The organism is Streptomyces sp. DT224 (genome assembly GCF_049844595.1).
In the GTDB taxonomy this organism is placed as follows: Bacteria; Actinomycetota; Actinomycetes; order Streptomycetales; family Streptomycetaceae; genus Streptomyces.
Window position 1 is genome coordinate 222,830 of sequence record NZ_JBNCLI010000001.1, and the last position, 56,383, is coordinate 279,212.

Consider the following 56,383-nt stretch of genomic DNA (forward strand, 5'->3'; position numbering starts at 1 on the left):
GTGGGCGACCTTGAGGGACTCCGGCTTCACCGTGAGGCCGGTCTCCTCGTAGAGCTCGCGGACTGCCGTCTCGGTGATGGGCTCGCCCGGTTCGCTCTTGCCGACGGGCAGGTCCCACAGCCCCTGGGCGAACTTCGCGTTCTCGCTGCGCTGGAGGAGCACGACGCGGTTGGTGGCATTGTCGTGGACGATGACGGCCGCGACCAGCAGGGTCATCGAGTCGAGTGCCGGCTTGAGGGCCGGGGGGCGGTTGTCGGTCTGCTGGGCCACGGGGTTCCCTTCGTCGGGCGGGTTGTTGGGCATGTTAGGCGAGGGCCTCGCGGGCGCGGCGGGCGAGATCTGCGGCCCCGGGGACGCGGCGGCGCTGGTAGATCGCGAGCGTGGATCGGATCGAGGTGATCGCCTTGCGGGTGCGGTTTGAGGTCATGCCTTCCATGAGGACCAGGGCCTGGGTCCAGGCGGCGACGGCTTCGTCGGCGCGGGCTTGGGCGGCGAGGCTGTCGCCGAGGTCGGCGTGGGTGAGGGCGTGGACGCGCTTGTACTTCTCCGGGTCCCAGCGGGTGAGCGCGTCGCGGTGCTGCTGTTCCGTGCCGATGTGGTCGGCGAGGTCGGTCAGCGTGCGGGCGGTGTGGCTGGCCACGGTGCCGGCGGCGGGGCCGCTGACGCGGGAGAAGCTGGGCTGGGGACCGTCCTCGCGCAGGAGTGCGTCTTCGGCGGCGAGGAGAGCGCGGGCGGCCAATGGGTTCTCGCCAACGGCTGCGTAGGCGCGGGCGTGCGTGATGTGGAGGAGGGCTTCGGTCTGGCTGTCTACGTGTCCGAGGCCGCGGGTGAGGGCTCCTTTGACGAGGTCGACGCAGTGGTGGGGTTGCTTGAGGCTGAGGGACTGGTGGGCGAGGGCGCGCATCATCCAGGCGGCGTGGCCGTGGGGGTCGGCTTCGCAGGCGAGTTGGTAGCCGACCTGGTAGTAGCGCTGGGCGGCGCCTTCGTGTCCCAGGTCGTGGTGCTTCCACCCTGCGAGGTAGGCGAGTTCGGCGACAGCTCCGAAGGCGGCCTGGCGTAAGGCTTCTGTGGGGAAGCGGCCGCGCAGCATGGGGGCTGCCGTGTCGGCGAGGTACGCAGTGACTGTGGTCAGGCCGTGGCCGCCGCCGAGCCGTTCGTCGGCGGCGCTGAAGGCTGCCGTGATCTGTCGTACGACGTCGATGTCGTCGCCGCCGACGAGGGAGCGGGCGGTGCGGGCACGGAGCATCCGCGAGGTGGCTTCGTGGTCGTGCAGGAGCGGCATGGCCACGCCGGCCGTGGTGAAGGCGGCGATGGCAAGAAAGCGGCGGCGCTCGACGTCCGCGCGACCGAGGTCGGTGACCGCGGTGACGGGGTCGGTATCCGGTGGCGACTCCGTGTCGGGTGAGTGGAGGCCGAGCTCGGTTCGGGTGACGACGCGGCCCAGGCGCCGGGAGAGGGCTTCGGCGAGGTACTGGCCTGCTTGGCCGGACGGCGTGCGGGCACCGCCCACCCAGTGGGAGATGGCCGACTTGTTCGTCTGGAGCAGTTCGCCGTTCTCGGCGGCGATGCGGCGTACGTCTTTGGCAAGCGCGTCGTACGTGCACCCGGCGGCGTTGATCGTTTCGCGCAGGCGGGAGTTGGCGCTGGTGGGCATAGACCTGCTCCAGGCCATCCGCTGGATCAACGACCCGGCCAAGGACCCCGCCTACATCCCCGTCGTCCGCCGCCACCTGGGCGACGTGGTCCAACTCCTGGAGGTCTAGGTGCTCACCCAGGTCTCCCCCTGGTACGCCCACGCAGCCCAGCGCACAGCCGCCGCCCCCGCGCACGCCCTGACCGCGCCGGCCCGGATGGAATGGAGCACCCACGCGGGCATCGGTCCCGGCGCCGAGATCCTGGGACGGGACCTGTGCGGCAAACGCGTCCTGGAGCTGGGCTGCGGCCCCGGCCACAACGTGGCCCACCTCGCGAAGCATCACCAGGCCCGCGTCACCGGCGTGGACCTGGTCGGCCTCCAGGTACGTCGGGCCCGCTCCCACTACGGCCACATCGACGGCGCCACGTTCGCCGGCGGCCACGCACTGCACCACCTGCAGGCCACCGGCCGGACCTTCGACGCGATCTACTCCGTCTTCGGCGCCGTCGGCCTTGTCGCCCCCGAGCTCCTCCTCGCCGCCATTTCCCGGCGCCTGGAACCGAGCGGTGTCTTGGCAAGCCCGTCGAGCTGCCGCACATGGTGACCCACGACCTGCGGCACTTTTACGCCTCCGCGCTCATCGCGGGCGGTGCGAGCGTCAAGCAGGTCCAGATGGTCCTCGGCCACGCGTCCGCCGTCATCACCCTGCGGATCTACGCGCATCTGTGGCCGGGCGAAGAAGACCGCACCCGGTCCGTGATGGACGCCGTGCTCGGCGGCCTGCGGACCGGGTGCGGACCGGTAGGCGACATGACCAGCGAAACCGCAGGTCAGACGGCCTAACCAGAGATCAAGCCTTCTTGGTCTCCCAGAAGATCTTGTCGATCTCCGCGATCAGGTCCAGCGCCTTCTGGCCGGTGGCCGGGTCGGTCGAGCCCTTGGCGGCCGAGAGGGCCTTCAGGGTGTCGTTGACCAGCTGGTGCAGCTGCGGGTACTTCTCGAAGTGCGGGGCCTTGAAGTAGTCGCTCCACAGCACCGAGACGTGGTGCTTCGCGAGCTCGGCGCGCTGCTCCTTGATGACCACGGCGCGAGCCCGGAAGTGCGGGTCCTCGTTGGCCTGGTACTTCTCCTGGACGGCCTTGACGGACTCCGCCTCGATGCGGGCCTGGGCCGGGTCGTACACGCCGCAGGGCAGGTCGCAGTGGGCGCTGACCTTCACCTTGGGGGCAAACAGGCGGGAAAGCATTGAGCTGTCCTTCCTCGTGATCGTCTTCTCAGGTGGGACATTACTCCGTGGGATGCCTGTTTTTGCGAGTGCCCCCAGGGGCTTAGGCCAAAAGTCCGGGGTGAGGATGGGGCCAGTGGCGGAATGTACGGAACCGGGGAGGTGCCGGAGGAGATGAGGGACGTGCCGGAGGTGCCGGAGCTGGCCGACGAGCAGCCCGCACGGGGGCTGGCGGGGCGGGTTCCGTTCCAGGTGGTGGAGGTGACGGGGCCCTCGATGGTGCCCACGCTTCATCACGGGGACTGGCTGCTCGTGCAGTACGGGGCGGAGGTGCGCCCCGGTGACGTGGTGATCCTGCGCCATCCGTTCCAGCAGGACCTGCTGGTCGTGAAGCGGGCCGTGGAGCGGCGGGCCGGGGGCTGGTGGGTGCTGGGGGACAACAGTTTCGCGGGCGGGGACAGCACGGACTACGGGACGGTGCCCGAGGAGCTGGTGGTGGCCCGGGTCCGGGCGCGGTACCGGCCGCTGACGAAAGATCAGCGCTCGGTGCGCGGGGTGGTGGCCTGGGCGGTCTCCGCCCTGCGGCCGGTCTCGGCGGCGCGCTCGGTCTCCAGGCGCTTGCGGGCCCGGTAGGCGGCCACGTTGGCACGGGTCGCGCAGCGGTCCGAGCAGTAGCGGCGGGAGCGGTTGGTCGAGGTGTCGAGGTAGGCGTTGCGGCACGGCGCGGCCTCGCACAGGCCGAGCCGGTCCACCCCGTACGAGGTGAGGTGGAAGGCCAGGCCCATGGAGGCGATCGCGGCGTAGCCCGCGGTGGCGTTGGACGGGTGGTCCGCCAGGTGCATGTGCCAGTCCGGCCTGCCGTCCGCGTCGCGCTCCTCGTGCCCGGAGACCTGCGGGCTGACCGGAAACTCCATCAGCAGCGAGTTCAGCCGGTCCACCGCGAGCCGCTCGTCCCCGGCGTCGGCCGCCTCGAACACCGCGCGCAGCCGGGCCCGTACGGAACGGAACCGGGTCACGTCCGCGTCGGTCGCCCGCCGGGCCGCCTGGCCGCTGGGGCCGAACAGGTCACGGACCGCCTCGACCGAGGTGAGGGCGTCCTTGTTCCGGGCCGGTTGCTCGGTGTTGACCAGGCGCACGGCATAGTCCGCGTAATAGGCCAGTTCCACGAGGTGTCCTTACGGCGTCGGTCCAGGGGCGGTGCGAAGCAGGCGTAATGGGTCGCTCAGCGTACAGGGTATTACGGGGGAGGGCGGGGGGTGAGGGGGAGGCCGACTTTTGAATTCCACCGGGCCTGCTGCAACCCGCCGTGCCGCCCACCGCACTGGAAGGGTGAGACGGTCCGCGCCCGCGGGCCGGGGGAGGGACAACCGGATGCGGAGCGATGACCACGCCGCGCTGCACGCCTTCGTCGAGGGCCGGCGTACCGCCCTGTTCCGCAGCGCGTTCCTGCTCTGCGGCGACCGGCACGAGGCCGAGGACCTGGTCCAGACGACCCTGGTCAAGGTCGTGCTGGGCGGGCGGCGGCACGGGCGGCTCGACAACATCGAGGCGTACGCGCGCAAGACCCTGGTCAACACCTTCATCGCGGGCCGCCGCCGCTTCTGGCGCCGCGAGCAGGCGTACGGGGAACTGCCCGAGCGGGCCGCCGAGGCACCCGACACGGACACCGGCCTGGCGGTACGGGCGGCGCTCGCCCGGCTCACGCCCAAGCAGCGGGCGGTCCTGGTGCTGCGCTACTGGGAGGACCTGAGCGTCGAGGCCACGGCCGCGATGCTCGGGATGCGGGAGAACACGGTCAAGAGCCACACGGCTCGGGGATTGGCGGCGCTGCGCGCCGAGATGGCGGAGGTAGGGGTATGAGCGACGACGTGCGTGAGCTGCTGGGGCGGGCTGCCGAGGACGCCGGGCGGCCGGTCATCAGCACGGAGGCCGTATACGCGAAGGCGGGCCGGGTCCGGTGGCGGCGCCGGGCCGCGGTGACGGCGACGGCGGTGTGCGCGGTGGCGGCGGGGGCGTTCGTCGTGCCCCAGCTCACCTCGGCGCCGGCCTCCCCGCAGACCTCCGTGGCGTCCCTGGCGCAGGAGCCCGGTGAGTCGCCGCGGGACGTGCGACTGCTCAAGCTGCTGCCGCATCTGACCGGCACGGTGGAGGAGGTGTCGTTCGCCGACATCATCAAGCACGCCTCGCCGCCGCCGCCCGAACCCTCCAGGACCGGGCCGATCGACGGGCAGTACGAGATCCGCCAGGACGGCGGCGTCGGGTATCTGACCATCGACGTCATGGACGCGGAGGCCGTACGGAAGAAGCTGGGCGGCGGGGCCGCGGTCGAGGACCTCTGCAAGCCGGAGAACGGGGTGCCGGCCCGTACCGACTGCGTCCGCGAGGAGCTGTCCGGCGGCCGGGTGCTCACCATCTGGAGCGACGACATGGACTACGGCGACGGGGGCACCCCGCAGTGGGGCCCGGAGCTGGTCGCCCGGCTCACCCTCGCCGACGGCAGCGTGCTCGGCGTGCGCGACAGCACCGGCTTTGAGGCCGATGTCGTCCAGGGCCCGATGCTGAAGACCCCGCCGCTCACCCGTGCCGAACTGCGCGAGCTGGTGCTGCGTCCGGAGCTGCTGCCGGCGAAGTGACGCCGGGAAGGCGGAAGGGCGGTACGGACCAGCGTGGTCCGTACCGCCCTTCGCCGTACCGCCTAGAGCACCTTCGACAGGAACGACTTCGTCCGGTCGTGGTGCGGGTTGGTCAGGACGTCGCGCGGGTGGCCCGACTCGACCACCACGCCGTCGTCCATGAAGACCAGCGCGTCGCCGACCTCGCGGGCGAAGCCCATCTCGTGCGTGACGACGATCATCGTCATGCCGTCCTCGGCGAGGCCCCGCATCACGTCGAGCACGTCGCCGACCAGTTCCGGGTCGAGCGCCGAGGTGGGCTCGTCGAAGAGCATCAGCTTCGGCTCCATGGCCAGCGCCCGGGCGATGGCCACCCGCTGCTGCTGCCCGCCGGAGAGCTGCGAGGGGTAGTTCCCGGCCTTGTCGCGGAGGCCGACCCGGTCGAGCAGCCGCTCGGCGCGGGCCCGGGCGACCGCCTTGGCCTCGCGGCGCACCTGGACGGGCGCCTCCATGACGTTCTCCAGCGCCGTCATGTGCGGGAACAGGTTGAAGCGCTGGAAGACCATGCCGATGTCCCGGCGCTTCAGGGCGACTTCGCTGTCCTTGAGCTCGTAGAGCTTGTCGCCCTTCTGGCGGTAGCCCACCAGCTCGCCGTCGACGTACAGCCGCCCGGCGCTGATCTGCTCCAGGTGGTTGATGCACCGCAGGAACGTCGACTTGCCGGAACCGGACGGGCCGATCAGGCAGAAGACCTCCCGCGGGGCGACCTCCAGGTCGATGCCCTTGAGGATGTGCGCGGCGCCGAAGGACTTGTGGACACCCTCGGCCTTCACCATCGCGGTCATGCGATGCCTCCCTTCGGGCGGCCCACCGAGAGCACGGTGGCCCTCACCTTCTGGAACGGGGTCGGCGGCAGGCTGCGGCTCGATCCACGCGCGTAGTACCGCTCCAGGTAGTACTGCCCGACGCTCAGCACCGAGGTCATGATCAGGTACCAGGCGGCGGCGAGGAAGTACATCTCCACCGGCGCCCCGGACGCCTGCCCGATGTCCTGGGCGTTCTTGAAGAGCTCGTAGAACTGCACCTGCGCAACCAGCGAGGTCGTCTTCAGCATGTTGATGACCTCGTTGCCCGTGGGCGGCACGATCACCCGCATGGCCTGCGGGATCACGACGCGCCTCAGGGTCTTGGCGTGGCTCATGCCCAGCGCGTGCGACGCCTCGGTCTGGCCCTCGTCCACCGAGAGCAGACCGGCCCGGCAGATCTCCGCCATGTACGCGGCCTCGTTGAGGCCTAGCCCGAGCAGCGCCGTCAGCAGCGGCGTCATGAAGCTGGACCAGTAGTCCTTGTAGATCGGCCCGAGGTTGATGTACTCGAAGACCAGACCCAGGTTGAACCACACGAACAGCTGCACCAGGACGGGTGTGCCCCGGAAGAACCAGATGTAGAACCACGCGATGGACGAGGTCACCGGGTTCTTCGACAGCCGCATGACGGCGAGCAGGATGCCGCCGACCACGCCGATCAGCATCGACAGGACGGTGAGCAGCATGGTCTGGCCCACACCGTCGATGATGCGGTCGTCGAAGAAGTAGTCCGGGATCGCGCCCCAGTTGATCCTGCCCTGGCTGAAGGCGTAGACGATCGCGACAAGGGCGGCGATGGCGACCAGCGCCGATACGTACCGGCCGTAGTGCCGGACCGGGATGGCCCGGATGGCCTCCGGTACGGGCGCCGCCGCCGTGGCGGAGGATGCGGGCGGCTCGCCGGCCGGTCCCGTCTTCTTGATGTCAGTCACGGCTGATGCCTTTCAGCGCGGGATCCGGTCAGGACCCGCCGTTCACCTTGGCCTCGGTGACCGCACCGGCCTCGACGCCCCACTTGGCGATGATCTTGTCGTACTCGCCGCTCTTGATGATCTCGTCCATGGCCGCCTTGATGGCCTGGGTGAGCTTGTCGTTGCCCTTGGCGATCGCGATGCCGTAGGGGGCCGCCTCGACCTGGTCGCCGACGATCTGGAAGTCCTTGCCGCCGCCCGAGGTCTTCACCGCGTACGCGGCGACCGGGAAGTCGGACGAGCCGGCGTCGGCGCCGCCCGAACGGATGCGGGTCTGGGCCTCCAGGTCGGTGTCGTACGCCTCGATGGCGATCTTCTTGCCGCCGGCGCACTTCTTGGACTCGTCCTTGGCCAGGTCGTGCGAGACGGTGTTGCGCTGGACCGCGATCTTCTTGCCGCAGAGGTCGGCCCAGGTCTTGATCCCCTGGTCGTCGCCCTTCTTGGTGTAGATCGAGACACCGGCGGTGAAGTAGTCGACGAAGTCGACGCCCTCGCCGACCTTCTTCTTCGTCTCCGGGTCGATGCCCTCCTGGCGCTCCTTGCTGTCCGTCATCGCCGACATCGCGATGTCGTAGCGCTTGGCGCGCAGGCCGGTGACCAGGGTGTCGAACGTGCCGTTCTCGAACTTGAACTCGACGCCCAGCACCTTGCCGAGCGCGGCGCCGAGGTCGGGGTCGATACCCGCGGTCTTGCCGGACTTGTCCTTGAACTCGACCGGCGGGTAGGCGATGTCGGAGCCGACCCGGATGACGCCCTTGGACTTGATGTCCGCGGGCAGCAGGTCGGCGGGGGAGGCGGTGCCGGCGGAGGCGCCGGTGCTCGCCTTGGTCGATCCGGAGTCGTTGTTCTTCGTCTGGTCGCCACAGGCGGTCAGCAGCATGGTGCCCGCGACCGCGAGGGCGCCGACCGCGGCGATGCGGGTGGTCGCGGTCGTACGACGGATGGAGCGTGCGGTCATGTTCGGGTTCCTCCGGCAGGTGGGGACGGGTCGCCAGGCGGTAATGGCACACGGCGTCGGGTGTCGCCGCCTTGTGTGATTACGGCATGTTGCCATGCGGATTAGCCCGAACAGGGGGCCCGGCATGTCAAAATCGGGTAACGGGCGATCCCCGAACCTCTTGAGGCCGGTACACCAAGGCCGGACCTTTTATGGGGTTTCCCTCTCACGGCCGGAGGATCTGCGGCGCGTCTCGCGTGCCGGACTCAGGTCCGGCACGAGGCTGACCTGTTGAAATGGCAGCCCACTATGAGTCATGTCACGGAGCGCATATGGACTCGTCCGTGACCAGGTCCGTCCGGTAAGAAAGACCTTTACACCCCTCATCCGGGGCTCAGGGCGCGTGTGCGGCGCGCCCGCGCGTACGTAACACCCCCTGCCGGGGCGGGCCAACCGCCAGGCGCAGGGCACGTACGCGGGTCCGCCCACCCCTCCTCAACCAGGAGTGGCCACCCTCAAACGATGAACACTTAAGGGGTCAACACCATGGCAGCGGAGATCGTCAATCCTCGCAGCGACAGCAGTACCGACAGCACCACCGACGAGCCGTTCGATCCGGCCTTCGCTCTCCACCGGGGCGGGAAGATGGCCGTGCGGGCCACCGTCCCGATCCGGGACCGGGACGACCTGTCCCTCGCGTACACGCCGGGCGTGGCGAAGGTGTGCAGCGCGATCGCGGAGCAGCCGGAGCTCGTCCACGACTACACCTGGAAGTCGCAGGTCGTCGCCGTCGTCACGGACGGCACGGCGGTGCTCGGCCTCGGCGACATCGGTCCCGAGGCGTCCCTCCCCGTGATGGAGGGCAAGGCCATCCTCTTCAAGCAGTTCGGTGGTGTGGACGCGGTGCCGATCGCGCTCGCGACCACCGACGCGGACGAGATCGTGGAGACCGTCGTCCGGCTCGCCCCCTCCTTCGGCGGGGTGAACCTGGAGGACATCTCGGCGCCGCGCTGCTTCGAGATCGAGCGCAAGCTCCAGGAGCGGCTCGACATTCCGGTCTTCCACGACGACCAGCACGGCACGGCCGTCGTCACGCTGGCCGCCCTGCGCAACGCCGCGAAGCTGTCCGGGCGCGGCCTGGGCGATCTGCGCGCCGTCATCTCGGGCGCGGGCGCGGCGGGCGTGGCCATCGCCAAGTTCCTGCTGGAGGCGGGCCTCGGCGACGTGGCCGTCGCGGACCGCAAGGGCATCGTCAGCCGGGACCGCGAGGACCTGACCGACGTCAAGCGGGAGCTGGCGGAGCTCACCAACCGGGCGGGCATCTCGGGCCCCCTGGAGGTGGCGCTCGCCGGCGCGGACGTCTTCATCGGCGTCTCCGGCGGTACGGTGCCGGAGGCGGCGGTCGCCTCGATGGCACCGGGGGCCTTCGTCTTCGCGATGGCCAACCCGGACCCCGAGGTCCACCCGGACATCGCCCACAAGTACGCGTCCGTCGTGGCGACGGGCCGGTCCGACTACCCGAACCAGATCAACAACGTGCTGGCGTTCCCGGGGATCTTCGCCGGGGCGCTCCAGGTGCGGGCGTCCCGGATCACGGAGGGCATGAAGATCGCGGCGGCCAACGCGCTGGCCGACGTCGTCGGCGAGGAGCTGGCCGCGGATTACGTGATTCCGTCGCCGTTCGACGAGCGGGTCGCCCCGGCGGTCACGGCCGCGGTGGCGGCGGCGGCGCGGGCGGAGGGCGTGGCCCGGCGCTGAGGCGGTGCGGGGCGGCACCCCGTACCCCTTGCGGGGGCGCTGCCCCCGCGCCCCGCTCCTCAATCGCCGGAGGGGCTTGATTTTCGCTCCTGTCGCCGCACAACTGCGGCGACAGGAGCGCCATGCGGTCCCGTCGGCCGCAGGCGCCCCCGGTGCGCGGCGCGTCACACTCGCAGCCGGTTACGCGGCAGTACGCCGCCCCCTATCGTCGGCGGCATGTTCGCCGCCTACGCAGCCAGCCTGGACCCCGCCCACCCCCTCAACGGTCTGGAGCTGGGCGACCGCCCGGCTCCGCGGGACCGGCCCGGGTGGACCACCGTCGACGTCCGGGCCGCTTCCCTCAACCACCACGACCTCTGGTCCCTGCGCGGCGTCGGCCTCGCGGAGGACAAGCTGCCGATGATCCTCGGGTGCGACGCCGCCGGGGTCGACCAGGACGGCAACGAGGTCGTCCTGCACTCCGTCATCGGCCAGACCGGGCACGGGGTCGGGCCCGACGAGCCCCGGTCCATCCTCACCGAGCGCTACCAGGGCACCTTCGCGGAGCGGGTCACCGTGCCCACGTACAACGTGCTGCCGAAGCCCAGGGAGCTGAGCTTCGAGCAGGCGGCCTGCCTGCCGACCGCCTGGCTGACCGCGTACCGGATGCTGTTCACCAACGCCGGGGTGCGGCCCGGGGACTCCGTGCTCGTGCAGGGTGCCGGCGGCGGGGTCGCGACTGCCGCCATCGTGCTCGGCCGGGCCGCCGGGCTGCGGGTCTACGCCACCAGCCGCGACGAGGCCAGGCGCAGGAGGGCCGTGGAGCTGGGCGCCGTCGAGGCGTTCGAGGCGGGCGCGCGGCTGCCGCACCGGGTGGACGCCGTCATCGAGACGGTCGGCGCCGCCACCTGGTCCCACTCCGTCAAGTCGCTGCGCCCCGGCGGCACCCTGGTCATCTCCGGCGCCACCAGCGGAGACCGCCCCTCGCACGCCGAGCTGACCCGGATCTTCTTCCTGGAGCTGAAGGTCGTCGGCTCCACCATGGGCTCCAAGGAGGAGCTGGAGGACCTGCTCGCCTTCTGCGCCACCACCGGGGTGCGCCCCGTGATCGACGAGGTGCTGCCCCTGGACCGTGCCCGCCAGGGCTTCGAACGTCTCGCGGCCGGCGACCAGTTCGGGAAGATCGTGCTCACTGTCAACAACGGTTGACAAGGACGGGGTGTCAACGTACGTTGACATCATGACCGAAGCGACGGATCTCGCCGAGCGGGCGGGCGACCGCGACCCCCGGGTGGGGCTGCGGTCGGTCGCCGCGCTGCGGCGGCTGCTGGAGCAGCTGGAAGCCGTACAAGTGAGAAGCGCCCGGGCCAAGGGCTGGTCGTGGCAGGAGATCGCGGCCGAACTCGGCGTCAGCAGGCAGGCCGTGCACAAGAAGTACGGGAGGCATTGATGTTCGAGCGATTCACCAAGGACGCCCGCGCCACGGTGACCGGCGCCGCGGAACACGCCGGGCGCGCCGGGGCCGGCCGGGTCACCGGGGAACATCTGCTGCTCGCCCTCCTCGACCAGGAAGGCGGCCGGGCCTCCTTCGCGATCACCGCGCTGGGCCTCACGGACCGCAGGGAGGCCGTGGCCGCCGCGCTCGCGGAGGCCGGCAGGCGCGGCGGCATGAGCAGGGCCGACGCGGACGCCCTCGCGGGCATCGGCATCGACCTCACCGCCGTCGTCTCACGCGTCGAGGAGGCGCACGGCGAGGGGGCCCTGCGGGGCGACCGGGGAGGCCGGCGGCGGTGGACGAGCGGCCCCTCCTTCTCGCGGGAGGCGAAGAAAGTCCTGGAGAAGTCGCTGCGCGTCGCGCTCGGGCGCGGCGACCGGTTCATCGGCGGGGAACACCTCCTGCTGGCCCTGACCGCCATGCCCGGCCCGGTCGCCGACGTGCTCGCCGACCACGGGGCGACGTACAGCGCTGTGGAGCGCGCGCTGTACGGGGAAGGCGGCGCGGGCCAGGACCGCAGGGCGGGCTGACGTAATTGGGGCCGGGCGACCGGCCCCCGCGGCTACTTCGCCCCGCCCCCCCGCAGCACCGCACCGACGTGCGCCGCCGCCGTAGCCAGGTGGCCGCGGACTTCGGCGAGCTGGGCCTCCGTCACCCCGTGGTCCCGCGCCGCGTCACGGATCTCGTCGCGGAAGCGGTCGAGCAGCCGGTCCAGATCGCGGGCCGGGTCCCCCGTGCCGCCCGTGTCCCGGCCCCACTCGGGGTCGGTGCCGGCGGCGTCCGGCTTGCCGGCGGGCCCCCAGCCTCCCGTTCGGGCGAAGCCGCCGAGCTGGCCGGTGATCTCGGCCAGGCCCTCACGGACTCCGGCCGGCCAGTCGCCCCGGGCGAAGTGCTCCTGGACCTGGCGGGCGGCGTTCTGCATCTGCTCGCGCGCCCGGTCCTGGGCCTCCTTCGCCTGGCGGCGGGCCCGCTGGGCGTCCTGGCGGGCCCGCCGGGACTCGTCCTTCGCGCGGCGGGCCTGCTCCTTCCACTCCTGCCCGGCCTTGCGCAGCTCGTCCTTGGCGGTACGCCAGGTGTCGGGGTCGCCGAAGTCGCCGAACCCGCCGAAGGGCTCCTTGCCGCCCGGAGCGGCGCCCGGCGTGTGGCGCGACTCCTCGGCCGCCGCCCGCATCTCGCTGCGCAGCTTGCCCGCCGCTCCGCGCACGTCGTCGCGCATCTCGGCGGCCAGCTCGGCGACGGACTCGCGGATCTCCAGTTCGAGATCGGCGAGCTCCCCGGTACGGTCGGCCAGTTCGGCGCGGCCGGCGTCGGTGATCGAGTAGACCTTGCGGCCGCCCTCGGTGGCGTGCGTGACCAGACCTTCGGCCTCCAGCTTGGCCAGCCGGGGGTAGACCGTGCCGGCCGAGGGGGCGTACAGGCCCTGGAAGCGCTCCTCCAGCAGGCGGATCACCTCGTAGCCGTGCCGGGGGGCCTCGTCCAGCAGCTTGAGGAGGTACAGCCGCAGGCGGCCGTGGGCGAATACGGGGGGCATGTCAGAGCACCTTTCCGGTCGGCTCGACGTCGTACGGTTCCTCCTCGGCCGGCGGGCGGCGCAGGAGCGCGATCGACCCCGACACGGTCGTCGCCTTCAGGGTGCCGGTGCCGGAGCCCAGCGTGCCGGTGATCTTCTTCGCGCCCCACTGGCCGCTGACCCGCAGGTCCTCGAAGCCGTTGGAGACCGAACCGCTCGCGGTGTTCGCCTCCACCCGGGCGTCGGCCGGGTGCGGCAGCCGGATGGCGATCTCGCCGGAGACCGTGGTGAGCCGGATGTCCGTGGGCTTCCCGGCCGGCTCCAGGTCGAGCACCATGCCGCCGCTGACGGACTCCGCCTTCACGGACGCGCCCGCCCCCTCGACCACGGTCAGCTCGCCGGAGACCGACTTGAAGCGCAGGTCGCCGGTGACGGACTGGGCCTCGATGCTGCCCGACACCGTCTCCGCGCCGACCGGCCCGGAGAGCTTGACGAGCGTGGTGTCACCGGTGACGCCGCGCACCTCCGTACGGCCCCGGATGCCGGAGACGAAGGCCCCGGCGCCGACCACGCCGACCTCCACCGAGGAGCCGGCCGGGACCGCGAGCGAGAGGACGGCGGTGCGGCGCCACTCCTTGCGGTCGAACCACTTCAGCAGGTTCTGCCAGGCCAGGTCCTCGTACGCCACGGTCAGGACGCCGTCCTCCTGCGTCACGACCAGCGGCGGGCCCTCGATGGCGGAGACCTCCAGGCGTGCGGTCGGCTCGTCGGTGCCGACCACGTTGACCGTGCCGTTGACGACACGCACCTTCAGCGCGGTCACGGGTTCCTCGAAGGCCAGTTTCCGAGGCTCGGCGACGGCCCACGTCGAGACAGGCATGGATCTGACCTCCCGATAGCACTGACTACGCAACATATCGCGTCTCTTGAGGAACACGATATATCGCGGATTCGGGAAGTCAAGAAGGGGAGCCGGAGCATGGATGGGCGGGGTGCGCAAAACCCCACAAGCAGGGGCAAGGTGTCCTACGGTGTGAGGCATGGACGCGACCTCACCCGTAGGGGCCCTGCTGCTGTGCCGGACCGTGCCCGATGCCGTGCGTCCGGTCGCGCAGCTGCTGCGCGAACCGCTGCTGCTGGCGCCGGCCGGACCGGGCTGGAGCGTTCTCGTACCGGAGGGGGACCCCTGGCAGGGCGGCCGCCGGGCCGGGGCGGGGGAGGACGAGCGGGCCGAACCCGTCGACCGGGTGCTGGGCGGCTGGGCCACCGCGCTCGCCGTCGGCTCCACCTGGCCGGTGCTCGCGCTGTGGTGGGACGGCGACCGGGCCGGATACACGCTCGCCTCGGGATTCCGCCGCCCGGTGGGCTACGTCTGGCTCGCGGACGGCACCCCGGCCGGTGAGGACGAGGCGATGCGTACGTTCGCCGAGCGGCTGGGGCTCGATCCCGTCCTGGACGTGCAGTCGCTCGAAGCGCTCACCCGCCCCGACCCGGACGCCGACGCCGAGGCCCGGCTGCGCGGGCTGCTCGCCGTGCTCACCCGCACCGGCCTCGCGCTCCCGGCCGGGCTCGGCGCCGGCCCGGACGAGCCGGGTGCCGAGGCGTGGGAGGGCGCCGAGCGCATCGAGTGGACCGGGTGGCGCGACGCCGTCAGGGTCGACCTGGACGCGGTGGAGAGCAGCCGGCTCGGCCCGTGGGTGCGGGGCCCGCGGGCGCGGGCGCTGGCGGGCGCCCAGCTCGCGGCCGGACTGCCGCTCGCCCTGTGGGGAGCGGCCCGGCGCAGCGGCGGCTGGGCCTTCGCCGGGGCGCTCCTGATGGCGCACGGAGCGCTGGGACTCGCGTACGACCGCGTACGCCGAGGCCGCCCCGGCGGGGAGTGACCCCTACTCGTCCTCGTCCTCGTCGTCCAGACGGGCCAGCCAGGTCGCGAGGCGCTCGACCGGCACCTCGAAGTCGGGATTCAGATCGACGAACGTACGAAGCTGCTCGGCGAGCCACTCGAAGGTGACCTCTTCCTCGCCTCGCCGCTTCTCCAGCTCCTCGATCCCGCGGTCGGTGAAGTACATGGCGCAAGTCTAGAGGCGCGTCGGGCCGGCTTCGCGCGAGCTCCGGGCGGTTGCGGCCCCGCCCGTGGCCTGCGGTGGGGTGAACCGGCGTCCGCCGCTTCCTGCCCGGCCGACACCTCACCTCAAGGGCCCTGCGAGCAGAGGGGGCGGGCAGCGCTCTCTCCGACCTTGTCCAGGACGCCACCGTACGCATCCACCGGAGAGCGATGTGGGTATGACCGTGGTCAACCGGGCGCTCCCCGGGAGCGGCTTCTTCCTGGCCCCCGGCTGGATTCGCACGTGGGTGACGAGTGTCACCGGTGCGCGAGGAGGAGGCATACGAGAACGGCTGCGGCCCCCTGCTGCGAACAGGAGGCCGCGTGCCTTGCCCAGTAGCTCCACCCGATCAAAGGAGAGAACCATGGGTTGCACCTGCGAGCCTACGGGCGATCCGGAAGGCGCGTCGATCCCGGTGCGTCGGCGCCGAGAGCCGCGTGCCCTCGCTCGTACCGCCGGACATGGACTGGCGCGGGGTCTGGCGTCCGCGCTCGGCGGGGCCCTCGTCGCCGGTCTCATCCGGTGGTGGCAACAGGGCTGATCCGCGGGGCCCGCCGCTTCCGGGCGGCGGGCCCTTCCCGCGGCGCCGCTCGCGTCCCGGTCGAAGTGCCTCGCCCCGGGCCGTTACGGCCGTTAATCTGCGGGTAGTTGGCGAGCGGGGAGTGTCATGGGTGACAGTGGGTCCCGTATTACGCGCATTGAGCTGCCGGACGGCACGCCGGTCTGGGCCAGGATCTCCGGGGCCGAGGAGCTGACCGGGCCGGCACCCGGCGGCGGTCCGACCTACACGGACACCGGGTTCGGGGACCTCGCGGACCAGGTGCAGGCCCGGGTCGAGAGCTTGCACTCCGTGGTGACCGGGGTCGCGCGCTCGCTCGCCGTGCCGCTGCGCGCGGTGCGGCCGGACGAGGTGAGCGTCGAGTTCGGCATCGAACTGACCGCCAAGGCCGGCAAGATCGTCGGGCTGCTGGCGGACGGCGAGGCCAAGGGCGCCATCACGGTCACCCTCACCTGGAACGGCGGCGGGCCGCCCGTCGACGCGCCCCCGCCCGCCCCCGTACCCGCGCAGACGGCGCCACCCGTCCCCTTCGCGCCCCCCGCGCCACCGCCCGCCGCCCCGCCGGGCGCCGGCGCACCTCCCGGCTTCCCGCCCGCCGGGGCACCCCCCGGCGCACCGGCACACCCCGGCGGTGCGGACGACACCGACGGCGGCGGCGCATGACCTTCGGGGAACAGGGGGGCGCAGAGGGGGCCCTCGGCCCCGCCCAGGCTGCCCTCATGGACCTCGTCCAGGACGCCACCGTACGCATCCATCGCCCGCCGTCCGGGTATGCCCAGGACGGGCCGGAAGGGGACTTCCTGGGCAGCGGATTCTTCGTCGCACCCAGCTGGGTCCTCACCTGTGCGCACGTGGCGATGCGGGGGGAGGGGGGCATGGTGGGCGTGTGGTTCAAGGAGGACCGCTACAGCACGGACCTGACCGAGGTGCCGGGCCGGGTCGTCGCCGCCCTGCCCGGCACCCGGCCCCCGGGCCCTGGCGGCTGGCCGGCCCCCGACCTCGCGCTCATCCAGCTCCAGCGCCCCGTCGAACACCCCTGCGTGTACGTCACCGAGCGGTCCGAGGCGATGCTCCGCAGCCGCGAGGTCCGCTGCGTGGGCTGGGCGCCCGTCCAGGGCGGCGGCCTCCGGAACCGCAGCGGCGTCTGCGTCGTCAAGGGCTCGTACGGGGGATCGGGCGATGCCGAGCAGGTCGTCAGGATCGACGGCGACTGGGTGGAGCTCGGCATGTCCGGCGGCCCGCTGGTCGACCTGGCCCGGGGCGAGGTCGTCGGCGTGATCAAGTCGCAGATCAACGGCCACCAGGGCGGCACCGCCGTCGGCGTCGAACGGCTGCGCACCCTGGAGGTGCCGGCCGGGCCCGTCGAGACCGAGACCGACGACATATACCAGTCCGTCTTCCACGCCCACGACCGCTACCACGCCGACCGGCACACCAGCTCCGCCGGGACGGAGCGGACCTGGACCGACGCGCAGAGCGATCTGCCCGACCCGCCCGGCGGCATCCTCGGCCCCAAGCTGCGCGCCGAACTCCTCGGCCGGCTCGCCGAGCTGCCGCCCCCGGCGAGCACCCGGTCGCTGCTGACGCTGCTCGACCGGCTGCCCGGGGTGTACGCCCGCGACCACCGCCCGGCCCCGCGCGGCTGGCGCGACGGACTCGGCGCGCTGTACGACGCCCGCGCCCGCGACCGTGAGGCCCGGTTCGAACTGATCGTCCGCTACTGCATGGGCGTCCTCGCCGCCGACCGCCCCTGCGGCCAGCTCTCCGTGCGCAACGCCAAGGCGCTCTGGGGCTGGGTCAAGCGCATCGCCGACACCGAACTGCCCCGCGACCTGCGCCGCCGGCTCGACGTGGAGTGGGCCGAGATCCGGCTCCGGCTGGAACAGAACCGCCAGCGGGCCGCCCTCGCCCCGGCGGGCGAACCCGTCCTCTACGGCGAACGCGACTGCGTCGTGCTCCACGTGGACCTCCAGGGCTGGGCCCGCGACCAGTACGACTGGCGGGTCGCCGTGGACCGCCGGGCCGGCGAGGCGGAGCCGGTGGACGAGGACAGCCGCGGCGCCGCGCTGGGCACCGTCCCGGACCGGCTCGCCGCCGCGCTGACCGAGGCGTTCCGGCGGTGCGACGAACCGGGCCACCCCGCCATGCTCCAGGTCGTCGTCGCGCCCGCGCTGTTCGGACTCCCGGTGGACGACTGGGTGCTGCCGCCGTCCGGGCTGCGGCTCGGAGCCGTACGCCCGGTGGTGCTGCGCAGCCCGTACCAGGGCCCGGCCGGCGAGCGGTCGGCCCGGTGGGACGCGGGCCTCGCGACCGCCATCCGGGCCGAGGTGGTCGACTGCGAGGACGAATTGCGGGTACGTGTACCGGAGTCGGCGCGACTGCGCGGCCTGGCCCACGAGACCGTGCCCGTCCTGTGCCGCTACGGAAGCAGGCCGGACTCCGACGTCACGGCCGGGTTGGTGCGGCTGCTCGACAGCGGCTTCGGCGTGGCGCTGCTCCAGCGGCGCACGGCGGAGGGCGACACGGTCTGCAAGGAGTTCCACCGGCGCGTGGCCCAGGCGGTGTCGGACACCCGCACCCACGACCGGCTGCCGTGGAAGATCCACGAACTGAGACGCGGGGTGGGCGCGGGGCGGACGGAGATGTACTGGTCCGCCGGCGCCGCCCTCTACTACGACGATCCGCACCGTCCGCTGCCGGGCTCCGACTTCCTGGAGGCGCCGTGAGCCACCGCGCAACGCATCAGCCGTGTAAGCGAACTGGTCTGCCCCTTACGGGTGTTGGGCCGTATCGATACGGTAGGGCACGTCCGACGCAGGCCGCCCCTGGCGGACGAGTGACAACGAGGGGCACGCTATGAGTGAACCGAGCGAGTGGCTCATCTACCGGGGCATCGGGGAACCGCACGACGAGGTGCCCCAGCTGCCGCCCCCGCCGCCCTGGCGCGACTTCACCGGAGGCCGCGGGCCCGGCGGGGCGGACGGCGGCGAGTCCGCCGACCGCAGGCTCGGCATCCCCGGGCGCGTCGCGGAGGAGCACCGGCCCGGCGCCGAGGAACTGGAGATGATCAACGCCGCGCTGTACCTGCGGCGCCCCCTGCTCGTCACCGGGGACCCGGGCGCGGGCAAGAGCACCCTGGCCCACTCCGTGGCGCGGGAGCTCGAACTCGGCAAGGTGCTGCGCTGGCCCGTGGTCAGCCGCACCACGCTCCAGGACGGCCTCTACCACTACGACGCCATCGCCAGGCTCCAGGACGTCCAGATCGCCTCGCACGCGGCGGCCGGCGGCGCGGCCGGGACCGACGCGGCACAGAGCGTGGGCAGTTACATCCGGCTCGGCCCGCTCGGCACCGCGCTGCTGCCCTCGGACCGGCCGCGCGTCCTGCTCATCGACGAGCTGGACAAGAGCGACATCGACCTGCCGAACGACCTGCTGAACGTCCTGGAGGAGGGCGAGTTCGCCATCCCCGAGCTGGAGCGGATCGCCGACCGGCTGCCCGACGGCGAGGCGGACGTCCTGGACCACGACGGCAACAAGGTCCGCATCAAGGGCGGCCGGGTCCAGTGCCGGGCCTTCCCCTTCGTCGTGCTCACGAGCAACGGCGAGCGGGACTTCCCGGCCCCGCTGATGCGCCGCTGCATCCACCTGGAGCTCGGCCGCCCCGACCACAAGCGCCTCGCCTCCTTCGTCAAGGCCCACCTGGGCGAGGAGGCCGCCCGCGCCAGCGACGACCTGATCGCCCACTTCCTGGAGCGGTCCCGCACCGAACTCCTCGCCACCGACCAGCTGCTGAACGCGATATACCTCACGCACGCCGCGTCACCGGCGGGCCGCGACCGGCTCGCCGACCTGCTCATCCAGCGACTCGACCGGCCGAGGTGAGGATCTGATGTCCGGTGCGGCGGACGAGAACGGTGGCGGCGGCGGCCCAGGCGCCCCGGAGCTCCACGACGGCGGGTTACTGCCCGAGCTGGTCGCCCGGCTGCGCGGCGCGGGCCTCGACCCGGACGTCGAGCAGCTCTGCGACGCCCTCTGGCTGGCCCGGTGGACCCGCGGCGCGGCCGCGTCCGAGGAGGAAGCCGCCGCGGACGCCGCGCGCCGCCCCGGCCACCACCCCTCCGACGACTGCCCCGGCCCCCGCCGCGCCACCGGCCCCGACGTCCGCACCCCGGACACGGACCGGGCCGGCCGGCGCGAGGAGACGCCCGCGCCGGGGGGCGGCGAGCGCATCTCCCTGTACCCCGTCCCCGGCCGCACGCGGCCCGGCGACCCGGACGCGGCACCGGACCCGGAGGACGTCCGGCCCGGCACGGACGCCCGCGCCGCCGTGCTGCCCCTCGGCGTACCGGCCGCGCCCGTACTGCCCTCATCCCTCGAACTGACCCGCGCACTGCGCCCGTTGCAGCGCTACCGCCCGGCCTCCGCGCCGCTGCGCCGCGTCCTGGACGAGACGGCGACCGCCGAACGCAGCGCCCGCGCCGGGGGCGTGGTCATGCCCGTCTTCCGGGGGGTCCGGCGCGGCGACGCCGTCGTGCAGTGCGTGATGGACGCCTCCTCCTCGATGCTGGTCTGGGACCGGCTGTTCGAAGAGCTCCAGCAGATCTTCGCCCAGATCGGCGCGTTCCGCGACGTGCAGATGCGCTACCTGCACCCCGGCCCGGACGGCGGCTGCACGGTCAGCCGCAGCCCCGACCCGGCCGCCGCCCCGCTGCACTCGGCGGACCGGCTCAGCGACCCCACCGGACGCCGGGTGACCGTCGTGGTCAGCGACTGCGCGGGCCCGCTCTGGCGCACCGGACACGCCCACCGGCTGTTGCACCAGCTCGCCCGGCTCGCCCCGGTCGCCGTGCTCCAGCCGCTGCCGCAGCGCATGTGGAACCGGACCAGGCTGCCGGTCACCTTCGGCTCGCTGACCCGGGGTGAGGGCCCCGCCGGGGCGACCCTCCTCAAGGTCACCGGCGACGCCGGAACGGGCCCCGCCCACCCCGGCGCTCTCGCCGTGCCGGTGCTGCCGCCGCTCGCGGACGCGCTCGCCGCCTGGGCGCGGCTGCTCTCCGGCACGGGGGCGGCCTCCGTCCCGGGCGCCGTCGGCTGGGTCCGGGCCGACCAGCCGGCGGCCCCCGCCCGCCGCCCGGGCGACAGGCCGTCCTCGCTCCAACTGGTCAGCCGGTTCCGCTCGACGGCCTCCCCGGCCGCCGGACAGCTCGCCGTGTACCTCGCGGCGGCCCCCCTCTACCTGCCCGTCATGCAACTCGTCCAGCGCACGATGCTGCCCCAGTCCGGCCCCTCCGAACTCGCCGAGGTCCTGCTCAGCGGACTCCTCAGGCGCACCGGGGGCGGCACCGGACGCGGACAGTGGTACGCCTTCGAGCCGGACGTCCAGGAAGCACTGCTCGGCCCCCTCGGCCGCGACGAGGCCCTCCTCGTGCTCAAGCACTGTTCGCAGTACATAGAGCAGCGGTTCGGCAAGGGCGGCCCCAACTTCCCGGCCCTGGCCTACGCCCAGCTCGGCGACGGCACCCCACGCGACGCCGCGCACCGCACCCCGTGGCCCGTCCCGGGCGCGGCGGGCACGCCACCGGACGCGGAGGACGCCGACGACAGTGAGGAGAACGAGGGGAACGGGGGGAACGAGAGACCCGGGGGTCCGCGCGTCCCCCATGCCTTTGCCGAAGTCGCAGCACGCGTACTGGAGCGATTCATGCCCGTACCCCCACGATTCGTCACCCGAGAACCCAAGACCTCCGGAACCCCCCAGGCCGCCGGCCTCGCCGTGCGCCGCGCACGGGAACTCGTGCGCCACTTCGAGGCCGACAAGATGGTGCAGCGCCTGATCGACGCCGTACAGCTGCTCAGGGGCGCCGCCGAGCACAGCCCGGCCCCCGCCGACGACACCGAACTCTGGGCGGAGTACGCGCGCTGCGTGCTGCGCCTGTGGGAGGTCCAGGGCGGCGCCGACCTGCTCGACGAGGCCGAACGCGCCGCCGAACGGGCCGCCGCCCGCCCCGGCGCCGTACGCGAACGCGCGGTGCTCGCCAAGGTGCTGCACGCGGCCGCCGACGACCGGCGCCGGCGCGGCGACCGGCGCGGCGCGCTGGAGCTGCTGCGGCGCGCCGACCGCGAGTACACCGCGGCCTGCGCCAGCCCCGGCCTGGAGCCCGCCGAAGCCCTCCGCCTCACCCTGGAGCGGGTGCGGGCCCTGGAGGCGCAATGGCGGCTCGACGGCGACACCGCCCTGCTCCAGAGCGCCTGCGGGATGCTGGAGGCGTTCGCCGACGCCTGGCCCGACCAGGAGAACCGCCCGGCCGTCCTGCCCCTCCAGCACGGCCGCACCCTCCTGAAGCTGGCCCGCGCCACCCAGGACGGCGAACAGTCCCGCGAGTACGCCCGGCAGTCGGCCCGGTCCCTGCGCACCGCGTTCGCCCAGGGCACCGGACACACCATGGGCACCGAGACCCGCATCGTCCTGGACCTGGTGGACGCGCTGCTCGCCTCGGGCGCCGAGCCGGAGGAGGCCGCGACCCTCACCGCCCAGTCGCTGGAGACCGTACGCGACCAGCGGCAGCGCGCCCAGCTCCAGACCCGGGCCGGCCGCGTCCGGGTCGCCCGCTACGAACACACCGGCGACCCCGCCGAACTCGTCGCCGCCACCGAGTGGTTCGCCCGCGCGGCCCGGGGCATCCCCCGCGACTCCCGCGCCTACACCGACCTGCTCGCCGAGTGGGGCGCCACGCTGCTGCGCCGCGCCGAACTCCCGGACGGCCGCGCGCACATCGGCGCGGCGGTCCGGGTCCTGCGCGACTGCCGCTCCGAGATGCCGGCCGGCGGGGCCCAGCAGTCCGAGCGGCTGCTGATGCTGGGCCGCGCCCTGATGCTGCGCCACCGGGCCACGGCCGACCGGGTCGACCTGCGGGAGGCCGAGTACCTCTTCAAGCTGGCGGCCGAGGAGGCCGTCGCCCCGCTCACCGCCGCCCGCTGCTGGCTGGAGCTGGGCCGAGCCCTCCTCCAGGCCGCCGGCGTCCTCGACCGCCCGGCCCGCCGCGACGAGGCGGCGGAGGCGTTCCGGTCGGCCGCCGACGCGGCCGGCGAGGCGCAAACGGAGCTGGAGAGTCCACAACATCTCCAGGAAGCCGTGGAGTTGGCCGCTACAGCCAACCACTGGCGGGGTATGACGTACGAGAGGGCGGGCCGGCCCCGGGCCGCGCGCGACGCGTACCGGGCGGCCCGCCAGGAGTGGCGCAAACTGCCGGACACCGGCGGCGCGGCGGGTGAAGCGACCGCCGCGCGGCTGGCGGAGCTGGAGCGGTGAGAGCGGCGCGCCCGACGGCGGGCGAGGCCGGGCCCCGGCGCCCGAGTGAGACGGAAGACGACAGGTCGGATCAGGGATGCGGGACCGGCGGGACGCGCTCGACGGCGAGCGGGTCACCGGCCGGCCCGGTGCTGCGGTACGGGGAGGCGTGATGAGCGAGTCGACACGGTACGAGGGAACGGGCGCGGCCGGCGGGGGTGCACTGCCGGACCTGCTGGGCCTGGACCTGGCGACCCTGCGGACGATGGACCACCCGGTGCTCTCCGAGGTGGTGGCGGATCTGCGGGGGCGGGCGGAGCAGCCCGAGGAGATGCTGTGGGGGTTCACCAACGCCTTCTGAGCTTCGTACCGCACGGTTTCGGCCGGGGGTGTGCCCGATCAGGACATCATGGCCCCGGCCGGGCCTGCGTCCGCCGTACGCCGGGGACACTCACCCCGGGCCGGCAGCGGGGCGATCCCGGTCGGCGTACAGCACGGGGGTGCTCGAATGGCTGGACGGACGACGCCGCAGGGGGAGCGGGCCGGGCCGCGCGGTGAGACCCCCGCGCACCCGGTGCCCTTCGGGCAGTTCATCGTGAAGGTGCACGGCCGCTGCAACCTGGCCTGCCGCTACTGCTACCTGTACGAGGGCCCCGACCGCACCTGGCGCGACCGCCCGTCCGCCGCGTCGCCCGCCGTCCTCGACCGGACCGCCGCCCGGATCGCCGAGCACGTGGGCGCCCACGGGCTCGGGAGCGTCGCCCTCGTCCTGCACGGCGGCGAACCCCTGCTCGCCGGGCCGGGCCGGCTGGCCGCGCTCGCCGACGCGGTGCGCGAGCGGGCACCGGCGGACTGCGCCGTCCACACCACCGTGCAGACCAACGCCACGCTGCTCACGGACGACGGCATCGCCACCCTCGCCCGGCACGGCATCAGCGTCGGCATCAGCCTCGACGGCGGGCTCGCCGCCCACAACACCCTGCGCACCGACCACGCGGGCCGCCCCTCCTGGCCCGCCGCATCCCGGGGCGCCCGGCTCCTGGCCGACCGCCACCCCGAGGCGTACGCGGGCATCCTCACGGTGGTCGACCCGCGCACCGACCCGGTCGAGATGTACGAATCGCTACTCGCCCTGCGCCCTCCGGCCCTGGACCTCCTGCTGCCGCACGGCAACTGGTCCAGCCCGCCTCCGGGCCTTTCCGCCGCTCCCGGTCCGGGGCGCCCCACCCCGTACGGCGACTGGCTGTGCACGGTCTTCGACCGCTGGTGGGGGGCGCCCCGGCGGGAGACCCGGATCCGGCTGTTCGAGGAGTGCTTCGCACTGCTCCTCGGGCTGCCCGCCGCAACCGAATCGCTCGGGCTGGACCCGCTCAACGCGGTCGTGATCGAGACGGACGGCTCCATCGAGCAGGTGGACTCGCTCAAGTCCGCGTACGACGGCGCGGCCGCCACCGGCCTCGACGTCTTCCACCACACCTTCGACGAGGCGTTGCGCCACCCGGGCGTGGCCGCCCGCCAGGCGGGGGCCGGCGCGCTGGCCGCCGCCTGCCGCGCCTGCCCGCTGCTGACCGTGTGCGGGGGCGGCCACTACGCACACCGCTACCGCGCAGACAACGGCTTCCGGAACCCCTCCGTCTACTGCGCCGACCTCGAACGGCTGATCCGCCACATCGCGGACCGGCTCGCCGACGCAACCGCTGGAGACCCCCCATGAGTGCTGTCGTCCCCGACCACGTCCTGCGCGAACTCGGCCGCACCGAGGGCGACGCCGCGTCGCTGGGCCTGCTCGTCCGCGACCAGGACACCCGCCGCCTCGTCCTCCTGCGGGCCGTGCTCGACGCGGCGGAGGCCGCCCCGGCCACCGTGTGCCCACCGCCGCTGCTGGACCGCCTCCGCGCGGACTGGGCCCTCCTCGAAGCCGCGGAACGCGCGGACCGGGCGGCGGTGCGCACCGTGCTGTTCCACCCCTTGGTGGGGCCGTGGGCGCAGCGGCTGCTGGGCGGGCTGACGTCGGAGGCTCCGGTCGGGCCGGAGCTCCTGGCCGGTCTGGCCCATTTGACGGCGTTGGCGGCTGCGGGGGCTGTGCGGGCGGGAGTCGGATTCAGCGTCTGTCTGGGGCCTTGGGGCGGGCTCCTCTCGCTGCCCACTCTCGGAGCCGTCCGCGTGGACGTCGGCCCCGTCCAGCTGTCCTGCGACGCGGGGGAGCTGACGGTCGCGCCCGCAGACGGTCCGCCGCTGAGCGTCCGGATCCATCCCGACGGGACCACGAGCTCGGCGGACCCGCGCTGGCTGCCCCTCCTCATGCTGCCTGCGGTGCTGCCCGGAGGAAGCCTCGTAGCCCTGGACGACTTGGACCCGTACCGGACGCTTGGCAGCGGGGTGGAGCAGCACGGGCTGAGCGGTGCCACTCAGATCGAGGACTGGGAGCGCAAAACCTGGGCCGAGTCCTGGTCCGGGGTGGAACGGCTGCTGCGTGTGGGCGGGGAGCACCGGCTCACCGAGGCATCCGTCCTGCTGCGCTGCATGATCCCGCTCGGGCCGCCGCCCGGCTCCGGGCCCGCCGGCCGGAGCGCGGTGCACTGCAGCGGCACCCGGCGTGAGGCGTTCGGTGCGGTGCTCAGCAGCAAGCCGACGACGGCGGCCTACTTCGCCTCGACGCTGGTACACGAACTGCAGCACACCAAACTCGCCGCACTCTCCACCATGGTTCAGCTCCACCGGGAGGGCACAGCCGAGCGGTACTTCGCCCCGTGGCGGCCCGACCCCCGACCCTTCGACGGACTTCTTCAGGGTGCCTACTCGCACGTGGCGCTCGCGGACTTCTGGCAGCGGTTCGCACTGCATGCGCACCGGTCCGTCCATCGGGACCTGGCCTGGGCCGAGCACGCCCGCTGCCGTGAACAGGTCGGTGCCGTGCTGCCCGTGCTGGCCGGCTCGGCAGCGCTGACCCCTGAAGGCCGGACACTCGTCAACGAAATGATCTCGGTCTACCACCGTCTGGACGATTCTCCGCCTCCCTCGGGGCACCTCGCGCGCGCTCAGGCGTACGTGAGTACCGCCAAGGTGATATGGCAGCAGAGGAACGGCTCGCGAAGGCAGTGAGCATCGACCCGATCCCGGTCGGAGCGACCGTGCTCCGGGGTATGTTGAGAAGGCTCGTATCGAGGCAGGGAGTCGGTTGAATGCCCGGAACGCGTAAGGCAGTTGGAGCGAACGAGGCGAACGCCGTCACGATCAGTTTCGCCGGGTTCAACCGTGCCTGGGCGGCGTGGATCGCGGACCGTCTGGAGCGGCGTGGTGTGACCGTCGTCCAGCAGCGGTGGGACCCGCCGGTATCGATTCCGCTGGAGGAGTCGCTGCGAGATCTGACGCTCGCCCGCGGCCGCGTCCTGGTCATCCTCAGCGACTGGTACTTCCAGCTCGGCCCCCGGAGCCACGAGGAGTGGAATCGTGCTCTGCGCTCCGAAGTCGCCACCGATCCGGACCGGTTCGCGGCCGTGTGCGTCACCACATCGGCGCTGCCCGGAGCCACCTCGGCCTTCGGCGCTGCCGACCTCACCAATGTCGGCGCCGAGGAGGCGGAGCGGCGGCTTCTCGCCCGGTTGGGGCTGCCCACCGACCCGCTGCCCGACGGCACCCCCTCGGGCCCGCGCTTCCCCTCCGACACCCCCCAGGTGTGGGGTGGGGTGCCGCGCCGCAACATTCGGTTCACCGGCCGCGAGCAGTTGCTCACCGATGCCTACCGGGCGCTCCAGGAATCCGGACCGGGCGCCGGGGTCGTGACCCTCCACGGCATGTCCGGCGTCGGGAAAACCCAGCTCGCCGCCGAGTACGTCTACCGTTTCGGCTCGGAGTACGACGTGGTCTGGTGGGTGCCCGCCGACCGTCGAGCGATCTACCGGCAGAGGCTTGCCGAACTCGCCCCGGAACTCGGCCTGTCCACTGGTCCCGAGTACGGTGAACGGCTCCGCGCCGTCCGCGACTCGCTCCGCCGGGGCGACCCGCACTCCCATTGGCTGCTGATCCTGGATGGCGCCGACGAGCCCGACCAGATCTGGGACCTGGTGCCCACCGGGCCCGGGCACGTCCTCATCACCTCCCGCAATCCGGAGTGGAGCGAGCACAACAGCAACCTGGTCGAGGTGCCCGTCTACCGGCGCGACGAGTCCGTCGCCTTCGTCCGCCGCCGTGCCCCGCGCCTGACGCCGGCAGAGGCCGACCAGCTCGCCGAGGCCCTCGAAGACCTGCCGCTGCTGCTCGACCAGACGGCCGGCTGGCTCAACGACTCGGACCTGTCGGTGGAGGAGTACATCGAACTCCTCGAAGGCGGCATCGATCAGGACGTCGTCAAGGTCTCCGCCGACTTCCCCCTCGCCTTCCAGACCGCCTGGTCCATACTGCTGAACAAACTCAGGGACACCGTCCCCGAGTCCGTCGACCTGCTGCGCCTCTGCAGTTTCTTCGCACCTGGCTCCATCCCCGTACGGCTGCTGAAGGACATGCCGCCCGGTGACCTGCCGGAACAGGTGTCCGGGCTGATGAGCGACCCGCTGCTGTGGAACAAGGCGATCAACCAACTCCGTCAGTACTCCGTGGTCCGGCTGGAATCCCATGAATCGGGCGTCGACGCGACGTCCTCCGGGGAGACCGTCTACATGCACCGGATGGTCCACCAGATCATCGGGCACGACATGACGGAGGAGAACCGGCAGGAGTTCATCGACGTCGTCCGGCGCGCCCTCGCGGCGGCCGATCCCGGCCGCCCCACCGACACCCGCCTGTGGCCCGCGTACGCCGAGATCACTCCGCACCTCAAGTGGGCCGACGTATTGAAGAGCACTGATCCGGCGGTCCAGACCCTGGTGCTCAACTGCCTCCGCTATATGTACCTGTCGGGGGAGTACCGGGCCGGTATCAAGCTGGGCGTACGCGCGATGGCCGCCTGGCGCGAGCTGTTCGGCGAGAACCATCCGAGGATCTGGGACGTCAGCTACCACTACAGCAACCTACTCAGGGCCGTCGGCGACTACGCGGGCACGGAGGCCATCGAACGCGCCGTGGTGGAGCGGCTGCGCGCCGAGCGCGGCCCCGAGGACCTGGAGCATCTAAGGGCAGCCTCTGGCCTGGCCGCCGACTTGCGGGGCCTCGGCCGGTACGACGAGGCGCTGGAAGTGTCCGGCTGGGTCCTCACCTCCTACCAGAGACTGCTGGGTGACCAGGACTCGCGAACGCTCAACGCACAGAGCAACCTGGCCGTCACTTTGCGGCTGCTGGGCCGGTACGCGGAGTCCCTGGAACTCGACGGGCGCACGCTGGACGCCCGCCGTCAGCTCCTGCGACACCGGCACGCCTGGACGCTGTACTCCGAGATCGCCTACGCCACGGACTTGCGCCTTCTCGGCCGCTATTCCGAGGCGTCCTCCCTGCAGAACCAGAGCGTTCAGATGCACCGACGGGTTCTCGGACCGGACAACCCACAAACCCTGCGCGCCGAGTTCAACCTCGCGCTGTGCCACTACCGCAACGGTGAACGCGCCAAGGCCGCGTCCCTGTTCACCCGTGTCCTGGAGCGATGCGAACGCGTCCTCGGCGAGAGCGACCCGCTGACGATGATGTTCTCGGCCGGGCAGAGTTGCTTCGCCCGTGAACACGGCAACATCGACCAGGCAAGGGCCATAGGCGAAAAGGTGGTCAGCGGCTACGCGGACATGCTCGGCGAGGCACACCCGTTCGCTGCCGGTACCCGGTCCAATCATGCTTTGATCCTGCGCAACGTGGGTGAGCGGGAGCACGCCCACGTGCTCCTGGAGGAGGCGCTGGCCACCATGACCCAGGCCGTCGGCGAGTACCATCCGTGGACGCTGGGCTGCGGCATCAACGCCTCGGCGCTTCGCAACCTCGTGGGCGACCCGGAGTCCGCCGCCGCGCTGACGGACTCGATCGTCACCCGGGCTGTCGAGGTGCTCGGCCGCACCCATCCGTTGACGCTGTCCGCGCGGATCGCCCACGCTGCCGACCTGCGCGGCCTCAGGGAGCAACAGAAGGCCGAGAAGGTCGAGATCGAGGCTCTGGAAGACCTGGCAGCCACCCTCGGCGCCCGGCACACTCACACCGTCTCGGCCAGCTCCCGCAACCGTCCGTACTGGGACTTCGAGCCGCTGATCGTTTGACGCGACCGGGCCGACGCCGTGCTGGGGCCCGGCCACCCGCTGGCGGTGGCCTGCCGCCGGGTGTTCGAGGCCGGCCCGGGGGGAGTGCCGCCCCGGTTCTGGCCCTTCGAACCGCTGGTCACCTGAGCCGCCACGCCCGAGGGGCCCGCCCCGCGAACGAACGCGGAACGGGCCCCTCGGGCGTACGGGCTGCCGGTCAGGCTTCGAAGACCTCGTTGACCAGCTGGGTCTGCTCCGCCTGGTGGCGCTTGGCCGAGCCGACCGCCGGGGACGAGCCGTGCGGGCGCGAGATGCGGCGCAGGCGCTCGCCGTGCGGGACGTCCGCGCCGACGGCCAGGTCCAGGTGGTCGATCAGGTTCAGGGCGATGAACGGCCAGGCGCCCTGGTTGGCCGGCTCCTCCTGGGCCCACAGGTACTTCGCGGCGTTCGGGTACTTGGCGATCTCGGCCTGGATCTCGGCACCCGGCAGCGGGTACAGGCGCTCCAGACGGATGATCGCGGTGTCCGTGACGCCCCGCTTCTCGCGCTCGGCCTCCAGGTCGTAGTAGACCTTGCCGGCGCAGAAGACGACCTTGCGGACGGCGCTCGGGTCGACCGTGTCGTCGCCGATGACCGGGCGGAAGCCGCCGGTGGTGAACTCCTCCACCTTCGACGCGGCCGCCTTGAGGCGGAGCATCGACTTCGGGGTGAAGACGATCAGCGGCTTGTGGTGCGGGTTGTGCACCTGCCACCGCAGGAGGTGGAAGTAGTTCGACGGCAGGGTCGGCATCGCGACCGTCATGTTGTCCTGCGCGCACATCTGGAGGAAGCGCTCCGGGCGGGCGGACGAGTGGTCCGGGCCCTGGCCCTCGTAGCCGTGCGGCAGGAGCAGCGTGACGCCGGAGGTCTGGCCCCACTTCTGCTCGGCCGAGGAGATGAACTCGTCCACGACGGTCTGCGCGCCGTTGACGAAGTCGCCGAACTGGGCCTCCCAGATGACCAGCGACTCCGGGCGGGCCAGCGAGTAGCCGTACTCGAAGCCCATCGCCGCGTACTCGCTGAGGAGCGAGTCGTAGACGTTGTAACGGGCCTGGTCGTCCGTCAGGTAGAGCAGCGGGGTGTAGTCCTCGCCCGTGACCTGGTCGACCAGGACCGCGTGGCGCTGGCCGAAGGTGCCGCGGCGGCTGTCCTGGCCGGCGAGCCGGACCGGGGTGCCCTCCATCAGCAGCGAACCGATGGCCAGAGTCTCGCCCATGCCCCAGTCGATCGTGCCGTTCTCCACCGAGGCGGCACGGCGCTGCATCTGCGGCATGAGCCGCGGGTGCACGGTGATCGACTCGGGGATGTTGACCTGCGACTCGGCGATCCGCTTGACGACCTCGGTGGTGACCGCGGTGTTCACGGCGACCGGGAAGTGGGCCTGCGGGTCGGAGACGTGCGGCTGCGCGGGCTGCGAGGTGGCCTCGCGGACCTCGGCGAAGACCTTCTCCAGCTGGCCCTGGAAGTCCTGGAGCGCCTGCTCCGCCTCTTCCAGGGTGATGTCGCCGCGACCGATCAGGGACTCGGTGTAGAGCTTGCGCACCGAGCGCTTCTTGTCGATCAGGGTGTACATCTGCGGGTTGGTGAACTCCGGGTTGTCGCCCTCGTTGTGACCGCGGCGGCGGTAGCAGATGAGGTCGATCACGACGTCCTTGTTGAACGCCTGGCGGAACTCGAAGGCGAGCCGGGCGACCCGGACGACGGCCTCGGGGTCGTCGCCGTTGACGTGGATGATCGGCGCCTCGATCATGCGCGCCACGTCGGTGGCGTACATCGAGGAGCGCGAGGACTCCGGGGCGGCGGTGAAGCCGACCTGGTTGTTGATCACCACGTGCACGGTGCCGCCGGTGCGGTAGCCGCGCAGCTGCGACATGTTCAGCGTCTCGGCGACGACGCCCTGGCCCGCGAAGGCCGCGTCGCCGTGCAGGGCGACGGGCAGCACGGTGAAGTCCGTGCCGCCCTTGTTGATGATGTCCTGCTTGGCGCGGGCGATGCCCTCCAGGACCGGGTCGACCGCCTCCAGGTGCGAGGGGTTGGCGGCCAGCGAGACCTTGATCTGCTCGCCGTCCAGACCGGTGAAGGTGCCCTCGGCGCCCAGGTGGTACTTCACGTCGCCGGAGCCGTGCATCGAGCGCGGGTCGAGGTTGCCCTCGAACTCGCGGAAGATCTGGGCGTACGACTTGCCCACGATGTTCGCGAGGACGTTCAGGCGGCCGCGGTGGGCCATGCCGATGACGACCTCGTCGAGGCGGGCCTCGGCGGCGGAGTCGATGACCGCGTCGAGCAGCGGGATGACGGACTCGCCGCCCTCCAGCGAGAACCGCTTCTGGCCGACGTACTTGGTCTGGAGGAACGTCTCGAACGCCTCGGCCGCGTTGAGCCGGCGCAGGATGCGCAGCTGCTCCTCGCGCTCGGGCTTGGGGCGCGGGCGCTCCACCCGGTCCTGGAGCCACTTGCGCTGCTTCGGGTCCTGGATGTGCATGAACTCGATGCCGGTGGTGCGGCAGTACGACTCGCGCAGGACGCCGAGGATGTCGCGGAGCTTCATCATCGACTTGCCGGCGAACCCGCCGACCGCGAAGTCCCGCTCCAGGTCCCAGAGGGTGAGGCCGTGCTCGGTGATGTCGAGGTCGGGGTGCTTGCGCTGGTGGTACTCCAGCGGGTCGGTGTCGGCCATGACGTGGCCGCGGACCCGGTAGGAGTGGATCAGCTCGAAGACCCGCGCGGCCTTGGTGACGTCGTCGTCGTGCGAGGCGTCGATGTCCTTGAGCCAGCGGACCGGCTCGTAGGGGATGCGCAGCGCCTTGAAGATCTCGTCGTAGAACTCGTTCTCGCCGAGCAGCAGCTGGGAGAGGACGCGCAGGAACTCGCCGGACGCGGCACCCTGGATGACCCGGTGGTCGTACGTCGAGGTCAGGGTCATGACCTTGGAGATGCCCAGCTTGTTCAGGGTGTCCTGCGAGGTGCCCTGGAACTCGGCCGGGTAGTCCATCGCGCCGACGCCCATGATGAGGCCCTGTCCGGGCATCAGGCGGGGCACCGAGTGGACGGTGCCGATGCCGCCGGGGTTGGTCAGCGAGGCGGTGACGCCGGTGAAGTCGTCCATGCCGAGCTTGCCGTTGCGGGCGCGCCGGACGATGTCCTCGTACGCCTGCCAGAACTCGAAGAAGTTGAGCGTCTCGGCCTTCTTGATGGCCGCGACGACCAACTGGCGGTCGCCGTTCGGCTTCACCAGGTCGATGGCGAGGCCGAGGTTGACGTGCTCCGGCTTGACGAGGGTCGGCTTGCCGTCCTTCTCCGCGTAGGAGTAGTTCATGGCCGGCATGGCCTTGAGCGCCTGCACCATCGCGTACCCGATGAGGTGCGTGAAGGAGATCTTCCCGCCCCGGGCGCGCTTGAGGTGGTTGTTGATGACGATGCGGTTGTCGAACAGCAGCTTCACCGGGACGGCGCGCACGGACGTGGCCGTGGGCAGCTCCAGCGAGGCGTTCATGTTCTTCGCGACCGCGGCGGACGGGCCGCGCAGCGTCACGTACTCCGGTCCGGCCGGCGCCTCGGTGTCCGCGGCGGCCTTGGCCTTCGCGGCGGGGGCCTTGGCGGCCGGAGCCGGGGCCTTGGGCGCGGCGGGAGCGGCCGGGGCGGCCTGTGCCGGGGCGGCGGGCGCCGCCGGGGCCTGGGCCGCGGGCTGCGCCGGAGCGGCCGGGGCCGCCGGTGCGGTGGTGGGGGCGGCCGGGGCCGCGGGCGCTGCAGCCCCCGCGGCTGCGGCGCCGGGCTTGTCCGCCGTGCCGGTCTTGCCCGGCTTGTAGTCGGCGAAGAAGTCCCACCAGGCACGATCGACCGAATTGGGGTCCTGGAGGTACTGCTGGTAGATCTCGTCGACGAGCCACTCATTGGCGCCGAATGCCGCGGCCGGGTTGGTGCCCGGGCCGGCCTGGTCGGTCGAGATGCTCGAGTTACTGGGGGACTGAGACGACACGGCGGTGACCGCCCTCTTCCGCTTCGCAAGGTGATGGACAGCGGGAATCAAGGCTACGCCTCCGTGGCCGTTCCTTGCAGGCCGGGGAGGTCTTCGTCGTGCAAGTCACATCGAAAGCCGGGTTTCGGCGCTGGAAATGGCGGGAAACAAGCATGGTTCCGCTTCGCTCCGGGTACGCGAGGCCGCCGCAGCGGCCCCCTGGACCGTATCCCGTTACCGGAACACGCAGAACGTGGCCTTCCGGTTCGAACCCTACGTCAACCTCGTGGTTGCGGAATGCCTGGAAGAGTGACGCGGATACGGCAGCCGCGAGCAGATTCGGCCACTCCGATCCGGCCGCCGTGGAGATCCACCGCCCAGCGGGCGATCGCCAGCCCGAGCCCCGTACCGCCGTCGCTGCCCGGGCCGTGCGGCGAGGCCACCTCGCCCCGGTTGAACCGCTCGAAGACCCGGTGCCGCTCGGACTCCGGAATGCCCGGCCCCTCGTCCACCACCTCCAGGTGCAGCGACTCCGGCTGCGGGCCGCGCCGGGCCAGCACCGTGACCCGGCCGTGCGGCGGGCTGTGCTTGACGGCGTTGTCGATGAGGTTGGCCACCACCTGGTGCAGCCGCTCCGCGTCCGCGTGCGCGGTCAGCTCCGGCGGCGACACGTCCAGGTGCAGATGCACGTCCGTACGGGAGTGGTTGCCGGACCCGGAGGAGAGCCGGCGGTGCGCGGCGGCGAGGTTCGCCTCCTTCAGCACGCCCGAGAGGTACGGCCACACCTCGAAGCGGTTGGCCTTCAGTGTGACGACGCCGTTGTCCAGCCGGGACAGGTCGAGCAGCGTCTCCACGAGGCGGCCCAGGCGCTCCGTCTGCTTCAGCGCGGTGCGCATCGTCTCCGGATCGGCCGAGGACACCCCGTCCACGACGTTCTCCAGGACGGCTCTCAGCGCCGCGATGGGCGTGCGCAGCTCGTGCGAGACGTTCGCCACCAGCTCCTTGCGATGCCGGTCCACGGCCGCCAGGTCGTCCGCCATCAGATTGATGGTCTGCGCCAGGTCGCCGAGCTCGTCGCGCCGGTCCGCCCCGTTGACCCGGCGCGTGTAGTCGCCGTGCGAGATCGACCGGGCCACCGCGCGCATCTCGTCCAGCGGCGCGGTCAGCCCGTGCGCGACGAACTGGGTGATCAGCAGGGTGGCGATGACCGAGAACACGGTGATGAACCGCAGCTCGGTCCGCGTGCGGAAGGCCACCATGATCAGCCCGGTCGTGATGAACACCGAGACCACGACCAGTGTGCCCAGCTTGGCCTTGATCGAGAACGGCCGCAGCCCCGTTCCGGGCGCGGTCATGGCGCGGGGGTCTCCAGCGCGTAGCCGACGCCGTGCACGGTGCGGATGCGCTCCGCGCCGATCTTCCGGCGCAGCGCCTTGATGTGGCTGTCGACGGTCCGGGTGCCCGAGGCGTCCGCCCAGTCCCAGACCTCCGCGAGCAGCTGCTCCCGGGAGAGCACCGCGCGCGGGGTGTTCGCCAGGCAGACCAGCAGGTCGAACTCGGTCGGCGTCAGGTGCACGTCGTCGGCGCGGACCCGCACCCGGCGCTGCGCGTGGTCGATCTCCAGCTCGCCGAGGCGGAGTATGCCGCTGCGCGGCGTCACGGCGGCCAGCGCGGCCCGCTCGACCCGGCGCAGCAGCACATGCACCCGGGCCGCCAGCTCACGCATCGAGAACGGCTTGGTCATGTAGTCGTCGGCGCCGACCCCGAGCCCGACGAGCATGTCCGTCTCGTCGTCGCGCGCGGTCAGCATCAGCACCGGCACCGGCCGCTGGGCCTGCACCCGGCGGCAGACCTCCAGGCCGTCGAAGCCGGGCAGCATGATGTCGAGCACCATCAGGTCCGGCTGCCATGCCTCGGCCGCGTCCACGGCGGCCGGGCCGTCGAGAGCGGTCTGCACGAGAAAGCCCTCCGCCCGCAGCCGGGCGGAAATGGCGTCCACGATCGTGGCGTCGTCCTCGACCACCAGCACACGGCGCTGCGCGCCCGGGGTGGCCGCGACGCCGTTGTGGGTGGTGTGTGTCTGTTCCATCGCCCCGCCCCTGCCCGTTCTCACGGAGGACATTCCCCCGGACGTACGGTTTTCGCTCGTGAATTTCGTTGGGTGATCCCGTTACCGGTCAGCAGCGTAGAGGCAGCGGAGGGTTCCCGGCTACGCAGGGTGCAAGGCCGGACCGCCGCGGGAGGCCCGCGCGCGGGGCGGAGTGCCGTGCTTGCGGGGCTCGGTCCCCGCGGGTTGAAGGGCTCCCGGTACCCGGCGGGGGCATCTCACTCGGGCCGGATTGCGAGATGGACCACGTCGGGCACACCTCGGGCAACGCCCACTTCTTCCGCCCGTACCCCCTGGAACCCGGCATTCCGCAGCGCCTGGTCGAACGCGGCGGACGGTTGTGCGGACCAGACGGCGAGCACCCCGCCTGGGTTGAGCCGCGCGCGGCAGTCGGCGAGACCGGCGGGGGAGTACAGCTCGTTGTTGTCCTCGGTGACCGTCCAGTCCGGCCCGTTGTCGATGTCCAGACACAGGGCGTCGTAACGGTCCGTAGTCGTACGCAGGTACGCGACGAGGTCGGTCGTCAGGATCTCCGTACGGGGATCGGCGAGCGCCGGCCCCGAGATCCGGTCCAGCGGCCCCCGCCGGTGCCAGTCCACGATCGCCTCCTCCCGCTCGGCGACCGCGATCCGGCCCCACCGGGGCTCGGCGGCGGCCCGGGCGAGCGAGAACCCGACACCGAGACCCCCGATGAGCACGGAGGGCGCGGACCGGCCGGCCGGCAGCGCGGCGAGCGCGGCGTCGAGCAGCAGCCGCTCGGACCGCCCGTCGGAGGTGTCCATCAGGAAGCACCCGTTGGCGATGATCTCGAAGTCCTCCCCGCGCCGGCGCAGGACGACCTCCCCGTACGGTCCCTCGCGGCGGTCCAGGGTGACGGGGGCGTCGGCGTCGGGGCCGAAGGTGTGGGGCATGGCGCTGATCTCCGGTGGCCGTGGTCGCTGTCCCCGCCATCCTCGCGCGCCGGGGCGGGCGGGGGCCAGCGGGTTCGTACGGCGACGGGCCCGGCCCCCCTCCGGGTCAGCCGCGCTCGCGGCGCGCCCCGCGTACGGCGAAGAGCGCCGCCCCCGCCGCGAACGCCGCCGTCGCCGCGGCCCACGCCCCCACCTGGGGCCCCGGCTGCATCGGCCAGGCCCACACGGAGGCGGCTCCGCCCGGGGTGCGCGGCGCGGCCAGGTAGACCGCGCCGATGTACACGGTGACCGGCAGCCAGCTGAGCCGGGCCCCGATCAGGGCCGCCGAAGCGGCCGTGACCCCGGTCGCGCCGAGCACGTTGCGCACCATGCCGGGTGCGCCGAACGCCTCCGGGTGCCCGGGGACGGCCAGCGCGAGGGCCACGGCGGCCGGGACGGTGAGCGCGAGCAGGTGCGCCAGCCGGCGGGGCCACCAGCGCCGGACCGCCGTCCGGTCGAGCTCGTCCGCCGCGGCGTACAGGCTCGTCCCGATGGCCGACGAGACCAGCAGCGGGGCCAGCACCAGGACGGGGACGCGGGCGCTGTGGTCGAAGGTCGGCTGCGCCTGGATCCAGTGGGCGGCCCAGGCGGCGAACAGGGCCGTGCAGGCCACGGCGGCCGCGGTACGGGGGAGGGCGCGGGAGCGGAGATAGAGGACGGGGAGGCTCACAGGGTCGGCACCTCCGAGGGGTCGCAGCTGGTGCGGGTGGCCATGTAGCGGCCGAGCCAGGCGCGGCGCTCGGCGTCGGGCATGGCTTCGAGGCGGTGGAGCTCGGGGGATTTCTCCTGGCCGGGGGCCAGCGCATAGGGGCCGGTGAGCCAGGTTCCGACAGCGTCGTCCGTCGCGCCCGTCCCACGGCCGCTGGTGTCCTGGTCCGGGCGATCCGGGCACTCCCGCCCTGTCATGTTGCCCGCCACCTGATAGGCGAAGTCCTCCGTGTCCTGCAACCGCCCGCGCACGAGGTACCAGCCGGGATTGGGCGGCGGCATCCACGCCTCGTCCGGGCCGCGCAGCGGCAGCCGGGCGACATATCGCTTCGGCGCGCCCCGCACCCCGTCCAGCCGCCCCGTCAGCCCCGACAACGCCTCGGCGACCTGGGGCAGCAGGTGCTCCTGACGCCCGCTCAGGCAGATCTGCGGGCTCCCCTCCGTGCAGGCGATGCGGTGGGCCGCCGGGTCGTCCCGGAACAGGCCGTCGCCCGTGGACACGATCAGCGGGGCGACGGCGGCGGCCACGGCGAGCGGCACGAGGGCGGCGAGCCGGCGCCGGGCCGCCACGGCGGTGAGCGCGGCGGCCCCCAGCCCACAGGTCCACGCCACCATGGCGGGGGCGAACCACCAGACCGGCAGCCGGTCCCACAGTGCGTACTGCTCGGCCGGGTTGAGGTACCGCGCCGGGGATTCCGAGTAGATCGGCACCCCGAGCACCAGGTACATCAGCGCGGCGGCCACGGGCGCGGCCAGCCGCCACCGGCACAGCACGCCGACGCTGAAGCCGAGCACCGCCACGGCCGCCAGGAAGGCACCGTCCACGACGACGAGGGAGAGGAGCGGGCCGCCGCCGCCCGCGTACGGCCAGGTGGCCGCCAGCGTCCCGGCCAGCGCGACCGCATACCCGGCGACCGCCCACAGCGCGAGCGGCAGCGCGGCCACCGCCATGCGCCGCCACCGGGCACGCGGGGTCGAGCGCCACAGCTCACCGGTCGAGCGCCGGTGGTCGCGGGCACCCTGCCAGCAGGCCGCCGCGGCCACCAGCGGGCCGGCGAGCAGGGTGGCGCCGGAGTGCAGCAGGCTCTGGGTCTCGATCCAGTCGCCCTGCCAGTCGTCGGCCTTCGCGGCCATGGTCACGCCGAGCATGAGCGCCGTGGACAGCCCGGTCCACGGGCCGATCCCGCGCCGCGCCTCGGCCCGCAGCGGGGGGAGCGGCGGACCGGAGGCCTTCCGCCGAGCGGGGGCTTCGGTGAGGGTCATCGGGCGCCCGCCGTCGCCCGGTGGGAACGCAGGGCCGTGGTGTAGCCGCGCTCGACCGGGCTGCCGTGGAGCGCGTCCGGGTCGTCGCCGTCCTTGCCGAGGGCCGCCAGCTCGCGCGTCGTCCCCCGGTACGCGACGCGGCCCGCCTCGATCAGGGTGACGTCCTCGCAGGCCGCCACCACGTCCTCGACCAGGTGGGTGGAGAGGATGACCGTCGCGTGCTGTCCGAGGTCCCGCATGAGGGCGCGGAACTCGACGCGCTGTTCGGGGTCCAGCCCGGCGGTCGGTTCGTCCAGGAGCAGCAGCTCCGGTTCGTTGACGATCGCCTGGGCGATGCCGACGCGCCGGAGCATGCCGCCGGACAGCGTCTTCATCCGGGAGTCGATCCGGTCGGCCAGACCCACGCGTTCCACCGCCCGCTCCACGGCGGCGGCCACCCGGGCGCCGTCCATCTCCTTGAGCCACGCCACATAGGCGACGAACTCGCGGACGGAGAAGCCGGCGTAGTAGCCGAACTCCTGCGGCAGATAGCCCAGCCTGCGCCGGACCTCCGCCCGGGCGCGGTGGTCGGATGCCGACCCCACCTCGGCGCCCAGCAGCTCGATCCGCCCGGCGTCCGGCGCGGCGGCCGTGGACAGGACCCGGATCAGCGAGGTCTTGCCCGCCCCGTTGGGGCCCAGGAGCCCGTGCACACCGGGCCCGAAGGCGAGATCGACGGAGTCCAGGGCGGTCCTGCGGCGGTGCCGCACCGTCAGTCCCGACACCTTCACGGTGCTGTTCACGCGATCACGCTCATGAGGTCTCCAGGTGGTCGAAGGATCGGCGGCGCAGGACGAGCAGCGCCGCGCAGAGCACGGCCGCTCCCGCCCACGCGCCCTGAGCGGGGAGCCCCGCGAAGTAGCGGAGCGCCGTCGGCGTCCGGTCGAGGAGTGCCGACGGGGACGTGTCGAGCGCCGGTACGGTGACGGCGGCCGCCCAGCCCGTCGCGACGACGACGGCCGCGGTGCGGCAGCCGACGTACGAACCGAGCCCCAGGGCCGCGAGCGTCAGAGCGAGTCCGGGCAGCAACCAGGCCAGGGGGCCCGGCCCGCCGGCCGACGCGGGCAGCACCGCCCACGCCAGGGCGAGCGCCGGGACGGTCGCCCCGAGCACCGCGGCCGTCCTGGTCAGCAGCAGCCGCAGCCCGCCGCCGGGGGAGGTGGCGATGATCTCGTGCAGGGGGTCGGCGGAGCGCCCGTACGAGACCCCGACCCCGGCGAGCGGCAGCACCGGCGCGACGAGCAGCAGAAGCGCCCGGGCCGATGCGTCGAACCCGCCCCCGTACGCCAGGGCCACGGCCGCGCACACGACGAGCAGCAACGCCCCGGTCCACGGCCCCCGCAGCGCGGGCCCGGCGGCCCAGAGCACCCGGCCGACACGGTGGCCTCCGGGCAGGCGGCGCCCCGCATCGGACACGCGGCGCCATGCGGATCCGGCCGCCCGGGCCCGGCCGCGCCACCCCCCGGGCACGTCCACGCCGCCGGACCGGCGCCCCGCGCCACGTGCCTGCCGCCACCCGCCCGCCCCCGTCGCCGGAACCGCGCCCGCCCCTGCCGCCCGAACCGGCTCCGTCACGGTCTCGGCCAGGACCGCCGCCCGGACCGCGTCCAGCACCGCCGCTCCGGACGTCCGGTCGCGTACCGCCGTCGACACGCGTTGCGCGCAGCCGGTGCAGCACTCGACGTGTTTCTCCAGGGACCAGGAGTCCGTCTCCGGCGCCGTGCCCTCCGCGTACCGCAGGGCCAGATCGTCCGTCACGTGCCAGGTCGTCATGCCGTGCCTCCCAGGGGGCCGTGCTCCGCGACCAGCCGGTCGAGGGCGGCGCGCAGTTCGCGGCGGGCCCGCATGGCCCGGGTCTTGACCGTGCCCTCGGGTATGCCGAGCAGCCGGGCGGCCTCCCTGGTGGTGAGGCCGTCGACCACGGTCGCCCGGAGGACCTCCCGGAGTTCGGGGGAGATCCGGTCGAGCGCGGCGCCCACGTGCCCGTACTCCAGGCCGGCCAGGACGCGGTCCTCGGCGGACGGGGCGGGGGCGGTCCAGCGGGCGTCGCCCGCCTGTCCGGCCGCCGTCGCGCGTTCCGTCCGGGCCCGGGTCCGCTGGGCGTCGACCAGGCGGCGGGCGGCGATCACCCAGAGCCAGCCGCCCGCCGCCGCGCCCCGGTGCGCGGAGGCGGAGCGCCAGACCGTCACGAAGGTGTCCTGCACGACCTCCCGTACGGTCTCCGCGTCCGGGCACCGCCGGCTCAGCCGGGCGAGCAGCCAGCCGGCGTGCCGGTCGTAGAACGCTGCCAGGGCGGCCGTGTCCCCCTGGGCGACGGCACGCAGCAGCGCCTCGTCACTCCGGTCGTCCCCCGAGGGGCGCAAGTCGCTCACACCTCTATATCGCCGACCGGCCACCCCCCGGTTCACGCCCGGTGTGCGGAAACCGGCCGGCCGCTCAGGCCCGGGGCATAAGGACCCCGCGCAGCTGGTTGATGCCCGTGTGCCAGGGCCCGTCCTCCGCTTCCTCCCAGAGCTCCAGCGCCTCGGACGGTTCGGTCAGGACCCGGTCCAGGGCCCGGAGCGCGAGCTCGCGCAGGCCGGTCAGATCCGGAAGGGGCTCGTCCGGGCCGTAGGCGGAGTCGGCGCGGGCGCCCCCGGGACACTGCGCCGCGACCAGCGCGGCCGCCGCTATGGCCTCGTTCGCCACGTCCGAGTCCAGGTAGTCCGTAGTGCCCGCCGTCTCGGCCAGCGCGGCCCGGACCATGCCCTCGCGCGCCTCCGGCGCGGCGTCGTCCAGGCCGCCGCACCAGTCGGCGGCGGTGTCGTTGTCGAAGGGGCCCACGTCCCACGTACCCATGTGTCTCTCCCTGGCGAATCGATCTCCACACAGCGTGACAGGCGCCACTGACAACGAGCCCGGAGCACCCGTTCCGGTGTGCTGCGTCTGATCGCTCAGAGCGAACAGCGGTGGGGGAACAACCTGGGGCTCACAAGCATTGAGCCGGTATAGCTCAACTTGACTGCCGAAGGGGAGATCATGGCTACTGAGTCCAACGCCGTCACACCGCTCACCCTGCCCGTGCTGCCGCTCGACGACGAGGTCGTGCTGCCGGGAATGGTGGTGCCGCTGGACCTGTCGGACACCGAGGTGCGCGCCGCCGTGGAGGCCGCGCAGGCCGCCGCCCGGGAGGGCGGCGGCAAGCCCGAGGTGCTGCTGGTCCCGCGCATCGACGGGACGTACACCGGGATCGGTGTCCGCGGCACCGTCGAGCAGGTGGGGCGGCTCTCCGACGGCGACCCGGGCGCCCTCATCCGGGGCCGCGACCGGGTCCGCATCGGAGCGGGCACCAGCGGCCCCGGCGCCGCGCTCTGGGTGGAAGGGGTCCGGGCGGACGACTCCGTCCCCGACCCCCTGCCCGGGGCCGTCGCCGAGCTGGTCAAGGAGTACAAGGCGCTCGCCACCAGCTGGCTGAAGAAGCGCGGCGCCTGGCAGGTCGTGGACCGGGTCCAGCAGATCGAGGGCGTCTCCGCGCTCGCCGACAACTCGGGCTACTCGCCCTTCCTCACCACCGCCCAGAAGGTGCGCCTGCTGGAGACCACCGACCCGGTCGCCCGGCTGAAGCTCGCCATTCAGTGGCTGGGCGAACACCTCGCGGAGCAGGACGTCGCCGAGTCCATCGCCAAGGACGTCCAGGAGGGTGTCGACAAGCAGCAGCGCGAGTTCCTGCTGCGGCGCCAGCTCGACGCCGTGCGCAAGGAGCTCGCCGGGCTCAACGGGGACCCGGAGGACGAGTCCGACGACTACCGGGCCCGCGTCGAGGCCGCCGATCTGCCCGAGCACGTCCGCGAGGCCGCGCTCAAGGAGGTCGACAAGCTGGAGCGCGCCTCCGACCAGAGCCCCGAGGGCTCCTGGATCAGGACCTGGCTCGACACCGTCCTCGAACTGCCCTGGACCGAGCGCACCGAGGACGCGTACGACATCAAGGGTGCCCAGGAGATCCTGGACGCCGAGCACGCCGGCCTCCAGGACGTGAAGGAGCGCATCACCGAGTACCTCGCGGTGCGCAAGCGGCGGGCCGACCGCGGGCTCGGCGTCGTCGGCGGGCGGCGCGGCGGCGCGGTGCTGGCCCTCGTCGGGCCGCCCGGCGTCGGCAAGACCTCGCTCGGGGAGTCCGTGGCGCACGCCATGGGCCGCGAGTTCGTCCGCGTCGCGCTCGGCGGTGTCCGGGACGAGGCGGAGATCCGGGGCCACCGGCGTACGTACGTCGGGGCGCTGCCCGGGCGCATCGTGCGCGCCATCAAGGAGGCGGGCTCCATGAACCCGGTCGTCCTCCTGGACGAGATCGACAAGGTGGGCTCGGACTTCCGGGGCGACCCGGCCGCCGCCCTCCTCGAAGTGCTCGACCCCGCGCAGAACCACACCTTCCGCGACCACTACCTGGAGGTCGAGCTCGACCTCAGCGACGTCGTCTTCCTGGCCACCGCCAACGTCCTGGAGGCCATCCCGGAGGCGCTGCTCGACCGCATGGAGCTGGTCAGGCTCGACGGCTACACCGAGGACGAGAAGGTCGTCATCGCCCGCGACCACCTGCTCCCGCGCCAGCTGGAGCGGGCCGGCCTGGAGAAGGGCGAGGTCACGCTGGACGAACCGGCGCTGCGCAAGCTGGCCGGCGAGTACACCCGCGAGGCCGGCGTGCGGAACCTGGAGCGCGCCGTCGCCCGGCTGCTGCGCAAGGTCGCGGCCCAGAGCGAACTGGGCGACCGCGAGCTGCCGTTCACGGTGGGCGCGGACGACCTGCGCGGTCTCATCGGCCGCCCGCACCACGTGCCCGAGTCCGCCCAGGACCCGGCCGAGCGCCGTACGTCGGTGCCGGGCGTGGCCACCGGGCTCGCGGTGACCGGGGCGGGCGGGGACGTCCTCTTCGTGGAGGCGTCGCTCGCCGACCCGGAGACCGGGGCGTCCGGGCTGACCCTCACCGGTCAGCTGGGCGACGTCATGAAGGAGTCCGCGCAGATCGCGCTGAGTTTCCTCCGGTCGCGCGGCGCGGAGCTCGAACTGCCGGTCGCGGACCTCAAGGACCGGGGCGTGCACATCCACTTCCCGGCGGGCGCGGTCCCCAAGGACGGCCCGAGCGCCGGCATCACGATGACGACCGCGCTGGCCTCGCTGCTCTCCGGCCGGCTGGTCCGCACGGATGTGGCGATGACCGGTGAGGTCTCGCTGACCGGGCGGGTGCTGCCGATCGGCGGCCTGAAGCAGAAGCTCCTGGCCGCGCACCGGGCGGGCATCACCACCGTGGTGATCCCCAAGCGGAACGAGGCGGACCTGGACGACGTCCCGGCCGAGGTCCTGGAGACGCTGGACGTCCACCCGGTCACCGACGTCCGCCAGGTCCTGGAGATCGCCCTCGCCCCGGCCACGGCGGAGCACCGGATCCCGGCCGCGGCGTAGACGCCGCGGACACGGCGGCCCGCCTTCCCCTCGCGGGGGAGGCGGGCCGTTGCCGTACGCGCCTACGGGCGGTAGATCGTGCCCGGCACCGGCTTGGCCGGGGCCATCAGCTGGGGGACCGTCACGAAGGTGTAGCCCCGCTTCTTCAGGGTGTCGATGATCCCGGGCACGGCGGGCACGGTGCCCTTGTAGATGTCGTGCAGCAGGATGATGCCGTCCTTGCTCGCCTGGTCGACTATCCGCTTCCGGATCAGCGCGGAGTCGGTCGTGGAGTAGTCCTTGGCGGTGGCGCTCCACAGGATCTGGGAGAGGCCGAGGTCCTTGCAGATGCCGGAGATCGTGTCGTCGGTGCGGCCCTGCGGCGGGCGCATCAGCCGGGGCTTCCTGCCGGTGATGTCCGCGATCGCGTTCTGCGTCTTCTCCAGCTCGGCGCGTATCTCGGCCGGCTTCCGGTCGGTCAGGATCTTGTGCGACCAGGTGTGGTTGGCGATCTCGTGGCCCTCGGCCGCGAGGCGCCGCACGGTGTCCGGGTGCTTCTTGACGTGGTTCTTGCCGAGCAGGAAGAAGGTCGCGTGGACCTTCTTCTCCTTGAGGATGTCCAGCAGGCGGGGCGTGTCCTCGGCCGGGCCCGCGTCGAAGGTCAGGGCGATGCACTTGGCCTTGCGGCAGTCGACCGGGCCCATCGGCGCCTTGGCGTCAGCGGCGGCGTCGTCGCGGGCCGAGCCCGGCGCGGTGGTCTCCATCGTGCAGCCGCTCAGCGTGAGCGCTGTCACAAGAGCGACGGCCAACCCCGAGCCGATCGACTTCCTCTTACTGGGCACGGCGTGCCACTCCCTCTGGTGAACGAACGCACTGGTGTGCGACCTGGAGCGGCGACTATACCTGTGGCGTATACACCGGGTTCATAGTGGGGTGGCCCGGACGCGAAGAAGCCCGGCGACGGGGTACGTCACCGGGCTCCGCCGGACAGGCCCTAGCCGTTCGCGAGCGCCTGTACGCGATCGAGGGCGCCGTTGAAGTGGTTGTGGTCGCCCACCGTCGGGCCGGAGGACGTGTACTGCCAGATCGTGTAGAAGCCCCAGCCGGCCGGAAGCGTGCCGACCGTGGTGTTGTACCGGGCCACCCACAGAGGGTTGGTCGTCCCGAAGCTCGCGTTGTTGCCCGTGCAGGACTGCCACCAGCTGGTCGCGGTGTAGATCACCGCGTCGCGCCCGGTGCGCGCCTTGTAGGTGTTCACGAAGTCGCGGATCCACGAGACCATCTGGGACGCGGTCTTGCCGTAGCACTGCGCGCCGTACGGGTTCCACTCGATGTCGAGCACGCCCGGCAGGGTCTTGCCGTCCCTGGACCAGCCGCCCCCGTGGTCCACGAAGTAGTTGGCCTGGGTGGCGCCGCTCGTGGTGTCGGGCGTGGCGAAGTGGTAGGCGCCGCGGATCATCCCGACGTTGTACGAGCCGTTGTACTGCTGCGCGAAGTAGGGGTTCGTGTAGTACGTCCCCTCGGTGGCCTTGGTGTACGCCCACTTCACGCCGCTGTTCCAGAGCGTGGACCAGGCGACGTTGCCCTGGTGGCTGCTGACGTCCACGCCCTCGGTCTGGGCGGCGCGGCCCTCGACGGGCAGGCCGCCCTTGCCGTCGTGGGCGATGACGCCCATGCCCATGGTGGCGGAGCCGCGCGTGGGCGCCGTGGGGTCGCCGATGTCCGCGTTCGACGTGCCGGGGAGCGCGATGAGGAGGGAGAGTGCTGCGAGCAGGGTGCCGGCCGCGGCGAAGCGCGAGCGGCGGGACTTCTTGGAGCCGGATCTGTGCACGGGCATTGCGTGCCTCCGAGACCTCGGTGGGGGGAGCTGCCGACCCGGGAGGCGCCGCGCGGCGACCCCGGAGGCATGTCATGGTGTGGACATGCCATGCATGACGCTACGCACGTAGACCCGTGCGGCGGAAGAGGGCCTGGGCGGCGCCGTTGGTCTACTCCTGCGAAATACTGGCGGAGCTGCGGCGATGACCGGCGGCGGAAGAAACTTTCATCTGCGGGAAAGCTCTTGAGGGGAGTTGACGTGCACGGGAGCGAAAGCGGACGTGAACCCGGCGCTACCGGAGGAAGTGGTGTGGACCACGAATTCCTCGCTCTGGAGCTGGAGTTGGCCGTCTTTCTGCGCCGGGCGCGGGCCAATTCCGGCGAGATGGCGCGCGAGGTGCACCCCGAACTGGAGGCCGCCGCCTACGGCCTCTTCGTACGCCTGGAGTCCGCCGGCCGGCAGCGGGCCACCGACCTGGCCGCCTACTTCGGCGTCGGCAAGGCCACCATGAGCCGGCAACTCCGCGCCCTCGAAGCGCTCGGTCTGGTGGCGCGCGAGCCCGATCCGGCCGACGGGCGCGCGTTCCTCGTCCACCTCACCGACGAAGGGCTCGCCCGCTTCCGGAGCGTCCGCGACGCCCGCCGCGACCGCTACGTCCGCAAGCTGGCCGACTGGGACCGCGCCGAGGTCGCGGAACTCGCCCGCCTGCTGCACCAGCTGAACGCCCGCGCCGAGGACTGAGGTCCGTCACAGGCGGACGTACGCCGCCGTCGCGTCGTCGTGGGTCTTGCCCCGGAGGTGCTGACGCTCCGTGTCCGCGTCCTCCAGGGCGCGGACCCGGTCGATCAGCGCCTGCGGGCCCTCCTTCGCCAGGACCGCCAGACACGACGCCCAGTCGCCCGCGCCGAACATCTCCGTCCACCGGCTCGCCCCGTCCGTCATCGCGGCCAGGGCCCGCACCTCGGCGCGCGGCGTCCGCCCGGTGACCGCGCGCTGCGCCACGGCCGGGTCGGCGGCGGCCGTGAAGAAGCCGCCCTCCTTGTTCCGCGCCCGGGCGTCGGCCACCGCGTCCGAGACCAGGAGCTCCCTGGGCAGCCGGCCGAGCCGGTCGTCCAGCACCGCGCGGACGCCCCCGGCGGGCGATTCGAGGAGCAGTACCGAATCGGACAGCACCAGGTGCTCCACCTCGGCCTCGTCCCAACGCACCGCGACGACGGTTGCCTGCGGCGTACGTACGTGAGAAAGGTCACAGGTCGAGCGGTGGGCGTCCGCGGTGCGCCGAATGGACTCCGCGAGGATCTCCCGCAAGGTCAGATCCCGTCGGGAACCGGACAGTTCGACCAGCGCGCCGCCCAGCCGGGCCGTGAACCACGGAACCGGGTGCACACAACCGGCGTCGCCCTTCGGCGGGGTCACGCCGTCGAGCAGCACCAGCCCTCCGCCCCGACCGGAAGCGGGGAGGAGCGAGGCCGTCCAGTCCTCGTTCGGGCGGTCCGGGGCGCCGGGGGCGGTCGCGAGTTCGATACGCACGCGGCCAGTCTGCACGATGCCTTCACTGTGCCTGCACGGCACCGCGATTGGTGTGTACCAGCAGGTCAGAAGGTCGGTCGAGGCGGAAGGAATCACTCCGCCCCAAGGTGCGGGCGGGCATCCTGCCAAAGCCCGCCCGGAAGTTCCAGCCGGTGTCCGCGCATGGCGCCGGGACCCGCTGGGGAGACTTGTTCGCCAACTCGGGAGTGATGTTCACTCGTTCGTGTGGCGGAGCGGTTGATGCGCGCCCCCTCCTGAAAAGCACTGGAATGGTCGGGAGCCGTACCAGGGGGCGGGACGCTCGTTCACGTGACCGCGCGTCACCTCTGCTTCAAGGGCGGACGAGTCGAGATTGCGAGCACCGGTGCAGAAGAAGCGGCCTCGGAGCAAGGGCGGCAGCAACAGCGGTTCCGAGGCGGCGCCGACGACCCCGGCCGAGGGCGGTCGCCGTGTGCGCGTCCGCAGCCGGCTGGTCGCGGGCGTCGCCGTCGTCGGGATCACCGTCATAGCGGCGGGGACACCGGCCGTGCTCGCCGCCTCGTCCGACCTCACCGACTCGCAGCACCTGGTCACCCTCGCCGAGCTGAACCAGCAGGCGATCTCCCTGGCCCACGCCCTCGCCGACGAGCGCGACGAGGTCACCGCCTACATCGCGGGCGGGCGCGAGGGCGAGCCGGGCGGCCGGGGCGCCCGCGTCGACCAGCGGGTGGACGAGATCCGGGAGACGGCACCCGCCGACCTCCAGCGCGACCTGTCCGCCATCCCGTCCCTGCGCCGCGACGCGGTCAGCGGCAAGGAGTCGGCCCTGGAGGCCCACCAGGCGTACTCCGAGGTCATCGCCAAACTCCACGGCCTCGCCGACGAGCTCACCCGCTCCACCCCGCCGCGCGCCGCCGACGCCACCCGCACCCCGCAGGCGCTCGGCCGGGCCACCGAGCAGGCGTCCGCCGCCCGGGGGCTGCTGCTCGCCGCGCTCGCCGTGCCCCGCCCGGAGCCGGCCCCGCCGCGCATCGACCCGTTCACCGGGCTGCCCGTCCAGGGCGAGGACGAGGGCGAGACCAAGGAGGACCGCACCCGCGACGCGCTGAGCGCCGCCGCCCAGCAGGCCCGGGTCGGCGAACTCTCCGCGCTCGCCGACTTCGACCGGTCCGCCGGCGCCACCGCTCGCGACAAGCTGGCCTCCACCGTCACCGGACCCGAGGTCAACAGCGCCGAGAAGTACCTCGCCGAGCTGACCGACCGCCCCGAACTCTCCGCATCCGACCTGAAGGTCAGCGAGAAGAAGGTCGCCGCGGCCCTCGCCGCCCGGGTCGACCGGATGCGCTCCGTGGAGTCCGCGCTCGGCACCACCCAGGTCCAGCGCCTCGAACAGCTCCGCGACGACGACGTCACCGCCCTCGAACTGCGCATCGCTCTCCTCGGCGGCTGCCTGCTCGTCGCGGTCGCCGTCTCCACCGCCGTCGCCCGCACCCTCACCCAGCCGCTCGCCGTGCTCCGGATCGGCGCCACCCGCCTCGCCGCCGAACCCGAGACCGCCGAACCGGTCCGCTACACCGGCCGCAACGACGAGTTCGCCCAGACCGTCCGCTCCATCAACGCCCTGCACGGCCGCTTGCAGGGGCTGCTCCAGGAGGTCGACGGGCGCTTCGCGCACCTGGAGACCGAGCGCGCCGAACTGCTCGCCGGACGCGAGGCCCTCACGGTGCAGCGCGCCGAACTCCAGGTGCGCGCGGCGGACCTGACGGCCCAGCTGGAGAAGCTGAAGAACACCGTCCACCACACCTTCGTCAACCTCTCGCTGCGCACTCTCGGCCTGGTCGAGCGGCAGCTCGGCGTCATCGAGTCCCTGGAGGAGCGCGAGCAGGACCCGGAACGGCTCGGCACGCTCTTCAAGCTCGACCACATGGCCACGGTCATGCGCCGCCACAGCGAGAACATGCTGGTCCTCGCGGGCGCGGACCACGGACACGGCCACCCGGGCCCGATCCCGCTGGTCGACGTCCTGCGCGCGGCCGTCAGCGAGATCGAGCGGTACGAGCGGGTCACCATCCAGTCCCTGCCGCCCCACGCCCAGGTCGCCGGGTTCGCCGCGGACGACCTCAGCCACCTGGTCGCCGAGCTGCTGGAGAACGCCACCTCGTTCTCGCCGCCCGACTCCCACGTCCAGCTCTCCGGCTGGCTCCTGGAGAGCGGCGAGGTGATGCTCTCCGTCCAGGACGGGGGCATCGGCATGTCGTCCGTACGGATGGGCGAGCTCAACACCCGCCTGGCCGACCCGGCGCTCTTCGAGGCCGGCGAGCAGAACGCCGACGGGGCCGGACTCGGCCTCCAGGTCACCTCGCTGCTCGCCGCCCGGCACGGCGTACGCGTGGAGCTGCGCGAACAGAAGGGGAGCGGGGTGACCGCGGTCGTCGTCCTCCCCGAGGCCCTGCTGCCCCAGGCGCTCCCGGCCGCGACGCCCCCGTCGGTGACCGCCCCGGGCGACGCGCCCACGCTGAACCTGCCGGGCTCGGTGGCCGAGGCCAACTCCAACACCCTGCCGGGGCGCTCCACGCCGACCTCCGACGACCCGATGATCGCGGCGGCGGAACGGGCCCTCGCGGGGGCGGGGGCGGCGAAGCCGCCGGTGACCCCTGAGGCGCCGGTGACCCCTGAGGCTCCCGAGGCGCGGGAGACTCCCGAGGCGTCAGCGCCCGAAGAGCCCACGGTGACTCCCGAGGCGTCAGCGCCCGAAGAGCCCGCAGAGGCCCCCGAGCCGGAGCCCGCCCCGGAGCCCGCCCCCGAGCCGGAGCCCGCCCCGGAGCCCGCCCCCGCCCCCGCCCCGGAGACCGCCTCCGCCCCCGAGCCCGCCGACGAGGCCGATCCCGAGCGCACGCTCCAGGTCCGCCTCCCCCGCCCCCCGTCCCGGGCGGACGCGACCGCCGCCGGCCCGTACGCCATCGGCCCCGACCGCCACGAGCGCGCCGCCGACGAGGCCCCGGCCGCCGAGGCCCCCGCCGCGCCGGAGCAGCACGCGGACACCGTCCCCGCCCCGCGTAAGCCCGAGGCGGAGGCCGTCACCGACAAGGGGCTGCCCAAGCGGACGCCCAAGGTGGTCCGGCCCGCCGGGGCGCCCGCCGCCGAGCGGCGGGGGAGCGTCGACAAGGAGGCCCTGCGGCGCAGGCTCGGCGGCTTCCAGCAGGGGGCCAGGGACGGCCGCCGCGACGTCGAGGCCGAACTCGCCGAGGGCGCGAGCCCCACACGTACCGAGCACGCCGAGCCGGCAGGCCGTAGCGACGGCCGGACCGGAGAGACGGGGGACACAGTCGAGGAGGCACGCAGTTGACTGCGCCCAGCACATTCGGGCTGAGCACCGAGGCCCGGAACCTGCACTGGTTGCTGAGCAATCTCGTGGAGGAGGTGCCAGGGGTCCACTCGGTCACCGTCGTCTCGTCCGACGGGCTGATGCTGCTGTCCTCCGACCCCGGCCACCACGACGACGCCGAGCCCGCGGCCCCGCAGAGCGGTCCGCGCGGTTCCAGTGCCGACCTGGCGACCATCGTCTCAGGCATCGGCAGCCTCACCGCCGGCGCCGCGAAACTGATGGAGGGCGGCGGCGTGAAGCAGACCATGGTCGCCATGGAGGAGGGCAGCGTCTTCGTCATGTCGATCAGTGACGGCTCGCTGCTCGGGGTGCACGCCGCCCCCGACTGCGACATGGGCGTCATCGCGTACCACATGGCGCTGTTCGTCGGCCGCGCCGGACACGTACTCACCCCCGAACTCCGCAGTGAGCTGCGCAAATCGATGGAGAGCGCCCAGTGAGCCACGCCGCAGCCGGACCCGCCCGCAAACTGCCCGTCCGGGGGGCCGGCAAACGGCCCGCGCGGGTCCGCCCGTACTCGCTCACCGGCGGCCGCACCCGCTTCGGGCACGTCCTGCTGGTCGAGACGTTCGTCGCCGCGCTGGAGGCCCCCGAGGAGCGCCGCGAACTCACCAACGGCAATCTGACGACCCGTCTGATGCCTGAGCTCCGGGCCATCGTCGAGCTCTGCCGCCGGATGCGTACCGTCGCCGAGATCTCGGCGCTGCTGAAGATGCCGCTCGGTGTGGTCCGGGTGCTGCTCAGCGACTTGGCCGACCAGGGAAAGATCCGCGTGTACGGGACCGGGCACGGCACCGGCCAGCCCGACCGCGCACTGCTCGAAAGGGTGCTCGATGGACTCCGCCGTCTCTGAGTCGCTGTTCGCACCGCGACAGCCGGGCCCGGAGGACCAGCCCGAGGAGCAGCTCCAGCCCTGGCAGCTGGACCGCACCCGGGCCCCGATCGCCACGAAGATCGTGGTCGCGGGCGGTTTCGGCGTCGGCAAGACCACGTTCGTGACCGCGGTCTCCGAGATCACCCCCTTGCAGACCGAGGCCATGATGACCCGGGCCAGCGAGGACACCGACGACCTCAGCGCCACCCCGGACAAGGCCACGACGACCGTCGCCATGGACTTCGGCCGGCTCACGCTGGACGACGACCTCGTGCTGTACGTGTTCGGCACGCCGGGCCAGCAGCGGTTCTGGTTCATGTGGGACGACCTGGTGCGCGGCGCGATCGGTGCCGTCGTCATGGCCGACACCCGTCGCCTCGCCGACTGCTTCCCCGCCCTCGACTACTTCGAGAGCTGCGGACTGCCGTACATCGTGGCCGTCAACCACTTCGAGGGAACGCCGGGCTTCGAGGCCGAGGACGTCCGGGAGGCCCTGACCGTACCCGCGCACGTCCCGATAGTGATCATGGACGCGCGCAACCGGATCACGGTCGTCGAGTCCCTGCTGGCCCTCGTCGGCCACGCCCTCGACGCCACCCCCGCGTAGCCCCCAGCCTCCCCCTCAGCACCACACAACGGAGAACCGCGATGCGGAAGATACTGATAGTCGGAGCCGGCCAGTCCGGGCTCCAGCTCGCCCTGGGACTTCAGTCCAAGGGGTACGAGGTCACCCTGATGTCCAACCGTACGGCCGACGAGATCCGCTCCGGGCGGGTCATGTCCACGCAGTGCATGTTCCACACCGCGCTCCAGCACGAGCGGGACCTCCGGCTCAACTTCTGGGAGTCCCAGGCGCCGCGCATCGAGGGGCTCGGTGTCTCGGTCGCCGCCCCCGACTCCTCGCGGGCCGTCGACTGGGTCGGCAAGCTCGACGGATACGCCCAGTCCGTGGACCAGCGCGTGAAGATGGCCGGCTGGATGGACACCTTCGCGCAGCGCGGCGGACAGCTCGTCATCCACGGCGCGGCCGTCTCCGACCTGGACTACTTCTCCCGCACCTACGACCTGGTGCTGGTCGCGGCCGGGAAGGGCGAGCTGGTCTCGATGTTCGGCCGGGACGCCGCCCGTTCGCCGTTCGACGCCCCGCAGCGCGCGCTGGCCGTCGCGTACGTCCACGGCATGGGCCCGCGCCCGGAGCACCCGGAGTTCGACGCGGTCCGCTGCAACCTGGTCCCGGGCGTCGGCGAGCTCTTCGTGATGCCGACCCTGACCACGTCCGGCCGCGCCGACATCCTGTTCTGGGAGGGCGTCCCGGGCGGCCCGCTCGACGCGTTCCAGGGCATCAAGGACCCCTCCGAGCACCTGGCGAAGACCCTGGAGCTGATGGAGAAGTTCACGCCGTGGGAGTACGCCCGCGCCACCAAGGTCGAGCTGACCGACGCCAACGGCACCCTCGCCGGCCGTTACGCCCCCACCGTCCGCAAGCCCATCGGCCGGCTTCCCGGCGGCGGCCTGGTGCTCGGCGTCGCGGACGTCGTCGTCGCCAACGACCCGATCACCGGCCAGGGCTCCAACTCGGCGTCCAAGTGTGCCGCCGCCTACCTCGACTCGATCGTGGAGCACGGCGACCGGGAGTTCGACGAGGCGTGGATGCAGTCCACGTTCGACCGGTACTGGGACACCGCCCAGCACGTCACCAAGTGGACCAACGCCATGCTTGGCGTCCCGCCGGAGCACGTGCTGAACCTGATCGGCGCCGCCGGACAGCTCCAGCCGGTCGCGGACCGCTTCGCCAACGGCTTCAACGACCCGGCGGACTTCGAGAACTTCTTCTTCGAGCCGGAGAAGGCGGACGCCTACCTCGCCTCGGTGGCGGGCCCGGCCGCCTGACCGGGCGGCCCCCCCGGTCCCGGCCGTCACGAGGCCGGGGCCGAGGAGGCCCCGTACCCCTCGTCCGAGCCGTCCGTCGCGCCGTCGGGCAGCTCCGGGCCCCGGTACGAGGAGAGCGGTGTGCCGTCCGGGTCGGGCCGGACCGCGCCCAGCACCGGGTTGGACGCCACGGGGGAGACCTTCACGCTGGTGCCGGGCCGGGGCGCCTGCACCACCAGGCCGTTGCCGATGTACAGCGCCACATGGGTCGCCTTCGGGAAGTAGACCACCAGGTCGCCCGGGCGCAGCGCGTTCATCGGGATCCTGGTCAGCAGGCGCCACTGCTCCTGCGAGGTGCGCGGGATGACGCGGCCGGCGTCGGCCCACGCCTGCGAGGTGAGCCCGGAGCAGTCGAACGAGTCCGGCCCCTCCGCGCCCCACACGTACGGCTTGCCGACCTGGCGGACCGCGTAGCGGACGGCCTCGCCGCCCTCGGCGGTCGGCGGCCGGGACGAGGAGAGCGCGCCGGAGGCCACCAGGGCGCTCTGGGCCCGGTCCGTGTTCTTCCGCTCCAGCCCGGAGACCTCGGCGAGCTGGTCCGCGGAGAGGGAGGCGAGTTTCGCCTCCACCTGTTTCAGCCGGGTCCGTACGGTGTCGCGCTCCTTCTTCTTCCGCGCGGCCAGGGTCCGCTGCTCGGCGAGCACCTTGCGGGACTCCTTCGCCAGCTCGTCGGCCCGCTTCTCGGCCGCGCCGAGCCGCCGCACGGCCGCCGCCCGCCCGGCGGCGAGCCGCTGGATGACCTGGCCCTGGGTCAGGGCGGCCTCGGGGTCGCGCATCAGCAGCAGCCGCAGATACGCGGAGAGCTCGGACCGGCCCTGGTACTGCTCGCGGGCCAGTCGGCCGGCGGCGTCACGGCCCTTGGCCAGCGAGCGACGCGCGGTGGCGAGGGCCGCGTCGAGCTTCTTCGCCTTCGCGGCCCGCTTCTTCAGCTCGGCCGTCGTGCCGTTGTAGGTCTCGGTGGCCTCTTCGGTCTGCTGATAGAGCTGCCGCAACTCGGTCAGCAGCCCGGCGGCCCCGCCGGCCGGTGTGCCGGAGGACCCGCCCGCGCCGGGCGAGGGGGCCGCCACGGCGGTGGCCGGTGAGACCACGACGACGGCGGCCAGGGCCGCCGAACCGAGGGAACGTACCAGGGTGCCCGACGACACGACATCACCTCCGGAACCGGGGCGAATCGTGCGACTACCCCATGAGTGAGCGCAATTCGTTCATACGCTCACCCGTGCGACGGGGCGATGCAAGAACCCACGGCCGTGGAGGGGCTCCGCCGCCTTCCGGATTCGCCCGGAAGGCGGCGGGCGGTGGGCCGGGCGGGTGCCGTCAGTCGACCGGGAACGCGTACACCGTGCGGCCGCGCCGGACGACCGCCGTCTTGTCGTACGCCAGCACCTGGTAGCCGGCCTTGACGGTCTCGCCGTCCGGGGCCTGGTTGCCGATGTCCTGGAACTTCCAGAGGCGCTTGCCGTCGGCGGCGGAGAAGGCGGTCACCTGACCGGGGTCGGCGGCGAGCACCGTGCTGCCCGAGCCGCTGACGGAGACCACGGGAGCCTTCTCGCCCGCCGCCTCCGTGGACCGGCGCCACTTCGGCTTCCCGGTCTTGGGGTCGAGCGCCCCCACTTCCTGGTTGCGGTTCGTGGTGTACAGCAGGTCGCCCGAGGGAAGGGACGCCCCGAAGACGGAGCCGCGGGTGCCCTTCAGGGTCCACTTCGCCTTGCCGTCCGGCGTCTCGAAGGCGCGCAGATTGGGGCCGTCCGCCGCGTAGATGGTGCCCTCCTCGTCGCCGACGGCCGCTCCGTCGAGGGCGACGTTCCCGAACCTGCGGCTCCACTGCGCCTTGCCGGTCTCACGGTCGAAGCTGCGGAAGACGCCCTTCTTCTTCGCGGCCTTCAGGGCGGCCGGGGCGAGCGTCCGGAAGTCCTGCCGTACGACGACGGCGTCCGGCCGGATCGCGATCAGCCGGAAGACGGGCGCGATCGGGCCCCGGCCGCTGGGCACCGGGGTCCGCCACAGCTCCTTGCGCTGCACGATGTCGTAGCCGAACAGGTAGGACTTGACGACCTGCCCGTCCTTGCCCGGCTTCTGGCCCTTCTTCGGCTCGGGGGCCTTCACGGTGGTCTTGTGCGAACCGGTGAACCAGATGGTCGGTCCGGCGGAACCGACGAGCGTACGGACCGAGAGGTCCGGGGCGTCCTGGAAGCCGTCGGCGTACGCCACCCGGTGGGCGACCTTGCCGTCCTTCGACGACAGCCACAGGAACTCCGACGGACCCGCGATGAAGCACAGGTCGTCGCCCGCCGCCAGGGCGGCCTGTCCCTTGGCTCCGTCGGCGTTCTCCCAGAGCCGGCGGCCGGTGCGCAGGTCGACGGCGCTCGCATGGCTCTCGTCGGTGAGGACCAGCAGACGGTTCTTCACGAGCGCGGCGGTGAGGGGCACCGGCTCGGACGCCGGGTGGTTGTAGATCCAGCGCGGCGTCGGGGCGACCCCCGCGACGCTGGGCCCGCCGGACGTCGGCGCCGGCTTCGGGTCCGGGCCGGGCTCGTCGTCGCCGGAGGTCAGCGCGTACAGCGTCCCGCCGCCGACCAGCAGCCCGGCCACGCCGCCCACCGCCCCGAACAGCAGCCCGCGTCGGCTGGGCCCGGACCGCCGGGGCTCGGCGGGCGGGGCGACGTTCGGGATGGGCGCGGGCGGCAGCGGCAGCGGCATCGGGGCGGGCTCGGCCGCCTGATGGGCGTACGGGTGCTGCGGCTGCGGGTACCCGTAGGCGGACTGGTCCGGCCACGGAGCCTGCGGCCCGGGCTGGACGGGCTGCCCCGGCTGCCCGATCGCTCCGAGCTGCGTGGTGCGGGTGTCCGGGAGGGCGGCGGACGCGTCGGGGACCGTGCCGCCCCCGGCGACCGTCGGCTGCTGCCACTCGGGCACCGGCGTCGACCGGTGCTGCGGCGGCACGGCGTCCTGTATGTCGGGCTCGGGCTCGGGCGCCGGCGGCTGAGGCGCGGGCGCGACGGCGTCCCACACGTCCCCGTACGACTTCGGGGCGTGCGGGCCCCGGGCGCCCGAGGGGTTCTGGTCGGACGCCGGATACTGATCGGACACGGGGTTCTCCACAGACGCGTTCTTCATGGACACGGAATTCTCGGGCGCGGCCGCAAGCCGCCCGGCCCGGACGCCCTGCTCGGCCACCGCCGCCGCCGGCCCCTCCGGGAGCCAGCCGCCCGCGGCCAGGGCCGCCGCGCCCTCCAGGGCGAGTTCGGCGGCCACCGTGCCCGCCGTGGGCCGGTCGGCCGGGTCCTTCGCCAGGCAGCGGGCGATC

At 72.8% G+C, this 56,383-nt stretch carries 48 protein-coding genes and 3 pseudogenes (2 of these 51 cut by a window edge); 26 read left to right on the forward strand and 25 right to left on the reverse strand.

All coding sequences use genetic code 11. The annotated features are described in order from the left end of the window. Positions 1 to 303, reverse strand: the 5' portion of a protein-coding gene (locus ACLQ2N_RS01030; RefSeq protein WP_425808393.1) for an NUDIX domain-containing protein. The gene continues 228 nt to the left of window position 1, outside the view; 303 of the gene's 531 nt are visible here — the first part of the coding sequence; its start codon is at positions 301 to 303; the stop codon falls past the left edge of the window. 1 nt (position 304) lies between these two features. Then, the gene (locus ACLQ2N_RS01035; protein WP_425808394.1) at positions 305 to 1,654 is read right to left on the reverse strand and encodes a tetratricopeptide repeat protein; all 1,350 of its coding nucleotides are present in this window, start codon (positions 1,652 to 1,654) and stop codon (positions 305 to 307) included. A gap of 10 nt (positions 1,655 to 1,664) precedes the next feature. Here ACLQ2N_RS01035 and ACLQ2N_RS01040 point away from each other — a divergent pair. The 3 pseudogenes from ACLQ2N_RS01040 to ACLQ2N_RS01050 form a co-directional block, all read left to right on the forward strand. Continuing rightward, positions 1,665 to 1,763 (forward strand): annotated as a pseudogene (locus tag ACLQ2N_RS01040) (aminoglycoside phosphotransferase family protein); the annotation flags it as partial. After that, positions 1,764 to 2,210, forward strand: a pseudogene (locus ACLQ2N_RS01045) (SAM-dependent methyltransferase); the annotation flags it as partial. 2 nt (positions 2,211 to 2,212) lie between these two features. Beyond that, positions 2,213 to 2,479 (forward strand): annotated as a pseudogene (locus tag ACLQ2N_RS01050) (tyrosine-type recombinase/integrase); the annotation flags it as partial. A gap of 7 nt (positions 2,480 to 2,486) precedes the next feature. On the opposite strand, the gene sodN reads toward ACLQ2N_RS01050, so the two are convergent. Continuing rightward, a complete protein-coding gene (gene sodN, locus ACLQ2N_RS01055; RefSeq protein WP_239223397.1) occupies positions 2,487 to 2,882 on the reverse strand; it encodes a superoxide dismutase, Ni in 396 nt (131 codons plus the stop codon). A 123-nt stretch (positions 2,883 to 3,005) separates the two neighbouring features. Here sodN and sodX point away from each other — a divergent pair, with 123 nt between their 5' ends. After that, positions 3,006 to 3,494 (forward strand): nickel-type superoxide dismutase maturation protease, encoded by a 489-nt coding sequence (gene sodX, locus ACLQ2N_RS01060; protein WP_425808395.1) that lies wholly within the window; start codon positions 3,006 to 3,008, stop codon positions 3,492 to 3,494. Here sodX and ACLQ2N_RS01065 read toward each other — a convergent pair. Further along, positions 3,398 to 4,027, reverse strand: a complete 630-nt coding sequence (locus tag ACLQ2N_RS01065; protein ID WP_425808396.1) for a CGNR zinc finger domain-containing protein — start codon at positions 4,025 to 4,027, stop codon at positions 3,398 to 3,400. The two genes, sodX and ACLQ2N_RS01065, sit on opposite strands and share 97 nt — an antisense overlap. A 205-nt stretch (positions 4,028 to 4,232) precedes the next feature. Here ACLQ2N_RS01065 and ACLQ2N_RS01070 point away from each other — a divergent pair, with 205 nt between their 5' ends. Both ACLQ2N_RS01070 and ACLQ2N_RS01075 read left to right on the forward strand, forming a co-directional pair. Then, complete coding sequence (locus ACLQ2N_RS01070) at positions 4,233 to 4,721, forward strand: SigE family RNA polymerase sigma factor (RefSeq protein ID WP_425808397.1); 489 nt, start codon at positions 4,233 to 4,235, stop codon at positions 4,719 to 4,721. Next, complete coding sequence (locus ACLQ2N_RS01075; RefSeq protein WP_425808398.1) at positions 4,718 to 5,494, forward strand: hypothetical protein; 777 nt, start codon at positions 4,718 to 4,720, stop codon at positions 5,492 to 5,494. The genes ACLQ2N_RS01070 and ACLQ2N_RS01075 overlap by 4 nt, the downstream gene beginning before the upstream one ends. Positions 5,495 to 5,556: 62 nt before the next feature. On the opposite strand, the gene ACLQ2N_RS01080 is transcribed toward ACLQ2N_RS01075, so the two are convergent. Genes ACLQ2N_RS01080 through ACLQ2N_RS01090 form a run of 3 tightly spaced genes read right to left on the reverse strand, consistent with a single transcriptional unit; the run spans position 5,557 to position 8,268 of the window. Continuing rightward, on the reverse strand, positions 5,557 to 6,318 hold the full coding sequence (locus ACLQ2N_RS01080; RefSeq protein ID WP_365680445.1) for an amino acid ABC transporter ATP-binding protein: 762 nt from the start codon (positions 6,316 to 6,318) through the stop codon (positions 5,557 to 5,559). Beyond that, entirely contained in the window at positions 6,315 to 7,271 is a 957-nt protein-coding gene (locus tag ACLQ2N_RS01085) for an amino acid ABC transporter permease (RefSeq protein ID WP_425808399.1), read from the reverse strand. The genes ACLQ2N_RS01080 and ACLQ2N_RS01085 overlap by 4 nt, the downstream gene beginning before the upstream one ends. A gap of 28 nt (positions 7,272 to 7,299) precedes the next feature. After that, positions 7,300 to 8,268: an ABC transporter substrate-binding protein gene (locus ACLQ2N_RS01090; protein ID WP_425808400.1), complete on the reverse strand. Its 969-nt coding sequence runs from the start codon at positions 8,266 to 8,268 to the stop codon at positions 7,300 to 7,302. A gap of 525 nt (positions 8,269 to 8,793) precedes the next feature. Between ACLQ2N_RS01090 and ACLQ2N_RS01095 the strand changes: the two genes are divergently transcribed. The 4 genes from ACLQ2N_RS01095 (at position 8,794) to ACLQ2N_RS01110 (ending at position 12,009) form a co-directional block, all read left to right on the forward strand. Next, positions 8,794 to 10,005 carry an NAD(P)-dependent malic enzyme gene (locus tag ACLQ2N_RS01095; RefSeq protein WP_425808401.1) on the forward strand — a complete coding sequence of 404 codons (1,212 nt, stop codon included), beginning with the start codon at positions 8,794 to 8,796 and terminating at the stop codon, positions 10,003 to 10,005. Positions 10,006 to 10,221: 216 nt separating this feature from the next. Then, entirely contained in the window at positions 10,222 to 11,193 is a 972-nt protein-coding gene (locus tag ACLQ2N_RS01100) for a zinc-binding dehydrogenase (protein ID WP_425808402.1), read from the forward strand. Positions 11,194 to 11,224: 31 nt separating this feature from the next. Further along, entirely contained in the window at positions 11,225 to 11,434 is a 210-nt protein-coding gene (locus ACLQ2N_RS01105; protein ID WP_018102716.1) for a helix-turn-helix domain-containing protein, read from the forward strand. Then, positions 11,434 to 12,009, forward strand: a complete 576-nt coding sequence (locus ACLQ2N_RS01110) for a Clp protease N-terminal domain-containing protein (protein ID WP_425808403.1) — start codon at positions 11,434 to 11,436, stop codon at positions 12,007 to 12,009. Before ACLQ2N_RS01105 ends, ACLQ2N_RS01110 begins: the two co-directional genes overlap by 1 nt. Positions 12,010 to 12,041: 32 nt before the next feature. On the opposite strand, the gene ACLQ2N_RS01115 is transcribed toward ACLQ2N_RS01110, so the two are convergent. After that, positions 12,042 to 13,010, reverse strand: a complete 969-nt coding sequence (locus ACLQ2N_RS01115) for a helix-turn-helix transcriptional regulator (protein ID WP_425808404.1) — start codon at positions 13,008 to 13,010, stop codon at positions 12,042 to 12,044. A 1-nt stretch (position 13,011) separates the two neighbouring features. Continuing rightward, on the reverse strand, positions 13,012 to 13,869 hold the full coding sequence (locus tag ACLQ2N_RS01120; RefSeq protein WP_425808405.1) for a DUF4097 family beta strand repeat-containing protein: 858 nt from the start codon (positions 13,867 to 13,869) through the stop codon (positions 13,012 to 13,014). A gap of 160 nt (positions 13,870 to 14,029) precedes the next feature. On the opposite strand from ACLQ2N_RS01120, the gene ACLQ2N_RS01125 reads away from it, so the two are divergent. Beyond that, complete coding sequence (locus ACLQ2N_RS01125; protein ID WP_425808406.1) at positions 14,030 to 14,869, forward strand: hypothetical protein; 840 nt, start codon at positions 14,030 to 14,032, stop codon at positions 14,867 to 14,869. Positions 14,870 to 14,872: 3 nt separating this feature from the next. Here ACLQ2N_RS01125 and ACLQ2N_RS01130 read toward each other — a convergent pair whose 3' ends face one another. After that, positions 14,873 to 15,055, reverse strand: a complete 183-nt coding sequence (locus ACLQ2N_RS01130; RefSeq protein ID WP_003961784.1) for a DUF6104 family protein — start codon at positions 15,053 to 15,055, stop codon at positions 14,873 to 14,875. Between the two features lie 703 nt (positions 15,056 to 15,758). Here ACLQ2N_RS01130 and ACLQ2N_RS01135 point away from each other — a divergent pair. The 8 genes from ACLQ2N_RS01135 to fxsT all read left to right on the forward strand — a co-directional run bounded on the left by ACLQ2N_RS01135 (position 15,759) and on the right by fxsT (position 29,108). Continuing rightward, entirely contained in the window at positions 15,759 to 16,313 is a 555-nt protein-coding gene (locus ACLQ2N_RS01135; RefSeq protein ID WP_425808407.1) for a CU044_2847 family protein, read from the forward strand. A gap of 56 nt (positions 16,314 to 16,369) precedes the next feature. Further along, positions 16,370 to 18,376 carry a trypsin-like peptidase domain-containing protein gene (locus ACLQ2N_RS01140; protein ID WP_425808408.1) on the forward strand — a complete coding sequence of 669 codons (2,007 nt, stop codon included), beginning with the start codon at positions 16,370 to 16,372 and terminating at the stop codon, positions 18,374 to 18,376. A 130-nt stretch (positions 18,377 to 18,506) separates the two neighbouring features. Continuing rightward, positions 18,507 to 19,532, forward strand: a complete 1,026-nt coding sequence (locus tag ACLQ2N_RS01145; RefSeq protein WP_425808409.1) for an AAA family ATPase — start codon at positions 18,507 to 18,509, stop codon at positions 19,530 to 19,532. Positions 19,533 to 19,539: 7 nt separating this feature from the next. Beyond that, positions 19,540 to 22,959: an SAV_2336 N-terminal domain-related protein gene (locus tag ACLQ2N_RS01150; RefSeq protein WP_425808410.1), complete on the forward strand. Its 3,420-nt coding sequence runs from the start codon at positions 19,540 to 19,542 to the stop codon at positions 22,957 to 22,959. A gap of 151 nt (positions 22,960 to 23,110) precedes the next feature. Further along, the gene (gene fxsA, locus ACLQ2N_RS01155) at positions 23,111 to 23,299 is read left to right on the forward strand and encodes an FxSxx-COOH cyclophane-containing RiPP peptide (RefSeq protein ID WP_425808411.1); all 189 of its coding nucleotides are present in this window, start codon (positions 23,111 to 23,113) and stop codon (positions 23,297 to 23,299) included. Between the two features lie 147 nt (positions 23,300 to 23,446). After that, a complete protein-coding gene (locus tag ACLQ2N_RS01160) occupies positions 23,447 to 24,652 on the forward strand; it encodes an FxsB family cyclophane-forming radical SAM/SPASM peptide maturase (RefSeq protein ID WP_425808412.1) in 1,206 nt (401 codons plus the stop codon). Further along, complete coding sequence (locus tag ACLQ2N_RS01165) at positions 24,649 to 26,040, forward strand: aKG-HExxH-type peptide beta-hydroxylase (RefSeq protein ID WP_425808413.1); 1,392 nt, start codon at positions 24,649 to 24,651, stop codon at positions 26,038 to 26,040. The genes ACLQ2N_RS01160 and ACLQ2N_RS01165 overlap by 4 nt, the downstream gene beginning before the upstream one ends. 80 nt (positions 26,041 to 26,120) lie before the next feature. After that, positions 26,121 to 29,108 carry an FxSxx-COOH system tetratricopeptide repeat protein gene (fxsT, locus tag ACLQ2N_RS01170; protein ID WP_425808414.1) on the forward strand — a complete coding sequence of 996 codons (2,988 nt, stop codon included), beginning with the start codon at positions 26,121 to 26,123 and terminating at the stop codon, positions 29,106 to 29,108. Positions 29,109 to 29,304: 196 nt separating this feature from the next. Here the strand turns inward: fxsT and ACLQ2N_RS01175 are convergent, their stop codons facing one another. The 10 genes from ACLQ2N_RS01175 to ACLQ2N_RS01220 form a co-directional block, all read right to left on the reverse strand. Further along, positions 29,305 to 33,102: a multifunctional oxoglutarate decarboxylase/oxoglutarate dehydrogenase thiamine pyrophosphate-binding subunit/dihydrolipoyllysine-residue succinyltransferase subunit gene (locus ACLQ2N_RS01175; protein WP_425808415.1), complete on the reverse strand. Its 3,798-nt coding sequence runs from the start codon at positions 33,100 to 33,102 to the stop codon at positions 29,305 to 29,307. A 257-nt stretch (positions 33,103 to 33,359) separates the two neighbouring features. Next, on the reverse strand, positions 33,360 to 34,436 hold the full coding sequence (locus ACLQ2N_RS01180) for a HAMP domain-containing sensor histidine kinase (protein WP_361019465.1): 1,077 nt from the start codon (positions 34,434 to 34,436) through the stop codon (positions 33,360 to 33,362). Continuing rightward, on the reverse strand, positions 34,433 to 35,170 hold the full coding sequence (locus ACLQ2N_RS01185; RefSeq protein WP_014154105.1) for a response regulator transcription factor: 738 nt from the start codon (positions 35,168 to 35,170) through the stop codon (positions 34,433 to 34,435). Before ACLQ2N_RS01185 ends, ACLQ2N_RS01180 begins: the two co-directional genes overlap by 4 nt. Positions 35,171 to 35,406: 236 nt before the next feature. Next, positions 35,407 to 36,099, reverse strand: a complete 693-nt coding sequence (locus ACLQ2N_RS01190; protein ID WP_425808416.1) for a spermidine synthase — start codon at positions 36,097 to 36,099, stop codon at positions 35,407 to 35,409. Positions 36,100 to 36,205: 106 nt separating this feature from the next. Continuing rightward, positions 36,206 to 36,808, reverse strand: a complete 603-nt coding sequence (locus ACLQ2N_RS01195) for a hypothetical protein (RefSeq protein ID WP_425808417.1) — start codon at positions 36,806 to 36,808, stop codon at positions 36,206 to 36,208. Continuing rightward, positions 36,805 to 38,109, reverse strand: coding sequence for a hypothetical protein (locus ACLQ2N_RS01200; RefSeq protein ID WP_425808418.1), 1,305 nt, complete (start codon positions 38,107 to 38,109; stop codon positions 36,805 to 36,807). Before ACLQ2N_RS01200 ends, ACLQ2N_RS01195 begins: the two co-directional genes overlap by 4 nt. Continuing rightward, positions 38,106 to 38,891: an ATP-binding cassette domain-containing protein gene (locus ACLQ2N_RS01205; RefSeq protein WP_425808419.1), complete on the reverse strand. Its 786-nt coding sequence runs from the start codon at positions 38,889 to 38,891 to the stop codon at positions 38,106 to 38,108. Before ACLQ2N_RS01205 ends, ACLQ2N_RS01200 begins: the two co-directional genes overlap by 4 nt. A 10-nt stretch (positions 38,892 to 38,901) precedes the next feature. Next, a complete protein-coding gene (locus ACLQ2N_RS01210) occupies positions 38,902 to 39,921 on the reverse strand; it encodes a hypothetical protein (RefSeq protein ID WP_425808420.1) in 1,020 nt (339 codons plus the stop codon). Continuing rightward, positions 39,918 to 40,520, reverse strand: coding sequence for an RNA polymerase sigma factor (locus ACLQ2N_RS01215; RefSeq protein WP_425808421.1), 603 nt, complete (start codon positions 40,518 to 40,520; stop codon positions 39,918 to 39,920). Before ACLQ2N_RS01215 ends, ACLQ2N_RS01210 begins: the two co-directional genes overlap by 4 nt. A 64-nt stretch (positions 40,521 to 40,584) precedes the next feature. Beyond that, positions 40,585 to 40,986, reverse strand: coding sequence for a DUF4259 domain-containing protein (locus ACLQ2N_RS01220; RefSeq protein WP_425808422.1), 402 nt, complete (start codon positions 40,984 to 40,986; stop codon positions 40,585 to 40,587). A gap of 180 nt (positions 40,987 to 41,166) precedes the next feature. Between ACLQ2N_RS01220 and lon the strand changes: the two genes are divergently transcribed. Then, a complete protein-coding gene (gene lon / locus ACLQ2N_RS01225) occupies positions 41,167 to 43,581 on the forward strand; it encodes an endopeptidase La (RefSeq protein WP_425808423.1) in 2,415 nt (804 codons plus the stop codon). 62 nt (positions 43,582 to 43,643) lie between these two features. Here lon and ACLQ2N_RS01230 read toward each other — a convergent pair whose 3' ends face one another. Further along, on the reverse strand, positions 43,644 to 44,324 hold the full coding sequence (locus ACLQ2N_RS01230) for a polysaccharide deacetylase family protein (RefSeq protein ID WP_425808965.1): 681 nt from the start codon (positions 44,322 to 44,324) through the stop codon (positions 43,644 to 43,646). 230 nt (positions 44,325 to 44,554) lie between these two features. Next, positions 44,555 to 45,397, reverse strand: a complete 843-nt coding sequence (locus ACLQ2N_RS01235) for a lysozyme (RefSeq protein ID WP_425808424.1) — start codon at positions 45,395 to 45,397, stop codon at positions 44,555 to 44,557. A gap of 240 nt (positions 45,398 to 45,637) precedes the next feature. Between ACLQ2N_RS01235 and ACLQ2N_RS01240 the strand changes: the two genes are divergently transcribed. After that, on the forward strand, positions 45,638 to 46,120 hold the full coding sequence (locus ACLQ2N_RS01240) for a MarR family winged helix-turn-helix transcriptional regulator (RefSeq protein ID WP_425808425.1): 483 nt from the start codon (positions 45,638 to 45,640) through the stop codon (positions 46,118 to 46,120). A gap of 6 nt (positions 46,121 to 46,126) precedes the next feature. Here the strand turns inward: ACLQ2N_RS01240 and ACLQ2N_RS01245 are convergent, their stop codons facing one another. After that, complete coding sequence (locus ACLQ2N_RS01245; protein WP_425808426.1) at positions 46,127 to 46,909, reverse strand: hypothetical protein; 783 nt, start codon at positions 46,907 to 46,909, stop codon at positions 46,127 to 46,129. A 364-nt stretch (positions 46,910 to 47,273) separates the two neighbouring features. Here ACLQ2N_RS01245 and ACLQ2N_RS01250 point away from each other — a divergent pair, with 364 nt between their 5' ends. The 5 genes from ACLQ2N_RS01250 to ACLQ2N_RS01270 are packed head-to-tail and all read left to right on the forward strand — an operon-like array spanning position 47,274 to position 53,037. Next, the gene (locus ACLQ2N_RS01250) at positions 47,274 to 50,234 is read left to right on the forward strand and encodes a nitrate- and nitrite sensing domain-containing protein (protein ID WP_425808967.1); all 2,961 of its coding nucleotides are present in this window, start codon (positions 47,274 to 47,276) and stop codon (positions 50,232 to 50,234) included. Then, the gene (locus ACLQ2N_RS01255; protein WP_425808427.1) at positions 50,231 to 50,713 is read left to right on the forward strand and encodes a roadblock/LC7 domain-containing protein; all 483 of its coding nucleotides are present in this window, start codon (positions 50,231 to 50,233) and stop codon (positions 50,711 to 50,713) included. The genes ACLQ2N_RS01250 and ACLQ2N_RS01255 overlap by 4 nt, the downstream gene beginning before the upstream one ends. Next, positions 50,710 to 51,126, forward strand: a complete 417-nt coding sequence (locus ACLQ2N_RS01260; RefSeq protein WP_425808428.1) for a DUF742 domain-containing protein — start codon at positions 50,710 to 50,712, stop codon at positions 51,124 to 51,126. The genes ACLQ2N_RS01255 and ACLQ2N_RS01260 overlap by 4 nt, the downstream gene beginning before the upstream one ends. Continuing rightward, positions 51,107 to 51,754, forward strand: a complete 648-nt coding sequence (locus ACLQ2N_RS01265) for a GTP-binding protein (protein WP_425808429.1) — start codon at positions 51,107 to 51,109, stop codon at positions 51,752 to 51,754. The genes ACLQ2N_RS01260 and ACLQ2N_RS01265 overlap by 20 nt, the downstream gene beginning before the upstream one ends. A gap of 41 nt (positions 51,755 to 51,795) precedes the next feature. Beyond that, on the forward strand, positions 51,796 to 53,037 hold the full coding sequence (locus ACLQ2N_RS01270) for a styrene monooxygenase/indole monooxygenase family protein (protein WP_425808430.1): 1,242 nt from the start codon (positions 51,796 to 51,798) through the stop codon (positions 53,035 to 53,037). A 26-nt stretch (positions 53,038 to 53,063) separates the two neighbouring features. Here ACLQ2N_RS01270 and ACLQ2N_RS01275 read toward each other — a convergent pair whose 3' ends face one another. Next, positions 53,064 to 54,221, reverse strand: a complete 1,158-nt coding sequence (locus ACLQ2N_RS01275; RefSeq protein WP_425808431.1) for a C40 family peptidase — start codon at positions 54,219 to 54,221, stop codon at positions 53,064 to 53,066. A 172-nt stretch (positions 54,222 to 54,393) separates the two neighbouring features. Continuing rightward, on the reverse strand, positions 54,394 to 56,383 hold the 3' portion of the coding sequence (locus ACLQ2N_RS01280; RefSeq protein ID WP_425808432.1) for a PQQ-binding-like beta-propeller repeat protein. The gene runs 776 nt beyond the window's last position; 1,990 of the gene's 2,766 nt are visible here — the last part of the coding sequence; its start codon lies off the right edge, out of view — the gene reads right to left on this strand; it ends in the stop codon at positions 54,394 to 54,396.

Coding starts and splice junctions, on each gene's coding strand:
- ACLQ2N_RS01130 (WP_003961784.1), bottom strand. CDS start 15,055: ATGTACTTCACCGACCGCGGGATCGAGGAGCTGGAGAAGCGGCGAGGC.
- ACLQ2N_RS01075 (WP_425808398.1), top strand. CDS start 4,718: ATGAGCGACGACGTGCGTGAGCTGCTGGGGCGGGCTGCCGAGGACGCC.
- ACLQ2N_RS01200 (WP_425808418.1), bottom strand. CDS start 38,109: ATGACCCTCACCGAAGCCCCCGCTCGGCGGAAGGCCTCCGGTCCGCCG.
- ACLQ2N_RS01135 (WP_425808407.1), top strand. CDS start 15,759: ATGGGTGACAGTGGGTCCCGTATTACGCGCATTGAGCTGCCGGACGGC.
- ACLQ2N_RS01140 (WP_425808408.1), top strand. CDS start 16,370: ATGGACCTCGTCCAGGACGCCACCGTACGCATCCATCGCCCGCCGTCC.
- ACLQ2N_RS01270 (WP_425808430.1), top strand. CDS start 51,796: ATGCGGAAGATACTGATAGTCGGAGCCGGCCAGTCCGGGCTCCAGCTC.
- fxsT (WP_425808414.1), top strand. CDS start 26,121: ATGCCCGGAACGCGTAAGGCAGTTGGAGCGAACGAGGCGAACGCCGTC.
- ACLQ2N_RS01100 (WP_425808402.1), top strand. CDS start 10,222: ATGTTCGCCGCCTACGCAGCCAGCCTGGACCCCGCCCACCCCCTCAAC.
- ACLQ2N_RS01110 (WP_425808403.1), top strand. CDS start 11,434: ATGTTCGAGCGATTCACCAAGGACGCCCGCGCCACGGTGACCGGCGCC.
- fxsA (WP_425808411.1), top strand. CDS start 23,111: ATGAGCGAGTCGACACGGTACGAGGGAACGGGCGCGGCCGGCGGGGGT.
- ACLQ2N_RS01180 (WP_361019465.1), bottom strand. CDS start 34,436: ATGACCGCGCCCGGAACGGGGCTGCGGCCGTTCTCGATCAAGGCCAAG.
- ACLQ2N_RS01210 (WP_425808420.1), bottom strand. CDS start 39,921: ATGACGACCTGGCACGTGACGGACGATCTGGCCCTGCGGTACGCGGAG.
- ACLQ2N_RS01105 (WP_018102716.1), top strand. CDS start 11,225: ATGACCGAAGCGACGGATCTCGCCGAGCGGGCGGGCGACCGCGACCCC.
- ACLQ2N_RS01120 (WP_425808405.1), bottom strand. CDS start 13,869: ATGCCTGTCTCGACGTGGGCCGTCGCCGAGCCTCGGAAACTGGCCTTC.
- ACLQ2N_RS01220 (WP_425808422.1), bottom strand. CDS start 40,986: ATGGGTACGTGGGACGTGGGCCCCTTCGACAACGACACCGCCGCCGAC.
- ACLQ2N_RS01185 (WP_014154105.1), bottom strand. CDS start 35,170: ATGGAACAGACACACACCACCCACAACGGCGTCGCGGCCACCCCGGGC.
- ACLQ2N_RS01150 (WP_425808410.1), top strand. CDS start 19,540: ATGTCCGGTGCGGCGGACGAGAACGGTGGCGGCGGCGGCCCAGGCGCC.
- ACLQ2N_RS01230 (WP_425808965.1), bottom strand. CDS start 44,324: ATGGAGACCACCGCGCCGGGCTCGGCCCGCGACGACGCCGCCGCTGAC.
- ACLQ2N_RS01070 (WP_425808397.1), top strand. CDS start 4,233: ATGCGGAGCGATGACCACGCCGCGCTGCACGCCTTCGTCGAGGGCCGG.
- ACLQ2N_RS01115 (WP_425808404.1), bottom strand. CDS start 13,010: ATGCCCCCCGTATTCGCCCACGGCCGCCTGCGGCTGTACCTCCTCAAG.
- sodX (WP_425808395.1), top strand. CDS start 3,006: ATGTACGGAACCGGGGAGGTGCCGGAGGAGATGAGGGACGTGCCGGAG.
- lon (WP_425808423.1), top strand. CDS start 41,167: ATGGCTACTGAGTCCAACGCCGTCACACCGCTCACCCTGCCCGTGCTG.
- ACLQ2N_RS01125 (WP_425808406.1), top strand. CDS start 14,030: ATGGACGCGACCTCACCCGTAGGGGCCCTGCTGCTGTGCCGGACCGTG.
- ACLQ2N_RS01080 (WP_365680445.1), bottom strand. CDS start 6,318: ATGACCGCGATGGTGAAGGCCGAGGGTGTCCACAAGTCCTTCGGCGCC.
- ACLQ2N_RS01145 (WP_425808409.1), top strand. CDS start 18,507: ATGAGTGAACCGAGCGAGTGGCTCATCTACCGGGGCATCGGGGAACCG.
- ACLQ2N_RS01165 (WP_425808413.1), top strand. CDS start 24,649: ATGAGTGCTGTCGTCCCCGACCACGTCCTGCGCGAACTCGGCCGCACC.
- ACLQ2N_RS01090 (WP_425808400.1), bottom strand. CDS start 8,268: ATGACCGCACGCTCCATCCGTCGTACGACCGCGACCACCCGCATCGCC.
- ACLQ2N_RS01190 (WP_425808416.1), bottom strand. CDS start 36,099: ATGCCCCACACCTTCGGCCCCGACGCCGACGCCCCCGTCACCCTGGAC.
- ACLQ2N_RS01160 (WP_425808412.1), top strand. CDS start 23,447: ATGGCTGGACGGACGACGCCGCAGGGGGAGCGGGCCGGGCCGCGCGGT.
- sodN (WP_239223397.1), bottom strand. CDS start 2,882: ATGCTTTCCCGCCTGTTTGCCCCCAAGGTGAAGGTCAGCGCCCACTGC.
- ACLQ2N_RS01035 (WP_425808394.1), bottom strand. CDS start 1,654: ATGCCCACCAGCGCCAACTCCCGCCTGCGCGAAACGATCAACGCCGCC.
- ACLQ2N_RS01235 (WP_425808424.1), bottom strand. CDS start 45,397: ATGCCCGTGCACAGATCCGGCTCCAAGAAGTCCCGCCGCTCGCGCTTC.
- ACLQ2N_RS01095 (WP_425808401.1), top strand. CDS start 8,794: ATGGCAGCGGAGATCGTCAATCCTCGCAGCGACAGCAGTACCGACAGC.
- ACLQ2N_RS01265 (WP_425808429.1), top strand. CDS start 51,107: ATGGACTCCGCCGTCTCTGAGTCGCTGTTCGCACCGCGACAGCCGGGC.